General features: G+C 67.3%; 59 protein-coding genes and 1 riboswitch (2 of these 60 running past the window's edge). Of the genes, 46 read left to right on the forward strand and 13 right to left on the reverse strand.

The window, feature by feature from the left end:
• Positions 1–754, reverse strand: partial view of a penicillin-binding protein 1A gene (locus AC3AP7_RS00325; RefSeq protein ID WP_475767868.1) — the 5' portion only. The gene continues 1,643 nt to the left of window position 1, outside the view; the window shows 754 of its 2,397 coding nt (coding positions 1–754); the start codon lies at positions 752–754; its stop codon lies beyond the left edge, outside the window.
• 253 nt (positions 755–1,007) lie between these two features.
• Between AC3AP7_RS00325 and pilM the strand changes: the two genes are divergently transcribed.
• From pilM to AC3AP7_RS00360, 7 genes are all read left to right on the forward strand, one after another.
• Entirely contained in the window at positions 1,008–1,976 is a 969-nt protein-coding gene (gene pilM, locus AC3AP7_RS00330; RefSeq protein WP_475766742.1) for a pilus assembly protein PilM, read from the forward strand.
• Positions 1,973–2,710, forward strand: coding sequence for a fimbrial assembly protein (locus tag AC3AP7_RS00335; protein ID WP_487362658.1), 738 nt, complete (start codon positions 1,973–1,975; stop codon positions 2,708–2,710). The genes pilM and AC3AP7_RS00335 overlap by 4 nt, the downstream gene beginning before the upstream one ends.
• The gene (locus AC3AP7_RS00340) at positions 2,707–3,642 is read left to right on the forward strand and encodes a hypothetical protein (protein WP_487362659.1); all 936 of its coding nucleotides are present in this window, start codon (positions 2,707–2,709) and stop codon (positions 3,640–3,642) included. Before AC3AP7_RS00335 ends, AC3AP7_RS00340 begins: the two co-directional genes overlap by 4 nt.
• The gene (locus AC3AP7_RS00345) at positions 3,639–5,291 is read left to right on the forward strand and encodes a type IV pilus secretin PilQ (RefSeq protein ID WP_475766736.1); all 1,653 of its coding nucleotides are present in this window, start codon (positions 3,639–3,641) and stop codon (positions 5,289–5,291) included. The genes AC3AP7_RS00340 and AC3AP7_RS00345 overlap by 4 nt, the downstream gene beginning before the upstream one ends.
• 95 nt (positions 5,292–5,386) lie before the next feature.
• On the forward strand, positions 5,387–5,950 hold the full coding sequence (locus tag AC3AP7_RS00350) for a shikimate kinase (protein ID WP_475767866.1): 564 nt from the start codon (positions 5,387–5,389) through the stop codon (positions 5,948–5,950).
• On the forward strand, positions 5,947–7,023 hold the full coding sequence (aroB, locus tag AC3AP7_RS00355) for a 3-dehydroquinate synthase (RefSeq protein WP_475766734.1): 1,077 nt from the start codon (positions 5,947–5,949) through the stop codon (positions 7,021–7,023). Before AC3AP7_RS00350 ends, aroB begins: the two co-directional genes overlap by 4 nt.
• 53 nt (positions 7,024–7,076) lie before the next feature.
• Entirely contained in the window at positions 7,077–8,303 is a 1,227-nt protein-coding gene (locus AC3AP7_RS00360) for a deoxyguanosinetriphosphate triphosphohydrolase (protein ID WP_475766732.1), read from the forward strand.
• Positions 8,304–8,359: 56 nt separating this feature from the next.
• On the opposite strand, the gene AC3AP7_RS00365 is transcribed toward AC3AP7_RS00360, so the two are convergent.
• Together AC3AP7_RS00365 and AC3AP7_RS00370 are read right to left on the reverse strand one after the other, a co-directional pair.
• Positions 8,360–8,737 (reverse strand): ElaB/YgaM/YqjD family protein, encoded by a 378-nt coding sequence (locus tag AC3AP7_RS00365; protein WP_475766730.1) that lies wholly within the window; start codon positions 8,735–8,737, stop codon positions 8,360–8,362.
• Between the two features lie 333 nt (positions 8,738–9,070).
• A complete protein-coding gene (locus tag AC3AP7_RS00370; protein WP_475766728.1) occupies positions 9,071–9,793 on the reverse strand; it encodes an OmpW/AlkL family protein in 723 nt (240 codons plus the stop codon).
• A gap of 189 nt (positions 9,794–9,982) precedes the next feature.
• Between AC3AP7_RS00370 and AC3AP7_RS00375 the strand changes: the two genes are divergently transcribed.
• The 4 genes from AC3AP7_RS00375 (at position 9,983) to thpR (ending at position 18,037) form a co-directional block, all read left to right on the forward strand.
• A complete protein-coding gene (locus AC3AP7_RS00375) occupies positions 9,983–10,690 on the forward strand; it encodes a transposase (RefSeq protein WP_475766726.1) in 708 nt (235 codons plus the stop codon).
• A gap of 286 nt (positions 10,691–10,976) precedes the next feature.
• Positions 10,977–15,680, forward strand: a complete 4,704-nt coding sequence (locus tag AC3AP7_RS00380; RefSeq protein ID WP_475766724.1) for a glutamate synthase-related protein — start codon at positions 10,977–10,979, stop codon at positions 15,678–15,680.
• A gap of 96 nt (positions 15,681–15,776) precedes the next feature.
• Entirely contained in the window at positions 15,777–17,243 is a 1,467-nt protein-coding gene (locus AC3AP7_RS00385; protein ID WP_475766722.1) for a glutamate synthase subunit beta, read from the forward strand.
• 239 nt (positions 17,244–17,482) lie between these two features.
• A complete protein-coding gene (gene thpR / locus AC3AP7_RS00390) occupies positions 17,483–18,037 on the forward strand; it encodes an RNA 2',3'-cyclic phosphodiesterase (RefSeq protein WP_475766720.1) in 555 nt (184 codons plus the stop codon).
• A gap of 37 nt (positions 18,038–18,074) precedes the next feature.
• On the opposite strand, the gene AC3AP7_RS00395 is transcribed toward thpR, so the two are convergent.
• Both AC3AP7_RS00395 and AC3AP7_RS00400 read right to left on the reverse strand, forming a co-directional pair.
• On the reverse strand, positions 18,075–19,352 hold the full coding sequence (locus tag AC3AP7_RS00395) for a D-amino acid dehydrogenase (RefSeq protein ID WP_475766718.1): 1,278 nt from the start codon (positions 19,350–19,352) through the stop codon (positions 18,075–18,077).
• A 17-nt stretch (positions 19,353–19,369) separates the two neighbouring features.
• Entirely contained in the window at positions 19,370–20,629 is a 1,260-nt protein-coding gene (locus AC3AP7_RS00400) for an MFS transporter (RefSeq protein ID WP_475766716.1), read from the reverse strand.
• Positions 20,630–21,024: 395 nt separating this feature from the next.
• Here AC3AP7_RS00400 and AC3AP7_RS00405 point away from each other — a divergent pair, with 395 nt between their 5' ends.
• Positions 21,025–21,843 carry a tyrosine-protein phosphatase gene (locus AC3AP7_RS00405; protein WP_475766714.1) on the forward strand — a complete coding sequence of 273 codons (819 nt, stop codon included), beginning with the start codon at positions 21,025–21,027 and terminating at the stop codon, positions 21,841–21,843.
• A gap of 205 nt (positions 21,844–22,048) precedes the next feature.
• Here AC3AP7_RS00405 and AC3AP7_RS00410 read toward each other — a convergent pair whose 3' ends face one another.
• Together AC3AP7_RS00410 and AC3AP7_RS00415 are read right to left on the reverse strand one after the other, a co-directional pair.
• Positions 22,049–23,365: an ATP-binding protein gene (locus AC3AP7_RS00410; RefSeq protein WP_475766712.1), complete on the reverse strand. Its 1,317-nt coding sequence runs from the start codon at positions 23,363–23,365 to the stop codon at positions 22,049–22,051.
• The gene (locus tag AC3AP7_RS00415) at positions 23,362–24,102 is read right to left on the reverse strand and encodes a response regulator (RefSeq protein WP_475766710.1); all 741 of its coding nucleotides are present in this window, start codon (positions 24,100–24,102) and stop codon (positions 23,362–23,364) included. Before AC3AP7_RS00415 ends, AC3AP7_RS00410 begins: the two co-directional genes overlap by 4 nt.
• Before the next feature lie 648 nt (positions 24,103–24,750).
• Here AC3AP7_RS00415 and AC3AP7_RS00420 point away from each other — a divergent pair.
• The 3 genes from AC3AP7_RS00420 to AC3AP7_RS00430 are packed head-to-tail and all read left to right on the forward strand — an operon-like array spanning position 24,751 to position 26,433.
• Positions 24,751–24,948, forward strand: a complete 198-nt coding sequence (locus AC3AP7_RS00420; protein ID WP_475766708.1) for a DUF6726 family protein — start codon at positions 24,751–24,753, stop codon at positions 24,946–24,948.
• A 60-nt stretch (positions 24,949–25,008) separates the two neighbouring features.
• Positions 25,009–25,707 (forward strand): hypothetical protein, encoded by a 699-nt coding sequence (locus AC3AP7_RS00425; protein ID WP_475767864.1) that lies wholly within the window; start codon positions 25,009–25,011, stop codon positions 25,705–25,707.
• A 57-nt stretch (positions 25,708–25,764) separates the two neighbouring features.
• On the forward strand, positions 25,765–26,433 hold the full coding sequence (locus AC3AP7_RS00430) for a flagellar basal body L-ring protein FlgH (RefSeq protein WP_475766706.1): 669 nt from the start codon (positions 25,765–25,767) through the stop codon (positions 26,431–26,433).
• A gap of 37 nt (positions 26,434–26,470) precedes the next feature.
• Here AC3AP7_RS00430 and AC3AP7_RS00435 read toward each other — a convergent pair whose 3' ends face one another.
• The 5 genes from AC3AP7_RS00435 to AC3AP7_RS00455 form a co-directional block, all read right to left on the reverse strand.
• Entirely contained in the window at positions 26,471–27,217 is a 747-nt protein-coding gene (locus AC3AP7_RS00435; RefSeq protein ID WP_475766704.1) for a response regulator, read from the reverse strand.
• A gap of 98 nt (positions 27,218–27,315) precedes the next feature.
• Positions 27,316–27,843 carry a hypothetical protein gene (locus AC3AP7_RS00440; RefSeq protein ID WP_475767862.1) on the reverse strand — a complete coding sequence of 176 codons (528 nt, stop codon included), beginning with the start codon at positions 27,841–27,843 and terminating at the stop codon, positions 27,316–27,318.
• Between the two features lie 111 nt (positions 27,844–27,954).
• Positions 27,955–28,464 carry a hypothetical protein gene (locus AC3AP7_RS00445; RefSeq protein ID WP_475766702.1) on the reverse strand — a complete coding sequence of 170 codons (510 nt, stop codon included), beginning with the start codon at positions 28,462–28,464 and terminating at the stop codon, positions 27,955–27,957.
• 214 nt (positions 28,465–28,678) lie between these two features.
• The gene (locus AC3AP7_RS00450; RefSeq protein WP_475766700.1) at positions 28,679–29,452 is read right to left on the reverse strand and encodes an SDR family NAD(P)-dependent oxidoreductase; all 774 of its coding nucleotides are present in this window, start codon (positions 29,450–29,452) and stop codon (positions 28,679–28,681) included.
• Positions 29,449–31,182, reverse strand: coding sequence for an ABC transporter ATP-binding protein/permease (locus AC3AP7_RS00455; RefSeq protein ID WP_475766698.1), 1,734 nt, complete (start codon positions 31,180–31,182; stop codon positions 29,449–29,451). Before AC3AP7_RS00455 ends, AC3AP7_RS00450 begins: the two co-directional genes overlap by 4 nt.
• A 333-nt stretch (positions 31,183–31,515) precedes the next feature.
• Positions 31,516–31,627, forward strand: a riboswitch (TPP riboswitch).
• Between the two features lie 219 nt (positions 31,628–31,846).
• Here AC3AP7_RS00455 and AC3AP7_RS00460 point away from each other — a divergent pair.
• The 29 genes from AC3AP7_RS00460 (at position 31,847) to tatC (ending at position 53,505) form a co-directional block, all read left to right on the forward strand.
• Complete coding sequence (locus tag AC3AP7_RS00460; protein WP_475766696.1) at positions 31,847–32,995, forward strand: FAD-dependent oxidoreductase; 1,149 nt, start codon at positions 31,847–31,849, stop codon at positions 32,993–32,995.
• Positions 32,996–33,084: 89 nt separating this feature from the next.
• Positions 33,085–33,282 (forward strand): sulfur carrier protein ThiS, encoded by a 198-nt coding sequence (thiS, locus tag AC3AP7_RS00465; protein ID WP_475766694.1) that lies wholly within the window; start codon positions 33,085–33,087, stop codon positions 33,280–33,282.
• Between the two features lie 48 nt (positions 33,283–33,330).
• Entirely contained in the window at positions 33,331–34,146 is an 816-nt protein-coding gene (locus AC3AP7_RS00470) for a thiazole synthase (protein ID WP_475766692.1), read from the forward strand.
• Positions 34,143–35,243 carry a thiamine phosphate synthase gene (thiE, locus tag AC3AP7_RS00475; protein ID WP_475766690.1) on the forward strand — a complete coding sequence of 367 codons (1,101 nt, stop codon included), beginning with the start codon at positions 34,143–34,145 and terminating at the stop codon, positions 35,241–35,243. The genes AC3AP7_RS00470 and thiE overlap by 4 nt, the downstream gene beginning before the upstream one ends.
• Before the next feature lie 97 nt (positions 35,244–35,340).
• Positions 35,341–36,162 (forward strand): ABC transporter ATP-binding protein, encoded by an 822-nt coding sequence (locus AC3AP7_RS00480; protein WP_475766688.1) that lies wholly within the window; start codon positions 35,341–35,343, stop codon positions 36,160–36,162.
• Between the two features lie 5 nt (positions 36,163–36,167).
• Positions 36,168–36,935 (forward strand): lipid asymmetry maintenance ABC transporter permease subunit MlaE, encoded by a 768-nt coding sequence (gene mlaE / locus AC3AP7_RS00485; RefSeq protein ID WP_475767860.1) that lies wholly within the window; start codon positions 36,168–36,170, stop codon positions 36,933–36,935.
• A 70-nt stretch (positions 36,936–37,005) separates the two neighbouring features.
• Positions 37,006–37,530, forward strand: a complete 525-nt coding sequence (gene mlaD / locus AC3AP7_RS00490) for an outer membrane lipid asymmetry maintenance protein MlaD (RefSeq protein WP_475766686.1) — start codon at positions 37,006–37,008, stop codon at positions 37,528–37,530.
• Between the two features lie 10 nt (positions 37,531–37,540).
• Positions 37,541–38,545, forward strand: a complete 1,005-nt coding sequence (locus tag AC3AP7_RS00495; RefSeq protein WP_475766684.1) for an MlaA family lipoprotein — start codon at positions 37,541–37,543, stop codon at positions 38,543–38,545.
• Between the two features lie 116 nt (positions 38,546–38,661).
• A complete protein-coding gene (locus tag AC3AP7_RS00500; RefSeq protein ID WP_475766682.1) occupies positions 38,662–39,291 on the forward strand; it encodes an MlaC/ttg2D family ABC transporter substrate-binding protein in 630 nt (209 codons plus the stop codon).
• A complete protein-coding gene (locus AC3AP7_RS00505) occupies positions 39,288–39,584 on the forward strand; it encodes an STAS domain-containing protein (RefSeq protein ID WP_475766680.1) in 297 nt (98 codons plus the stop codon). The genes AC3AP7_RS00500 and AC3AP7_RS00505 overlap by 4 nt, the downstream gene beginning before the upstream one ends.
• A gap of 191 nt (positions 39,585–39,775) precedes the next feature.
• Positions 39,776–40,708, forward strand: coding sequence for an ABC transporter ATP-binding protein (locus AC3AP7_RS00510; protein ID WP_475766677.1), 933 nt, complete (start codon positions 39,776–39,778; stop codon positions 40,706–40,708).
• Positions 40,705–41,460: an ABC transporter permease gene (locus AC3AP7_RS00515; protein ID WP_475766674.1), complete on the forward strand. Its 756-nt coding sequence runs from the start codon at positions 40,705–40,707 to the stop codon at positions 41,458–41,460. The genes AC3AP7_RS00510 and AC3AP7_RS00515 overlap by 4 nt, the downstream gene beginning before the upstream one ends.
• A gap of 14 nt (positions 41,461–41,474) precedes the next feature.
• Positions 41,475–41,714, forward strand: coding sequence for a BolA family protein (locus AC3AP7_RS00520; RefSeq protein WP_475766672.1), 240 nt, complete (start codon positions 41,475–41,477; stop codon positions 41,712–41,714).
• A 111-nt stretch (positions 41,715–41,825) separates the two neighbouring features.
• Positions 41,826–43,088: a UDP-N-acetylglucosamine 1-carboxyvinyltransferase gene (gene murA / locus AC3AP7_RS00525; protein ID WP_475766670.1), complete on the forward strand. Its 1,263-nt coding sequence runs from the start codon at positions 41,826–41,828 to the stop codon at positions 43,086–43,088.
• Positions 43,085–43,783 carry an ATP phosphoribosyltransferase gene (hisG, locus tag AC3AP7_RS00530; RefSeq protein WP_475766668.1) on the forward strand — a complete coding sequence of 233 codons (699 nt, stop codon included), beginning with the start codon at positions 43,085–43,087 and terminating at the stop codon, positions 43,781–43,783. The genes murA and hisG overlap by 4 nt, the downstream gene beginning before the upstream one ends.
• A gap of 49 nt (positions 43,784–43,832) precedes the next feature.
• Positions 43,833–45,155: a histidinol dehydrogenase gene (gene hisD / locus AC3AP7_RS00535; RefSeq protein ID WP_475766666.1), complete on the forward strand. Its 1,323-nt coding sequence runs from the start codon at positions 43,833–43,835 to the stop codon at positions 45,153–45,155.
• Between the two features lie 113 nt (positions 45,156–45,268).
• Positions 45,269–46,339, forward strand: coding sequence for a histidinol-phosphate transaminase (gene hisC, locus AC3AP7_RS00540; RefSeq protein ID WP_475766664.1), 1,071 nt, complete (start codon positions 45,269–45,271; stop codon positions 46,337–46,339).
• Positions 46,340–46,404: 65 nt separating this feature from the next.
• A complete protein-coding gene (gene hisB / locus AC3AP7_RS00545; RefSeq protein ID WP_475766662.1) occupies positions 46,405–46,992 on the forward strand; it encodes an imidazoleglycerol-phosphate dehydratase HisB in 588 nt (195 codons plus the stop codon).
• A gap of 44 nt (positions 46,993–47,036) precedes the next feature.
• A complete protein-coding gene (locus tag AC3AP7_RS00550; protein ID WP_475766660.1) occupies positions 47,037–47,657 on the forward strand; it encodes a MarC family protein in 621 nt (206 codons plus the stop codon).
• On the forward strand, positions 47,654–48,295 hold the full coding sequence (gene hisH / locus AC3AP7_RS00555; protein ID WP_475766658.1) for an imidazole glycerol phosphate synthase subunit HisH: 642 nt from the start codon (positions 47,654–47,656) through the stop codon (positions 48,293–48,295). The genes AC3AP7_RS00550 and hisH overlap by 4 nt, the downstream gene beginning before the upstream one ends.
• 161 nt (positions 48,296–48,456) lie before the next feature.
• Complete coding sequence (hisA, locus tag AC3AP7_RS00560; RefSeq protein WP_475766656.1) at positions 48,457–49,209, forward strand: 1-(5-phosphoribosyl)-5-[(5-phosphoribosylamino)methylideneamino]imidazole-4-carboxamide isomerase; 753 nt, start codon at positions 48,457–48,459, stop codon at positions 49,207–49,209.
• A 135-nt stretch (positions 49,210–49,344) separates the two neighbouring features.
• Entirely contained in the window at positions 49,345–50,118 is a 774-nt protein-coding gene (gene hisF / locus AC3AP7_RS00565; RefSeq protein WP_475766653.1) for an imidazole glycerol phosphate synthase subunit HisF, read from the forward strand.
• A gap of 1 nt (position 50,119) precedes the next feature.
• A complete protein-coding gene (gene hisI / locus AC3AP7_RS00570) occupies positions 50,120–50,530 on the forward strand; it encodes a phosphoribosyl-AMP cyclohydrolase (RefSeq protein ID WP_475766651.1) in 411 nt (136 codons plus the stop codon).
• 5 nt (positions 50,531–50,535) lie between these two features.
• Positions 50,536–50,901, forward strand: coding sequence for a phosphoribosyl-ATP diphosphatase (locus tag AC3AP7_RS00575; RefSeq protein ID WP_475766649.1), 366 nt, complete (start codon positions 50,536–50,538; stop codon positions 50,899–50,901).
• Between the two features lie 50 nt (positions 50,902–50,951).
• Positions 50,952–51,347: a DUF4870 family protein gene (locus tag AC3AP7_RS00580; protein WP_475766648.1), complete on the forward strand. Its 396-nt coding sequence runs from the start codon at positions 50,952–50,954 to the stop codon at positions 51,345–51,347.
• Between the two features lie 48 nt (positions 51,348–51,395).
• On the forward strand, positions 51,396–51,761 hold the full coding sequence (locus AC3AP7_RS00585) for a histidine triad nucleotide-binding protein (protein WP_475766646.1): 366 nt from the start codon (positions 51,396–51,398) through the stop codon (positions 51,759–51,761).
• Between the two features lie 124 nt (positions 51,762–51,885).
• The gene (gene tatA / locus AC3AP7_RS00590) at positions 51,886–52,128 is read left to right on the forward strand and encodes a Sec-independent protein translocase subunit TatA (protein WP_475766644.1); all 243 of its coding nucleotides are present in this window, start codon (positions 51,886–51,888) and stop codon (positions 52,126–52,128) included.
• 35 nt (positions 52,129–52,163) lie between these two features.
• A complete protein-coding gene (tatB, locus tag AC3AP7_RS00595) occupies positions 52,164–52,688 on the forward strand; it encodes a Sec-independent protein translocase protein TatB (protein WP_475766642.1) in 525 nt (174 codons plus the stop codon).
• A 34-nt stretch (positions 52,689–52,722) separates the two neighbouring features.
• Entirely contained in the window at positions 52,723–53,505 is a 783-nt protein-coding gene (tatC, locus tag AC3AP7_RS00600; RefSeq protein WP_475766640.1) for a twin-arginine translocase subunit TatC, read from the forward strand.
• 39 nt (positions 53,506–53,544) lie between these two features.
• Here the strand turns inward: tatC and AC3AP7_RS00605 are convergent, their stop codons facing one another.
• Entirely contained in the window at positions 53,545–54,762 is a 1,218-nt protein-coding gene (locus AC3AP7_RS00605) for a Do family serine endopeptidase (RefSeq protein ID WP_475766638.1), read from the reverse strand.
• Between the two features lie 19 nt (positions 54,763–54,781).
• On the opposite strand from AC3AP7_RS00605, the gene AC3AP7_RS00610 reads away from it, so the two are divergent.
• Positions 54,782–55,528 carry a Nif3-like dinuclear metal center hexameric protein gene (locus AC3AP7_RS00610; protein ID WP_475766636.1) on the forward strand — a complete coding sequence of 249 codons (747 nt, stop codon included), beginning with the start codon at positions 54,782–54,784 and terminating at the stop codon, positions 55,526–55,528.
• A 222-nt stretch (positions 55,529–55,750) separates the two neighbouring features.
• Positions 55,751–55,967, forward strand: the beginning of a protein-coding gene (petA, locus tag AC3AP7_RS00615; protein ID WP_475766634.1) for a ubiquinol-cytochrome c reductase iron-sulfur subunit. The gene runs 404 nt beyond the window's last position; 217 of the gene's 621 nt are visible here — the first part of the coding sequence; it begins with the start codon at positions 55,751–55,753; its stop codon lies beyond the right edge, outside the window.

Genomic DNA, 55,967 nt, shown 5'->3' on the forward strand with positions numbered 1-55,967 from the left:
CGTGCAGCTCCAGCATGCGCTGCAGGATGTACTGCTGACGGATTTTCGCCCGCGCCGGATTCACGATCGGGTTATAGGCCGACGGGGCCTTCGGCAGGCCGGCGAGCATCGCGCATTCGGCGAGCGTCAGGTCGCGCAGGTCCTTGCCGAAGTACACGTGCGCCGCACTGGCAAACCCATACGCGCGTTCCCCGAGGTAGATCTGGTTCATGTAGACCTCGAGGATCTGGTCTTTCGTCAGCGCGTGCTCGATCCTGTAGGCGAGCAGCATCTCGTAGAGCTTGCGCGTATAGGTTTTTTCGCTCGACAAGAAGAAGTTGCGCGCCACCTGCATCGTGATCGTGCTCGCGCCCTGGGTGGCATGGCCGTTGGTCAGCGCGACGAAAGCCGCGCGTACGATGCCGGTCAGGTCGACGCCGCCGTGATCGTAGAAGCGCGCGTCCTCGATGGCGAGCACTGCGTTCTTCAGGTTGTCGGGCACCTCCCGCAGGCGCACGACGTCGCGCCGTTCCTCGCCGAACTCGCCGATCAGCACGTGGTCCGCCGTGTAAATGCGCAACGGCACCTTGGGACGATAGTCGGTCAGCGCTTCGAGGGACGGCAGGTTCGGAATGGCGACGATCAGCGCATAGCCGGCAACGAGCGCCGCCGACGCGATGCCGGCCGCGAGCAACCCGGCGCACGTCAGCACCAGCGTGAGCCAGAGCGGGCGCCGCGGCTTTCGGGGGGAGGAAGGGGCGGATGAGGAGTGCATGAAAATACCAACGAACAGTCCCGCGATTATATTCGCCTTGCAATTTGCTTTCTTGATGCTTTCCTTGCGGGTGGCGTTCACCCGGTGAACCCACTGTATAACCGGTTGCGTTCGTGCGGGGGGCCGCCCCGGCGGGATTGGCCATCCGGACGAGTGTCCGGCGTTCGCGCCGCTGCGCACAATCGCCGTCAGGTGTTCGCGTCCGGCTCGATGGGCGTGGGCGTATTGGTGGGTCGCGCGCAAGGGAGGTCGAATGGGAATCGGAAATTCGTTGCTGGTCGCCGTCAGGCGTTATGCGGCAGGTATCGACATGGGACCGCGCGCGGTGCGGATCGTGGTGCTGAGCCAGCGCACGCGTGGACGCATGCCCCCTCGGCTCGAGTATCTGGCCGCCGTGCCGCTTGCCGAAGGCGTGTTGGCGGGCGCTGAAATCGTCGAGCGCAATGCCGTGATTCGCGCACTGCGCACGCTGCTCGCCGGACTGCCGCGCGCGCTCGCGAGCCAGACGCCGGGCTGCGCCATGGCGTTGCCTGCATCGGCGACGCTGGTGTCGCGGGTGCCGTTCGCGCGCCTTGCCGCGACCGGAGTCGAAGCGGGCTCGCCGAACGCGCTGGAAGCCGCGGTACACGGGGAAGCGGAGCGCATGGCCGGCATCGAGCGTCACGCGCTCGCGGTCGACTGGTTCGTCGACGGCGGAGGCGGAGACGACGTGTCGCTGACGATTGCCGCAGCCGCGCGGCAGCATCTCGAAGCACGGATCGAATGCGCGGCTGCGGCGAGCATCACGCTGACCGCCGTCGATGGCGAGGCGCATGCGGCGCTGCGGGCGATGCGGCTCGCGGCGTCGCAGGAACTCGGGCAGCCGCGCTGTTATGCCGCGCTATGGATCGGGGCAGAGGGCCTGTTCGGCTGGCGGATCGTCGAGGACGCGGTTGCCGCCGAAATGCGTTATCCCGCGCCCGGCCACGCGGATTGCGCCGAAGCGCTGCGCGCACTCGCCGGCGACGACGCACCGGCGTGCGCGCTGCTCGGCGGCGAACTGGAGCTACTGGCCGACATGGGCGTATCGGTTGCCGATCTGGGCGACGTGCTGGGCTGTACGGTGTTGCCGTTCGAATGCGGGGCGCTCGGCGAAGCCGCAGACGGCTTGCCGGAAGACCTGCTGCACCAGCCCGCCTGCGTGGTCGCTTTTGGTCTCGCGCTGCGAGGGCTGATCGAATGACGTGGATGAACATACGGGTGAGCGCCGCCGGGCAGCGCGTGTGGGTGGGCGGATTCAATCTGCTGCCGTACCGGCAGCGTGACGCGCGCCGGGCACGACGGCGCTGCGTTGCCGGATGGCTGGTCGCGGCGCTCGGCGCAGCCGCGGGCGTGCTCGCGCTCGCCGGCTGGCAGATTGGCGAGCGGATGCATGTCGACGCGCTGCGCCGCGTGGCCGAGCACGAACTGGCCGGCATGCAGGCGCCGCTGGCCGAGCATGCAAGGCTCGCGCGCGAGCTGCAGTTGCGCCATCAACGCGATATGCAAGCCGAAGCGCTGTCCGTGCCGCTCGTGCACGCGCTCGCGCTGCTTGACTCGCTCGCGCAGGTTTCCGTGGAGGGCGTCGTGCTTCAGCAGATCAGGCAGCGTGCGCACGACACGGAGTTGCTGGCGACGTCAACCAGATCGGCGGCGCCGGCGCTCTGGCTGAAACAGCTGAGTGCGGTGCACGGCGTGGCGCGTGCCGAGGTGATCGATTTGCACCCGGTTGCGCGGGTGGGCACCACCCCGTTCGCCAGCGGGCCCGTGTTGATGGAATTTGCCGCGCGGCTGCACTGGGAGAAAGCAGCGGAGGCCACGGCGCGGCCGGATGACGCGCGCCGCGCGAGGGTACAGAAAACGTCGGCTGCCGAGCCGCGCGCCCGGCATGGACACATGCCCGCGCGCGCGACACGGCCTGATGGAGGTCCCCAATGAGCACGATTTCGTTCGGGCCGACCGGCATTGCGTATCCGCAACCGGGCGGCCGCAACCCGTTCGCCTGTCTGCGGCGGCCGCTGGATCAATGGCATAGGCGCGAGCGGCGTACGGTGGCGCTCCTGGTTGCGCTGGCCGTGTTCGCCGCCGGGACGAACGCGTGGATGTCCGCGGACCTCGCCGGATTGGGCGCCAGCCGGATCGCACTCGACGGTGCGAGGCAGCGCGTAGCGCACGCGCGCGAGGCGCTGGCGCAATTGCCTCGCTTGCGCCAGCGCGCGGCGACGGCGGGTCGGGCGACCGCGCCGCGCACATGGAGCGCGGCGGACGAGCTGGGCGCCGTGTCGATGCTCGCGAGCCGTAGCGGCGTCACGTTGCTGTCGCTCACACCGGGCGCGGCGGGGGGCTCCGGGCTCGATGCGCGGCGTACGCTGCACCTGGGCGCACAGACAGACTTCGCTCATCTGCGAACGTTTGTCGGCGGGCTGGCGGATTTGCCGGTTCTCATCGTTCCCGAGGAGATCGTCGTGAAGCGTTCAGGGGCGGGGCTCGCGGTGAATGCGACGCTGTACGTCTTCGACGCGCTGGGCCCGGCGCCGGCCGCCCGTGCACGTCGCACGGGCGCACAACGCGCGCTCGACGAGGTCGACGAGGTCGACGCCGAGCCCGAGGATCCGTTCTCGGCGGCGCCGGATGTCCAGACCGGAGCGAACGGCGCGGGTCCTGACCGGCTGCGTCTTGTCGGTGTCCTGAAGGATCGCGCGCATGGTCTTGCGCTGCTCGAAACCGGAGACGGCTCGATCGCCGCCGCGCGCGGCGCGCGGGTAGGCGACGAGGTCGTCGCGCAGATCGAGGCGCAAGGCATCACCTTGAAGAACCCGCTGGGTGCGCGCACGCTCGATCTGGCGGACCCTGCGGAGGACGCGCGATGACGTGTGCCGGCTGGATCAGACAGGCGCTCGGCAGCGCGCTCTTTGCGGCGGGAACCGCTTGTGCCATGGTGCCGCCGCTACCGGGCGCCATGCCGGTCGACGACAGCGTTGAGCGCTACGATGCGACACCGTTGCCGGATAACGGCCGCGGCGCGGACGCGGTCGACCTGTCTTCGGACGGGCAGGCGACAGCGGATGCGTCACGTGCCGCGGCTGTCGACGCGACAGAGCGCGCGAGCGCAGCCGGCAACGATGCCGGCGGTGCGCAGCCCGCCGCGGATGCGACGGATACGGACACGCCGTCACCGCCCGCAACGGCTACCGCGGCAACGCGCGACGACGCACGGGCACCCGCGCTCGAGGGCCCGCCCATACCGCTCGCGCCGCCGCAGCGCCTCGCGGGCGGCTCAGGGCGCACCGGCGACGACGGCTTCGCGCCCGATCGTCCGATTACGCTGAACTTCAGGCACGCGGACCTTGACGCGGTGCTCGCCGCGTTCGCGCAATTCACCGGGCTGAACATTGTTGCGAGCGAGCGTGTGCGGGGCAACGTCACGCTGCGGCTTAACCGCGTGCCGTGGCGCAATGCGTTCAATACGCTGCTGGACGTCAACGGACTCGCGATGGAGCAGCACGGCAACGTGCTCTGGGTGGCGCCGCTCGCCGAGCTGGCTGCACGCGAGCGGCAGCGCTTCGAGACCCACGCGCGGATGGCGGACCTCGAACCGCTTGCAAGCCGCATGTTCGAGTTGCACTACGCGCGTGCCGAGGACGTGCGTCGAATGCTGGCCGGCTCCGGGAACCAGCGCGTGCTATCGAAGCGTGGCGCGGCGACCGCGGATCCGCGCACCAACCTGCTGTTCGTCACGGATCTGGATGCACGCGTTGCGCAGATCGCGGATCTGCTGGCGGCGCTCGACCGGCCGTCGCGTCAGGTGCTGATCGAGGCGCGTATCGTCGAGGGCGATCAGGGCTTCTCGCGCAACCTCGGGACGCGCATGGCGCTTGCCGCGACGGCGGGCGACGGCAGCACGCCCACCGGCTTCACCGGCGGCAGCGACGGTTCGCTGTATGATCTGTCCGCGCGGCCGTTGTCGGGTTTCGAAGCGGCGACAGCCGGTATGACGCTATTTGCCGCACGCGCGACGCGATTGCTGAACGTCGAGTTGAGCGCGCTCGAAGCAGAGGGCCATGGTCAGACAATTTCGAGTCCGCGGGTCGTGACGGCCGACCGGATGAAGGCGGTTGTCGAGCAGGGTACCGAGTTGCCCTATCAGGCGAAGGTCGGCCAGGGCGTGTCCGGCGTTCAGTTCCGCCGCGCCAGCCTGAAGCTGGAGGTCGAACCCCAGATTACGCCGGATGGCCAGGTGGTTCTGGACCTCGACGTCGCAAAGGACAGCGTCGGCGAGCAGACCGCGGCCGGCCCGGCTGTCAATACGAAACACGTGCACACGCGCGTCGAGGTGGAGAACGGCGGAACCGTGTCGATCGGGGGCATCTATGCAACCGATGAGCGAGACGATGTGACTCGGGTGCCACTCCTGGGCAAAATACCTGTTTTGGGTGCGCTTTTCCGTCATCTCGCGCACCGCGACCAGCGCAGCGAACTGGTCGTATTTATCACGCCGCGGGTCGTGCCGCCGGATTGACCGGCCGCCGCAGCCGCGGCCCGCAGGCTCGACAAGGCGGTTGCTTTGCCAGTAAGCTGCGGCACGAACCACACCGGATTAGCCAGAGGAAACCGTTGCAAGCGCGGGACGCACACGCCAATGTATTTTTTGTGGGGCTCATGGGGGCAGGCAAGACCACCGTGGGCCGGGCGGTGGCGCGCCGGCTGGATCGTCCGTTCTTCGATTCGGATCACGAAATCGAGGCGCGTACCGGCGCGCGCATCCCGGTGATCTTCGAACTGGAGGGCGAAGCCGGTTTTCGCGAACGCGAAGCGCAGGTCATCGCCGAACTGACCGGCCGGCAGAAGATCGTGCTGGCTACCGGCGGCGGTGCGGTGCTGCGCCCGGAGAATCGCGAAGCGCTGCAAAAGCATGGGCTCGTCGTCTATCTGCGCGCCAATCCTCATGATCTGTGGCTGCGCACGCGGCGCGACAAGAACCGGCCGCTGCTGCAGACAGAAGACCCGAAGGCGCGGCTCGAGCAGCTTTACGAAATTCGCGATCCGCTGTATCGCGAGTGTGCGCACTTTGTCATCGAAACCGGCCGGCCCTCGGTCAATGGCCTCGTCAACATGGTCCTGATGCAACTGGAAATGGCCGGGGTCGGCAAACCTCCGGCATCGAATGTACAAGCATGATTACCGTCAACGTCGAACTGGGCGATCGCGCCTACCCCATTCATATCGGCCGGGACCTGATTGGTCAGACGGCGCTGTTCGCGCCGCATATCGCCGGCTCGTCGGTGATGATCGTCACCAACACCACGGTCGATCCGCTCTACGGCGACGCGCTGCGCGGTGCGCTCGCGCCGCTCGGCAAGCATGTGTCGACCGTCGTGCTGCCGGACGGCGAGGCGCACAAGAACTGGGAGACGCTGAACCTGATCTTCGACGCGCTGCTTGGCGCGCGCGCGGATCGCAAGACCACGCTGATCGCGCTCGGCGGCGGCGTGGTCGGCGACATGACCGGCTTTGCCGCCGCTTGCTACATGCGCGGCGTGCCGTTCATCCAGGTGCCGACCACGCTGCTTTCGCAGGTCGATTCGTCGGTCGGCGGCAAGACGGGCATCAATCATCCGCTTGGCAAGAACATGATCGGCGCGTTCTACCAGCCCCAGGCGGTGATCGCCGATATCGGCGCGTTGCGCACGCTGCCGCAGCGCGAACTGGCGGCGGGCGTCGCCGAGATCATCAAGACGGGCGCAATTGCCGATGACGCGTTTTTCGCGTGGATCGAGGCGAACGTCGCCCCGCTGAACGGCTGCGAACCACAGGCGCTCGCGCAAGCCGTCAAGCGTTCGTGCGAGATCAAGGCTGCGGTGGTGGCCGCGGACGAGCGCGAGGGCGGGTTGCGCGCCATTCTCAATTTTGGCCATACGTTTGGCCATGCGATCGAGGCCGGACTCGGCTATGGCGAGTGGCTGCACGGCGAGGCGGTCGGCTGCGGGATGGCGATGGCGGCCGATCTGTCCGTGCGTCTCGGCCATCTCGACGAGGCGTCGCGACGGCGCCTCGTCGACGTGATCGTCGCCGCGCATCTGCCGGTTCGCGGGCCCGCACTAGGCGGCCCGCGCTATCTCGAACTGATGCGGGTCGACAAGAAGGCGGAGGCGGGAGAGATCAAGTTCATCCTGCTGAAGCGTTTCGGGGAGACGCTGATCGGACCCGCGCCCGACGCGGCGGTGCTCGCCACGCTCGACGCCACGGTCTGAGCGCGGGGGCCGCAAAGACGTGGCGACGGGCCGTTGATGACAGGGAGCGAACGTTGACCGATACCCGCAGCTCTGCCTCGAACGAGACTCTCGCCGGCAGCACGCCGCCCGCGAGCGCACCCGCCACCGCGCCCACTGCGCCCACTGTAGCCGCGCTCGAGGCGCACCTCGCGCCGTACGCCGCGCACTCGGCGCTCTCGCGCGGCCGGCGTCATGCCGAGCCTCCGCCGAGCGCCCGTACCGAGTTTCAGCGCGATCGCGACCGCATCGTTCATTCCACTGCATTCCGGCGCCTCGAATACAAGACCCAGGTCTTCGTGAACCACGAAGGCGACCTGTTTCGCACGCGTCTCACGCACAGCCTCGAAGTCGCGCAGATCGCGCGCTCGGTCGCGCGCAATCTGCGGGTCAACGAAGATCTGGTCGAAGCGATCTCACTCGCGCACGACCTGGGACACACGCCGTTCGGCCATGCCGGGCAGGACGCGCTCAACGAGTGCATGCGCGACTACGGCGGCTTCGAGCACAATCTGCAGAGCCTCGCCGTGGTCGACGAACTGGAGGAGCATTACGGCGCGTTCGATGGCCTGAATCTGTGTTTCGAGACGCGCGAGGGCATTCTGAAGCACTGTTCCCGCGAGAACGCACAGCGCCTGGGCGAACTGGGTGAGCGCTTTCTTGCCGGACGGCAGCCGTCGATCGAGGCGCAGATCGCCAACGTGGCGGACGAAATCGCGTACAACAACCACGACGTCGACGACGGGCTGCGCTCCGGACTTCTGACGACCGGACAGCTTGCCGAAGTCGAGCTGTGGCAGACCCATTACGAGACCGCGCGGGGCGACTTTCCCCAGATCGAAGGGCGTCGTCTGATCCACGAAACGGTGCGACGCATCATCAACACGCTGATCGTCGACCTGATCGAGACCACCTCGCGCAACCTGCGCACGCATGCGCCGGACTCGCTCGACGCAGTGCGCCGCGCGCCGGCCATTGTCGCGCATAGCCCGGCGATGGCCGCTCAGGCGGCGTCGCTCAAGCGCTTCCTGTTCAAGAACCTGTACCGGCACTATCGCGTGATGCGCATGGCGAACAAGGCACGGCGCGTCGTGGCGGGACTGTTCGACGCATTCACCGCCGACCCGCGGCTGCTGCCGCCGGCCTACCAGGCGTCCGACGCAGCCGCGCAGGCGCGGCTCGTCGCGCATTACATCGCCGGAATGACCGATCGCTACGCGCTGAAGGAATATCAGCGCCTCTTCGTGATCGACGACAACTGACGGCCACACCTGGGCTGCACGCCCGCACCGTGGCGGCGTGCGCCGGTTGCCGCGAATCAGCGGCTGCGCGCGAGCAGGGCGCCGGCGAGCAGCGCCACGCCGCCGGCGATCGCCACGGCGCGCCACGGGTTCGCGTGCACATAGTCGTCGGCGTCGGAGAAGGTCGACTCGGCGCGTTCGCGCACGGCATCGCGCGTCGCGTTCAGACGCTCGCGCGCGGTGTCGAGCCGCTGGCGCAACTGGGCGCGCAACGCTACCGCGTCGGCGTGCGTGCCGTCGGCGAGCGTGTCTTCGAGCTCCGCCATCAGCGAACGCAGCTCGCTCGCGATATCCTCGGCCGCGTGGCGGCCATGGCGCGCGATGCGGCGCGCGCGGCGGCTCGTGGTCGTCCAGGACTCGTCCAATGCGTCGCGCGTATTCGGCAGTGCAGTCATGATGGGTTTCCTCGTGGTCGGGTTCGCAAAACGCCTGCATCGGGCAGGCGGAGAATCTGCAGCGACGCAACTTCGGTGCCACACGGTGCGTCGCGCACCGCATCGGCCGGGCGCCGCAGGCCCGCACCCGGCTGCGGCGGCGCGGCAGGCCGCGCGTGTCTGCGCGGCCGCTGGCATATTTTGCAGTCAGGCCGCCGGTGGGCGGGTCAAAATTACAAAGATCAGATTGACCGCGGACACGGGCATTTTTGCGCCGCACTAATGAAAATGCCGTCACGATTGCATGACGGCATTGTTCAAGCCCCGAAAACTCGACTACCCTTAATCGTGGCGTCAGAAGCGATATCCGATGCTCACGTAGCTGACGATCGGATCGAGGCGGACGCGCGTTTGCGACTGGACGTTCAGGGTGCCGACCGGCGTCGAGGCGGCGCTGTTCAGCCTGGTCGTCGTGCTGAACGGCAGGTACGACAGCGACAGGCTCGCGAACCAGTGCTGGTTGATGTTGTAGTTGAAGCCGGCGTTGAACACGGGCGCCCACGAACTATCCGCGGAGACCGTGGTCGGACCGTGCAGGACCTCCTGCTCGAACACGCCGTTGGTGATGCTGGCATCCGTGAACCAGATGCGGCTCACGCCGATGCCAAGGAATGGGCGAAAAGTGGCTTGCGGTGCGTTGAAGTAGTACTTGAACAGGAGTGTCGGGCTCCATTGCCGCGCCTGGCCGAGCGTGCCGAACTGCGAAAGCGCGCCGGTGCCCTGAAGATCGAATTTCGGCGGAATGCCGATCACGAACTCGGTGGCGATATGGTCGGTAATGAAATAGCCGGCGGTGAAGCCGAGGGTGTCGGCGCTATCGAGCGAGGCGCCCGTGTTGGGAACGGTGATGTTGACCGGCGAGCCGCCGACATTCGTTTCCTTGAGTGGATCGCTACTGCTTTGAGGTGCGAGATGCAGCCAACCCGATGTCACGTAAAAACTGCCGGCCGATTGAGCGTGCGCTGCCGTCATGCAGGCGAGCGCCGCCATCCCCGTCATGGCCTGTTTTAGTCTCATATAAGTGCTCCTCCATAAAAGGCCCGCTCATTATGACCACAACGTCTGAAACTCACCATACACAGCGGTTAGAGCTTTCTCCCTAAGCCAGGCGGGTATTCTGGCCTGGCCGCGCCGCACCGAATAAAACGGGCGTGCGGCTTTTCGGACCTTCGGGTATATACCAACGCGACTATTGGATACTCCAGCATGGCACGGCTCGCACGTCTCTATGTTCCCGACCAGCCGCAACACGTCATCCTGCGTGGACTGGATCAGCAGCCCGCGTTTATCGACGACCAGGATTACGAACTCTTCATCGATTGTCTGAAGGCGGCCTCCCGCGACCACCACCTCGCGATACATGCCTACGTGCTGATGCCCGGCGCGGTGCAACTGCTCGTCACGCCCCGCGAGGAGTCGAGCTTGCCGAAGGCGATGCAGGCGGTTGGCCGGCGCTACGTGGCGCATTTCAACCGGCGCTATTCGCGCCGCGGCACGTTGTGGGAGGGGCGCTACCGCGCGACCGTGATCGAGGGCGAGCGCTATTTCCTGCTCGCGAGCCGCGTGGTCGAGCTCTATCCGGTCCGCCAGCAGCTGGTGAGCGCGGCGGAAGACTATCGCTGGTCCAGCTACCGGCATCACATCGGGCTCACGCTCGACAGCCTGATCACGGACCATCCGCTCTACTGGTCGCTCGGCAACACGCCGTTCGAGCGCCAGCGCGCCTACCGGGAACTGTGCGAGCAGCCGCTCGACGAGCGCGACGCGACCCAGTTGCAGCAGGCCACCCTGAAGGGCTGGGTGCTGGGTAGCGACAGCTACCGGGAGTGGGCGGCGCGTGCGGCAAATCGCCGCGTGTCGCCTTTGCCGCGCGGGCGTCCGCGCAAGGTCCGCGAAACCCCGCAGACGCAATAGGCACGGCGATTCAACGAGTTGTGCGAAAGCGGCATCCCTGCATGCCGCTTTCTTTTGCACCTTTTTGATATGTCACCAATAAATTGAGGCGAAAATGCACCAGCATAGTAATAGGTGTCAGATCAACACGTTTTATTTGCTATTCCATTGATTCGTCGCGTATATTCCGAATTCCGGCAGTTTCGGCGCATCCTGGGCCTGATCCGGCTTCGCGGTCGCAGTGCGAATCGCGGGCAACAAGAAATGGTTTAACGGCCGCCTTTGGCCCCTCACAGACGGTGTCCCCATGAACGACCACCAGCACCCGACCTCCCCGGTTCCCGCCGCGCAAGGTCTATACGACCCGCAAAACGAGCACGATGCCTGCGGCGTCGGCTTTGTGGCCCACATCAAGGGCAAGAAAAGTCACGAAATCATTCAGCAAGGCCTGAAGATCCTCGAGAATCTCGACCACCGGGGCGCCGTCGGCGCGGATCCGCTGATGGGCGACGGCGCCGGCATCCTGATCCAGATTCCGGACGGCTTCTATCGCGAGGAGATGGCGAAGCAGGGTGTCACGCTGCCGCCGTTCGGCGAATACGGCGTCGGCATGATCTTCCTGCCGAAGGAGCACGCGTCGCGGCTCGCCTGCGAGCAGGAGCTCGAGCGCACCGTGAAGGCCGAAGGCCAGGTCGTGCTCGGCTGGCGCGACGTACCGGTTGACCACACGATGCCGATTTCGCCCGCTGTCAAGGCGAGCGAGCCGCTGATCCGCCAGATCTTCATCGGCCGCGGCAAGGACATCATGGTGACGGACGCGCTCGAACGGAAGCTGTACGTGATCCGCAAGACCGCGAGCCACCGCATCCAGGCGCTCAAGCTCAAGCACGGCAAGGAATATTTCGTGCCGTCGATGTCGGCGCGCACGGTCGTCTACAAAGGGCTGCTGCTCGCCGGCCAGGTCGGCGTGTACTACCGCGACCTGCAGGACGAGCGCGTGGTCTCGGCGCTCGCGCTGGTGCACCAGCGCTTCTCGACCAACACGTTCCCGGCGTGGGAGCTCGCCCACCCGTACCGGATGATCGCGCACAACGGCGAAATCAACACGGTGAAGGGCAACGTCAACTGGCTGAACGCGCGTACCGGCGCGATCGCCTCGCACGTGCTCGGCGACGACCTGCCGAAGCTGTGGCCGCTGATCTATCCGGGCCAGTCGGATACCGCGTCGTTCGACAACTGCCTCGAACTGCTCGTGATGGCCGGCTACCCGCTCGTCCACGCGATGATGATGATGATTCCGGAAGCGTGGGAGCAGCACACGTTGATGGACGACAACCGCCGCGCGTTCTACGAATACCACGCCGCGATGATGGAGCCGTGGGACGGTCCCGCCGCGATCGCGTTCACCGACGGCCGCCAGATCGGCGCGACGCTCGACCGCAACGGCCTGCGCCCCGCGCGCTACCTGATCACCGACGACGAACTCGTGATCATGGCCTCGGAAGCGGGCGTGCTGCAGATCCCCGAGTCGAAGATCGTCAAGAAGTGGCGCCTGCAGCCGGGCAAGATGTTCCTGATCGACATGGAGCACGGCCGCATCATCGACGACAAGGAACTGAAGGACAACCTCGCGAACGCGAAGCCGTACAAGAGCTGGATCGACGCGGTGCGCATCAAGCTCGACGAGATCGAGGCGAAGGCCGAGGACGTCGTCACGGAACGCCGCGAAGCGGCTGCGCTGCTCGATCGCCAGCAGGCGTTCGGCTACACGCAGGAAGACCTCAAGTTCCTGATGGCGCCGATGGCGCGCGCCGGCGAGGAAGCGGTCGGCTCGATGGGCAACGACTCGCCGCTCGCGGTCATCTCGAACAAGAACAAGACGCTCTACCACTATTTCAAGCAGCTGTTCGCGCAGGTCACGAACCCGCCGATCGATCCGATCCGCGAGAACATGGTGATGTCGCTCGTGTCGTTCCTCGGCCCGAAGCCGAACCTGCTCGACACGAACAACATCAACCCGCCGATGCGGCTCGAAGTGTCGCAGCCGGTGCTCGACTTCAAGGACATCGCGAAGATCCGCGCGATCGACCAGTACACCGGCGGCAAGTTCAGCTCGTATGAGCTGAACATCTGCTATCCGGTCGCCTGGGGCAAGGAGGGCATCGAAGCCCGCCTCGCGTCGCTGTGCGCGGAAGCCGTCGATGCGGTGAAGTCCGGCTACAACATGCTGATCGTGTCGGACCGCAAGGCCGATCGCGACAACGTCGCGATCCCCGCGCTGCTCGCGACCGCTGCGATTCATACGCACCTCGTCGAGCAGGGGCTGCGCACCAGCACGGGCCTCGTCGTCGAAACCGGCTCGGCGCGCGAAACGCACCACTTCGCGCTGCTCGCGGGCTACGGCGCGGAAGCCGTGCACCCGTACCTCGCAATGGAAACGCTCGCGCAGATGGCGCAGGGGCTGTCGGGCGACCTGTCGGCCGAGAAGGCGATCTACAACTTCACGAAGGCGATCGGCAAGGGCCTGCAGAAGGTCATGTCGAAGATGGGCATTTCGACGTACATGTCGTACACCGGCGCGCAGATCTTCGAAGCGGTCGGTCTTGCCGAGGAGCTCGTGCAGAAGTACTTCAAGGGTACGTCGTCGAAGGTGAGCGGCATCGGCCTGTTCGAGGTGGCCGAAGAAGCGATCCGCCTGCATCGGGAAGCGTATGGCGACAACCCGGTGCTCGCGTCGATGCTCGACGCCGGAGGCGAGTACGCGTACCGCGTGCGCGGCGAAGACCACATGTGGACGCCCGATGCGATCGCGAAGCTGCAGCACTCCGCGCGCAGCAACTCGTACCAGACGTACAAGGAATACGCGCACCTGATCAACGACCAGACGAAGCGTCACATGACGTTCCGCGGCCTGTTCGAATTCAGGGTCGACCCCGCGCGCGCGATCGCGCTCGACGAAGTCGAACCGGCCAAGGATATCGTCAAGCGCTTTGCGACTGGCGCGATGTCGCTCGGCTCGATCTCGACCGAGGCGCACGCGACGCTCGCCGTAGCAATGAACCGCATCGGCGGCAAGTCGAACACCGGCGAGGGCGGCGAGGACGAGAAGCGCTATCGCAACGAACTGCGCGGCATCCCGATCAAGAACGGCGACACGATGAAGGCAATCCTCGGCGACGAGGTCGTGACCGACATCGCGCTGAAGGCGGGCGACTCGCTGCGCTCGAAGATCAAGCAGGTCGCGTCGGGCCGCTTCGGCGTGACCGCGGAGTATCTCGCGTCGGCCGACCAGATCCAGATCAAGATGGCGCAGGGCGCGAAGCCGGGCGAAGGCGGCCAGCTGCCCGGCCACAAGGTATCCGAGTACATCGGCAAGCTGCGCTACTCGGTGCCGGGCGTGGGCCTCATTTCGCCGCCGCCGCACCACGACATCTACTCGATCGAGGACCTGGCGCAACTGATCCACGACCTGAAGAACGCCAACCCGGTCGCGAGCATCTCGGTGAAGCTCGTGTCGGAATCGGGCGTCGGCACGGTCGCGGCGGGTGTCGCGAAGGCGAAGGCCGATCACGTCGTGATCGCCGGCCATGACGGCGGCACCGGCGCGTCGCCGCTGTCGTCGGTCAAGCATGCGGGCACGCCGTGGGAACTCGGCCTTGCCGAAACGCAGCAGACGCTCGTGCTCAACCGCCTGCGCGGCCGCATCCGCGTGCAGGCCGACGGTCAGATGAAGACCGGCCGCGACGTCGTCATCGGCGCGCTGCTCGGCGCGGACGAATTCGGCTTCGCCACCGCGCCGCTCGTCGTCGAGGGCTGCATCATGATGCGCAAGTGCCATCTGAACACCTGCCCGGTCGGCGTGGCCACGCAGGATCCGGTGCTGCGCGCGAAGTTCAAGGGCCAGCCGGAACACGTGGTGAACTTCTTCTTCTTCATCGCGGAAGAAGTGCGCGAAATCATGGCGCAGCTCGGCGTGCGCAAGTTCGACGACCTGATCGGCCATAGCGAGCTGCTCGACATGAAGAAGGGCGTCGAGCACTGGAAGGCGAGGGGCCTCGACTTCGCGAAGGTGTTCTACCAGCCGGCAGTGCCGGCCGACGTGGCGCGCCGTCACGTCGACGCGCAGGACCACGGCCTCGACCGCGCGCTCGATCACACGCTGATCGAGAAGGCGAAAGCAGCGATCGAAAAGGGCGAGCACGTGTCGTTCATCCAGCCGGTGCGCAACGTGAACCGGACGGTCGGCGCGATGCTCTCGGGCGTGATCGCGAAGAAGTACGGGCACGACGGCCTCGCCGACGACGCGGTGCACATCCAGCTGAAGGGCACCGCGGGCCAGAGCTTCGGCGCGTTCCTCGCGAAGGGCGTCACGCTGGATCTGGTCGGCGACGGCAACGACTATGTCGGCAAGGGCCTGTCGGGCGGGCGCATCATCATTCGCCCGACCAACGACTTCCGCGGCAAGTCCGAGGAAAACATCATCTGCGGCAACACGGTGATGTATGGCGCGATCGAGGGTGAAGCATTCTTCCGCGGCGTCGCGGGCGAGCGCTTCTGCGTGCGTAATTCGGGCGCGACCGCGGTGGTCGAAGGCACCGGCGATCACGGCTGCGAGTACATGACGGGCGGCACCGTCGTCGTGCTGGGCGAGACCGGCCGGAACTTCGCGGCCGGCATGTCGGGCGGCATTGCGTATGTCTACGATCCGGACGGCGGGTTCGCCGGCAAGTGCAACAAGTCGATGGTGACGCTCGATCCGGTGCTGCAGCAGGCCGAACAGGAGCGCACGGTCGACCGTGGCCTGTGGCATGCGAACGAAACCGACGAGGCGCTGCTGAAGGGGCTGATCGAACGTCACTTCCAGTTCACGGGCTCGCCGCGCGCGAAGTCGCTGCTGGAGAACTGGGATGCGTCGCGCCGCCAGTTCGTGAAGGTATTCCCGACCGAATACAAGCGCGCACTCGGCGAGATGGCTGCGAAGAAGGCGAAGAAGGAAGTGCTCGCCGCGTAATCCCGGGCTGCGACTGACCCCGATGAGGCGTACCGGCTGTCCGTGCGGACAGCCGGTACCGATCCCCCACCTGTACCAGATAGATTAGAGAACCCCATGGGCAAGGCAACCGGTTTTCTCGAGTATGAGCGCCGCCACGAGGCGTACGAAGCACCGCTGCAGCGTGTGAAGCATTACAAGGAATTCGTGTCGGCCCTCGCCGACGACGAGGCGAAGATCCAGGGCGCGCGCTGCATGGATTGCGGCATTCCGTTCTGCAACAACGGCTGCCCGGTGAACAACATCATTCCGGACTTCAACGATCTCGTGTTCCATCAGGACTGGAAGCATGCGATCGAAGTCCTGCATTCGACCAACAACTTCCCCGAGTTCACCGGCCGCATCTGCCCGGCGCCGTGCGAAGCGGCATGCACGCTCGGCATCAACGACGACCCGGTCGGCATCAAGTCGATCGAGCATGCGATCATCGACAAGGCGTGGGCCGAAGGCTGGGTTGCGCCGCAGCCGCCGACGCACAAGACCGGCAAGAAGGTGGCGGTGATCGGTTCGGGTCCGGCGGGTCTGGCGGTCGCGCAGCAACTGGCGCGCGCGGGCCACGACGTGACGGTGTTCGAGAAGAACGACCGCATCGGCGGCCTGCTGCGCTACGGCATCCCCGACTTCAAGCTCGAAAAGTGGCTGATCGACCGCCGCATGCGTCAGATGGAAGCCGAAGGCGTGACCTTCCGCGCGAACGTGTTCGTCGGCAAGGAACCGCTGCCCGCGTTCATCGGCAATACCGCGAAGGAAACCATCACGCCGGACGAGCTGAAGGATCAGTTCGACGCCGTCGTGCTGACGGGCGGTTCCGAGACGCCGCGCGACCTGCCGGTGCCGGGGCGCGAGCTGGAGGGCATCCACTACGCGATGGAATTCCTGCCGCAGCAGAACAAGGTCAACGCCGGCGACAAGGTGCCGGACCAGCTGCTCGCAAAGGGCAAGCACGTCGTCGTGATCGGCGGCGGCGATACCGGCTCGGACTGCGTCGGCACGTCGAACCGTCACGGTGCGAAGGGCATCACGCAGTTCGAACTGCTGCCGCAGCCGCCGGTCGAGGAAAACAAGCCGCTCGTCTGGCCGTACTGGCCGGTCAAGCTGCGCACGTCGTCCTCGCATGACGAAGGCTGCGACCGCGACTGGTCCGTGGCGACCAAGCGCTTCGAAGGCAAGAACGGCAAGGTTGAAAAGCTGATCGCGGTGCGCGTCGAATGGAAGGACGGCAAGATGCAGGAAGTGCCGGGTTCCGAGTTCGAGATCAAGGCCGATCTCGTGCTGCTCGCGATGGGCTTCACGCAACCCGTCTCGCCGGTGCTCGAAGCGTTCGGCGTCGACAAGGATGCGCGCGGCAACGTGCGCGCCTCGACCGAGGGTGAGCGCGCGTACTACACGTCCGTCGACAAGGTATTCACGGCCGGCGATATGCGCCGCGGCCAGTCGCTCGTCGTGTGGGCGATCCGCGAAGGGCGCCAGTGCGCCCGTTCGGTCGACGCCTACCTGATGGGTCACTCCGATCTGCCGCGCTGAGGCTGCGGGCGACGTCCCGCCGCTGCGGCGGGGCGTACCGGTTTTCGCAGGAGCAGGTGGAGACGACAGAAGCAAGTAAAAGAAGGGTGGTCGAGCCGGGCGTCCGCAAGGACGACCCGGCTTTTTCATGCGTGCATGTTTGCGTTGCGGAGCCGGCGTTAAGATGATGAATCGGCCCGCAGACCTGCGCGGCTCGCGCCGCCGCAAGCGGGCTGCTTCGTTCGCCACGGTGATTCACGATGCAGGCAACCGACCCGCTCGCCCGCGACGGCTGGCAGCGCTGTTTTATCGCGCTCGCGCCGGCTGCGGCGACCCGCGCCGCGCTCGCGGCAATACCGGTGCCGGCGCATGCGCGTCCGGTGCCCGGCGAGCAGTTGCATCTGACGGTGGCGTTCATCGGCGCGCTTGGCTATGAACCCGGACGTGCGCTCGCCCAGGCGCTGGCCGCGCAAGCAGGGCCGGTGGCGGACGCGCCGGTTGCGCGCGTCGCATACTGGCCGGGTGCCGCGCGTCCGCGTCTGATGGTCGCGACGTTTGCGATGACCGACGCGTTCGTCGAACTGGACTGGCGGGTCCGTTCGCTGATGATCGGGCTGGGCCTGTCCGTGGATGCCCGCGCGTTCCGGCCGCACATCACGCTTGCGCGTTTCGGTCGCCTCGCGCACGACGTCGCACGCGAGACACCGGCATTCACGCCCTTTGTCGCGCATTTCGACGCACTGATGCTCTATTCGAGCACGCTCGCCGCGCGTGGTGCGCAGTACCGCGCGCTCGCCCACGTGCCGCTTCGATGAGGCCGGGTGCGCGCGCCGCCGCGGCGCGCGCCGTGCTTCAGCGCCGGCGGAAAGCGTCGTAACGGGCGAGCGTCAGCCCGTCGAGATCGATGTCCGGCGTGTGCCGTGTCACGAGATCGGCGACCACGCGTCCGGAGCCCATCGACATCGCCCAGCCGGTCGAGCCGTGTCCGACGTTCAGCCACAGCCGGTCGATGCCGGATGCGCCCAGCAGCGGCGCGCCATCCGGCGTCATCGGCCGGCGCCCGACCCAGAAGTGCGCGGAGGTCGGCTGCGCCGCATGCGGAAACCAGTCGGCGAGCACCTTCAGCAGCGTGTGCAGCGCCTGCTCGCGCAGCGTTGCGCGGCGGTCGCCGAGTTCGGCCGTACCGGCAACGCGCAGGTTCGGGCCGAAGCGCGTGATCGCCGTCTTGAGCGACTCGTCCATCAGTGCCGCGCGCGGCGCTTTTTCGTCGTCGACCACCGGCAGCGTCGCCGAGTAGCCTTTCACCGGATACAGCGGTACCTTCACGCGAAGCGGTGCGAGCAGGCCGGCGCTGTCGACGCCGAGCGCGACCACCACGGCATCCGCGCGCAGCGTGTGCGCGCCGCGTTCGCCGTCGACGTGCACGCCGCGCACCGCGCCGCCCTGCACGTCGAGCGCCGTGACGCGCGTATCGAAGCGGAACTGCACGCCGTCGGCCTCGCAGATCGCACGCAGCTCGCGCGTGAAGCGTGCGCAGTCGCCTGCTTCGTCGTCCGGCAGATAGACGCCCGCGAACGGCGTCTCGCGGGCCCAGCGCAGGCCGGGCTCGATCTGTACGCACTGCTGGGCATTCACTTCGCGGTGGACGATGCCCGCATCGCGCAGCACCGCGAGCGCCGGTTGCGCGAGCGCGAGATCGTACTCGCTGCGAAACAGCTGCAGATAGCCGTTGCTGCGCCCATAGTCGAACGGGTGGCGGCTACGGAATTCGTGCAGGCACGTGCGGCTGTAATACGCGATGCGCTGCATGCGCTGCTTGTTCACGCGAAAGCGTTCGAGGTCGCATTCGTGCAGCCAGCGCGCAATCCAGCGCCATTGCGCGGGGTCGAGCGTGGGCCGGAAGATGAGCGGCGAGTTCGGCCTGAACAGGTATTTGACGATTTTCGCCGGCATCCCGGGCGCGGCCCACGGCGTGACGTAGCCCGGCGCGATGACGCCGGCGTTGCCGAAACTGGTGGCGAGCGCGACGTCCGGTTCGCGCTCGATCACGGTGACTTCGCAGCCGCGCGCGCGCAGATAGAACGCGGTCGCGACGCCGATCACGCCGCCGCCCAGTACGATCGTATTCATGCGCGCATCCGGCCGGGTCAGGAGGCCGGGCCGGACGCCGCGAGGACCTTGCCGCGCGTCTCGGGCAGGCAGAGCGCGGCCGCGACCACGAGCAGGTAGCCTGCGCCGGCGACGAGCCCCATCGCGTAGACGAGCGAGAGCGACGGGGCGAGCGCGCCGACGAGGATCGGGAAGAACGAGCCCACGCCGCGCCCCAGGTTGTAGCAGAAGCCCTGGCCCGAGCCGCGGATCGCATTCGGATACAGCTCCGACAGATACGCGCCGACCCCCGCGAAAATGCCCTGCACGACGATGCCGAGCGGGAAGCCGAGCATGAGCATCGTGGTGTCGGTGACGGGCAGCATCGTATAGATCATCCCGAGGACGAACGAGCCGAGCGCGAACACGATGAACGATGCCCGCCGGCCGATCCGGTCCGACAGGATCGCACCGACGATATAACCGGTGAACGAGCCGACGATCAGCACGATCAGATAGCCGCTGGTGTTGAACACCGACAGATGCCGCACCGTCTTCAGATAGGTCGGCAGCCACGTGGTGATCGCGTAGTAGCCGCCGAGCATGCCGCTGCACAGCGCACTGCCGAGCAGTGTGGTCTTCAGGTGAGCCGGCGCAAAAATTTCGAGGAAGTGCGCGTTGTCGATGCCGCGTGCCCGCGCCTCGCGGGTCGCAATGAAAATGTCCGGGTCGCGGACGTTGCGCCGCACGTAGAGGATCCACAGCGCCGGCGCAAGCCCGGCCCAGAAGCACGCGCGCCATGCGATCTGCTCCGGCAGCAGCGCGAATGCCGCCCAGTAGACGATCGCGGCCGCCGCCCAGCCGAACGACCAGCTGCTTTGCACGGTGCCGACCGCTTTCGCGCGATGCTGCGGCGAGCGGATCGTCTCGGCCATCATGATGGTGACCACCGACCATTCGCCGCCGAAGCCGAGGCCTTGCAGCGTGCGGGTGGTGAACAGCTGCCAGAAGGAGTCGGTGCAGCCTGACAGGCCGGTGAAGATCGCGAAGGTCGCGATGGTCCACTGCAGCACGCGCACCCGGCCGTAACGGTCGGCGAGGATGCCGGCGAGCCAGCCGCCGAGCGCCGACGAGATCAGCGAGCCGGTGGCGATCAGCCCGGCTTCGCTCTTGGTCATGCCCCACGCGGTGATGAGCGACGGGATCAGGAACGAGTAGATCATGAAGTCGAACGCGTCGACCGCATAGCCGCCGAAGCCCGCGTAGAGCGTGCGGCGCTCGCGCGTGGTCAACTCCGTGAACCACTGAAATGACGCCATCCGCTCTCCTGATTCCCCGTGAGTGCCGGCGCCGCGAGGCGCCTTGGCGTAGTGCGCCCGTATTTTACGGCGCGATCGTGCGCGCGAGCCAGCCCGGATAAAAATCATCCCGTCCGATGCCGGATGGGCGTTTCGTATTCTTACAGACTCCTACGTCGTAACCAAAGCGGGATTTTTGACGAGTACACTCCGGGCCGGCGCCATGGATGATCGGCGCACTCTGCGTGCACCGGCCCCGCGTCCCTTACCCGCGCTCCTTACCGATAGATTCGATGGATTTCACTGCGAAAGTTCGCTCGCCAGCACGCCGCGCCGGCGCGCCGTCACGACAGCCCCCCGGCATCGACGCCGGGTCCGGGTCGCGCCGCGCGTTCCTCAGGAGTAGCGCCGGCGTGATGCTGATGGCCGGTCTGGGCGGCGCGTGGCTGGCGGGGTGCGGCGGCGGCGTGTCCCCCGGGCAGCCCGATACGCCGCGGCTCGCGTCGGTCGACAACTTTCGCGATATCGGCGGCGCAGGGGGCGGCTATCCGACCGTCGATGGCCGTCAGGTGCGGCGCGGCATGTTTTACCGCGCGAACGTGCTGGCGCCGGGGCCGGCCGATCTCGCGGTGCTCGACACGCTGGATATCGCCACCGTCTACGACCTGCGCACGCCGGGAGAAATCGCGCGGACGGCGGACGTGATGCCGGCCGGGGCCGCCTATACGAACATCAACGTGCTCGCGCTGCCCGACGAGGTGGTGCCGCCGCCGGCGATGCCGGGCGGCGCGGTTGCGTGGATGGAGAATGCCGAGCGCGCATACGTGACCGATCCGGCACAGCGCGCCGGCTATGGCGCGCTGCTGGCGCAGCTCGCCGAGGCGCCGGGCGTGCAGCTGATTCACTCGACGGCAGGCAAGGACCGCACCGGCTGGGTGGCGGCGTTGCTGCTGAGCATCGCGAACGTGCCGCTCGACGTGATCCTGCAGGACTACCTGCTGACCAACACCTACTCCGCGGCGTCGATCCAGACCCGGATCGCGTCGATCCAGGCCGATCAGGGCGCGCTCGACGCCACGCTCGATGCGCCGCTGTTCGGCGTGCAGGACAGTTTCCTGCAGGCCGGCTTCGACCAGGTGCAGGCGAGCTACGGCACGATGATGCGCTATCTGACCGAGGGGCTCGGCCTGTCGCAGTCGAGCGTCGACGCGTTGCACGACCGTCTGGTGATCTAGCGGCGCCGCGCCGGCGGGCCCGGGCTGTCGCCGCGCGCGTCCGTGATGCAGCAAAAAAGCAGGCAAAAAAACGGCCCACGCACGTGGGGGCGTGCATGGACCGAACAGGGGGCCATCGAGGAAGCCCGAGCGGCACTATACGGTCGCGATGCGCGCGCCGGCGCGCCCGGTAAGCACGCGTAAGCGTGCGCGCCGCGCCGGCGGATCAGCCGCGGGGCGCGTCCGCCGGCAGCAGGATGCGCACGCGCAGGCCGCCCTCGGGATGATTGTCGACGTGACAGTGTCCGCCGCGCCCATGCGCGAGACGCGCGACGATCGCAAGGCCCAGGCCGCAATGACCTTCGCCGCCGCGCGCCGCGTCGAGCCGCACGAACGGCTTCATCGCGGCGGCGATGCGCTCCTCCGGAATGCCGGGGCCGTGATCGCGCACGGTGATGAGCCAGTCGCCGCGGGCCCGCGCGGTTGCGATCTCCACCGGCGGCAGGCCGTGTTCCAGCGCGTTGTCGACGAGATTCGTGACGAGCCGGTCGAGCAGCGTGCGCGGCAGCGTGAAATGCGGGCCGGCGCGCAGATCGAGGCTAAAGAGCGGCGGCTCGTCGCCGCCGGCCGGGTCCGGCGGCGCTTTCGGGGCGGCTGCCGCGCCGCTGTCGGCGGCGGAAAACTGCTCGCGCAAGAACGCGTCGACGCCGGCGGGCGGTCCCGCGTCCGCCGACTGGCCGGCGAATTCGAGGAACTGCTGGACGATGTTGGTCAGCGAATCGACGTCGCGGATCAGGCCGGCGCGCTCGCTTTCGGCTACCAGCACGCTTGCGCGCAGCTTCAGCCGCGTCAGCGGCGCCTTCAGGTCGTGCGCCACCCCGGCGAGCATCACGGCCTGATCGTCGCCGGCTTCGTTCAGCCGCCGCATCATGCCGTTGAACGAGCCGATCAGTTCGCGCAGCTCGCGCGGCCCCTGCTCGGTGACCGGCGCGGGCCGGTCGCCCGCGCCGAACGCGCGGGCCGCGTCGGCGACGCGCGACAGCGGCCGCTGCATCTGCCAGACCGCGAGCAGCGACAGGATCACCGCGGCCACCAGCATCGACACGGTCTCGACGACGAAGCGCGGCCGCGGCGGGATATCGACCGGCACCACGATCCACATCGATTTTCCCGGGTAGCGGATCCACAGGCGTTGCGGCCGGAAGTCGTCCACCTGGATCTCGGTGCCCGCCGGCAGACGCGCGCCCAGGCGCTGCGCGAGTTCGACGAACTGGCGTCGGCTCGGCGCGGACAGGTGGATCGTGGACGGCATGTTCCAGGTGGGCACGAGGTGCACGCTCATCGCCGGCGCGAGGTCCGCGCCGCGCACCGGCTCGCCGTTGGCCGCCTGCAGCATCAGCAGGATGCCGCGCGCAAAGCCGTCCACCTCGTGGTGCGGCGGCTGCACCACGACCAGCACGAACCAGCTGGCCTGGATCGCCAGCAACACCGCTGTCGACAGCAACGCCATTCTGCCGAACAGGGTGTTCAACGGGTTCTTCATTGCGCGGGCAGGCTCCCGGTCTGCGGCGGCAGCGTGTCGGCGTCCGGCACGAATACGTAACCCTTGCCGCGCACGGTCTGCACGTAGCAGGGATTGGACGGATCGTCCTCGATCACGCGGCGCAGGCGCCAGATCGGCACGTCGAGGCTGCGGTCGCGGAACGCCAGGTTGTCGCGGTGGATCAGGTCGTGGATCAGCACGCGCGAGAGCACCCTGTACGGATGCTTGACGAAGATCTTCAGCAGCGCGAACTCGCTGTCGCGCAGCGGCAACCGCTGCTGGTCGCGCGAGAGCGTGCGGGTCGCGAAATCGAGTTCGAACGGGCCGAAGCGGTAAGGCTTGCGCGACTCGGGCGCGCTCGTCGTCGACGGGCCGCGCCGGCGCAGCACGGTCTGGATCCGCGCGAGCAGCTCGCGCGGATCGAAGGGTTTGGTCAGGTAATCGTCGGCGCCGAGCGACAGGCCGACGATGCGGTCGGCCACGCTGCCGCGCGCCGTCACGAAGATGACCGGAATGTCGTCGCCCGCCGCGCGCAGCGCGGTGAGCGCGCGCAGCCCGTCGGTGTCGGGCATCATGATGTCGAGCACCACCACCGAGGGCCGCTCGCGTTCGAGGCGGCGCTGCAGATGCGTGCCGTCGTGCAGCACGGAGGCGTCGAACCCGTTCGACTGCAGGAAGCGACAAAGCAGATCGCGCACGACCGGGTCGTCGTCGACGATAAGGACCTGTGGATTCATTGCAGAATTTTAGACCGCCGTCCGTGGCGCGCGCCTGCTCCTTTTCTTACCAACACTTACGCGTTCATGCACGCGCTCGCGCGCGGCGAACACCGGGGCCGTCCGCGTGCGCGCCCCCGGCGCGCCGCCACGCCGCCCGCGCGGTGCGGCGTGGCGTGACATGCGGGCACGCGCGCGGCTTGCGCGCCCCAGACCGGTGCGCGGCATCCCGTCCCGCCAGTGCGTCGCTTACCGGAATTGCTGCGCCGAAAGAATTGGCGTCGCCTCGAAACTGCTCGTAAGCATTCCTGAAAACCATTCGTTCCTTCGGCCATCGTGACGATGCGCGGCGCGTGATGATGCATCCCGTAGTCCATCGCCGTCGCGGCCCGCCGGCCTGCATGCGGACGCCGCAGCCGGCGCCCGTGCGCAGCGGCGGCGCAATCGCGGCATCCGTTTTCTGCCTGTTACCTTCCTGCGAGGTCCACGATGACTGTGACGAATAATCTTCGCCCCACCACTTTTCCGCCCGTGCAGCGCGAGCGCCCGTCCGGCACTTCGGAGCTGCCGGCACGCCCCGAACTGCCGGCCGAACCGGCAATGCCGGCGCAACCGGGCCCGCTCGTCGGCAACCATGTCAACACGACTGCCTGACGCAGCGAGGTGCCCGTGCCGAACCTGTCGCTTCTGAAGCGCGTTGTACGCGTCGTGTGCGGGCTCGCCCTCGGCGCGACGCTGCTGTCGCTGTCCGGCTGCGGTCTCGCCGCGCTGCCTTGCCGGCTGACGGCAGCGACGCTCGATATCGTGCCGGCCGTCGGACACGCGGCTGCCGCGCCGTTCGATGCGTGTGCCACTGCGATCGACTAAGCCATGAATGTCCCGCTGTTCGCCCATCTGCCGTTGCGCGGGGCGGCGGCCCGGCCGGCCTTGCGCGCGGCGCGGCTGCTCGCTGCGGCGCTGCTCGCCGGCACCGCGCTTGCCGCCCGCGCCGATCCGCTCGCGCGGCCCGGCGCACGGCCTGCGCTGGCCGCCGCCGCGCGGCATCGGTCCGAGACCGATGTGCCGTACGCGTTTCGCGGCATTCCGCTCGGCATCACGCTCGACGAGTTTCGCGCGGGCTCGACGGTGCGCGCAACGCCGCTCGGCAGCGTGCCGGTCTGCGAGACCGATGTGCTGGCCGGTGCGCTCGGCATGCCGCTGAAGAACGACGAGAGCCTGACCGTGGCGTGCCGCTGGGCGTATCGCGGCGCCGACGGCTGGAAGGTGGCGCGCGCGGTGGTCGACGGGGTGCCGGCGCTCGATCATGTGCTGCGCTTTGCGCGCGTGAAGGGGCAGGGCGGGTTGCGGCTCTACGAGATGTCGTTCGTCGTGGACGCGGCCACCGCCGACGATCTGCGCAACGCGCTCGCAAGCCGCTACGGTCCGCCGCATCTCGGCGTGCAGACGGCGTCGTCGTCGGGCGCGGCGATGCCGACCTACGTCTGGGAGAACCGCGTGAGCTCGATCACGCTGTGCTTTCTGCCGGATGCGCACGAGGGCACGCTCACCTATCTGCTGAAAGACCCGGCCGCCTGGGTGAAATCGCTGGTGCGGCAATGGCAGGCGAGCAGCGTCGACGCGAGCTGACGCCACCCGCGCGCCCCTACCGATTCGTCGCGGCGCGAGCCGGGCGGAGGACATCTGATGAACACGTTACGCCTTACCGCAACCATCGGGGCAGCGCTCGCGCTGACCGCCTGTGCGAGCCCGCCGCAATCGATCGTGCAGACGCCGATGGAGCCCCCTCTCGCCGTCGCCGCGCTGAACGTCAACTCGCAGGGGGCGATCTATCAGGCGGGCAGTGCGCTGTCGCTGTACGAAACGCCGCGCGCGCAGCACATCGGCGACGTGCTGACGATCGTGCTGTCCGAGTCGTACAGCGGCAACAGCAGCGCCAACACGACCGCGAGCCGCAACAGCGACATCACGGCCACCGCGGCGGACCAGTCGACCGGTACGGCGGCACGGCTGGCGCGGCTGTTCAACATCGGCTCGGCGAGCACGTCGTTCGAAGGCAAGGGCGCGATGACCGACACCAACGGGATGACCGGCACGCTCGCGGTGACCGTGATCGGCACGACGCCGACCGGCAACCTGGTCGTGTCCGGCGAGAAGCTGATCGCGATGAACGGCAACCAGGACCGGCTGCGCTTCTCCGGCATCGTCAATCCGAAGGACATCGGCGAGAGCAACTATGTGTCGTCGAGCAAGGTGGCGAATGCCCGCATCGAGCAGGTCGGCAAGGGCATCGTCAGCGATGCGACGACGGTCGGCTGGCTGCAGCGCCTGTTCCTGAGCGTGCTGACGTTCTGATGCGCCGACGCCTCGATGCGCTGCTGCCCGTGCCGCGTCAGGCGTCTGGCGGCGGCGCGGTGCAGCGCTCGGCGGCGCCGATTTCGCCGTCCGGCACGAACACATAGCCGCGTCCCCAGACGGTCTGCACGTAGCGCGGCTCGGACGGGTCGACTTCGATCAGCCGCCGCAGCCGCCAGATCGATACGTCGAGACTGCGGTTGCGGTGGGCTTCGCTGTTGCCGTGCAGTTTTTCGAGCAGTTGCGCGCGGGTCAGCACGGTCATCGCGTGCGTGACGAAAACCTTCAGGATCGCGAATTCGCTGGAGCGCAGCGGGATGCGCTCGGTGTCGCGGCGCAGTTCGCGCGCGGGAAAGTTCACCTCGAAGCGGCCGAAGCGATAAGGCGCGCGATGCTCCGGCGCGCCCGGCGCGCTCGCGCCGCGCCGGCGCAGCACGGTGCGGATGCGCGCGACGAGTTCGCTCGGCTCGAACGGCTTGCCCAGGTAGTCGTCCGCGCCGAGTTCGAGGCCGATCACGCGATCGATCACGTCGGCGCGCGCGGTCAGCAGGATCACCGGAATGTCGTCGCCGGCGAGGCGCAGCGTGCGCAGTGCGCTGATGCCGTCGAGCTCCGGCATCATGATGTCGAGCACGACGAGCGCCGGACGCTCGTTCTGCAGCGCGCGCTGCAGCGCCATTCCGTGTTCGAGCGTGGTGACGGCGTAGCCGCGTCCCTGCAGATACTCGCGCACGAGATTGCGCACGACAGGGTCGTCGTCGACGACCAGAATCGATTGGTTCATGTGCCGATCTTAAGAGATCCCTTCACGGGCCGATAGCCGGCAATGCTTTCGAAACCTTTCCGGGGTAAGCCGCGGCAAGCGGCGTGCGCGTCGCGCCGTCAGTCGATCTGCGAGGTCTCGAAAGCGGGCGGGCGCAGCGTCGTGCGGTCCACCACCATCCTCGCGATCATCCGTTCGAGCTTGACGGACGCGTTGGTGAAGCGGTCAATGCCGAGCGCGCCGGTCTGATAGCGCGCGCTGACGACAATGTGGTCCTGCTCGATCAGCGTCAGGTCGATGACCGACAGATACTGCTGCGGGGTCGTGCTGAATTCGCGCTGGCCATAGTCGACCGACGCGTTGTAGACGAGCGTCGCCTCGCAACTCGCCGGCGCGGTGCCGGGATTGTAGACGTCGGAGTTCACGCCGCGCCGATGCAGGGCGAACTGCAGCGCCGGCACGAAATCGCCGACCGACACCGTCGGGTTCAGCTCGATGCAGACCGAGCGGACGATCGCCGGCTGCCCGTTGACGAAGGTCGGCGACGGGTAGTTCGATGCGATCGCATAGCCGGCCTGGATCACCGAGCCGGTCGCGTCCGCCGCGGTGATCAGCGTCCACGCGCAGCCGCTCAGGCTGCCGCCCAGCGTGGCCGCGACGGCGAGCGTGCGCGCGAGCGCACGCGCGCGGCGGGCGCGTGCGACGGTGCGGTGCGGGGCGGGGGCATCGGGGTGCGAAGCGCGCACGGAATGCGCGGCTTAGCGCGTCACGAGCAGGCGCAACTCGTGCGTGCCGACCACGCTGGCCGTCACGCTGACGCGGCGCGCATCTGCGGTCGTCACGACGAAGTGCTGGCGCGTCGGCGTATTCAGATCGTGCACGTCCTTCGAGAAGCATGCGGCGATGTCGGCGCCAAGCTCTTCGAGCGGATCGTTGACGACACCGTCGGGGCCCCAGTGCGCCTGCCAGTGGCAGTCGTATGCATGCGCGCTCGCGCGGCAGTCGTCCGCGCGCGCGACGCCGGGCGGCAGCGCGGCGGGCTCGTCGCGCAGTTGCGTGAAGCTTGTCGCATCGACGATATGCGTGAGCGCGGGGCAGACGTTCGCGGGCCCGGCCGAGGGCGCGCGCGGCGCGGCCTCGACGCCCGCCGACAGCAGCAGCGCCGCCGCGCCGGCGACGAGCGCGGGTGTCGCGCAGGCGTTCAGCAGCGCGCGGCTCGTCCGCGCGAAGCGCTGGGTCAGGGAGGGAAGGCGTGGATCGTATGACATGGCGGGAAGTCCGGTAACGATGAAGGGCTCGCGGACGCGACCGTCGCCGCACCGCATGTCAATCGTCGCGCGGGATGCGTGCGTTCAAAGCGGCGAACAGCCCGAAGGCTTCGCGACTGCTTTCGAGGTATTGCCGGAAATTTCGGGAAGTTGCCGCGCGCGGCGCACATCGGGGCGCGCGTGACGCGCGAACAGACATGACGCGCGGACAGACTCAGCCGAGCGTGAGGCCGCCGTCGACGTGGATCACCTGGCCGGTGATATGGCGTGCTTCGTCGGACAGCAGGAACGCGATCAGCGCGGCGACGTCATCCGGTTCGGCGATGCGGCCGAGCGGCGTGCGTTCGGCGGCGTGCTGCCATGCCGCGGCGTTTTCGGGCCGCGGGCCGTGGTCCTTGCGCGTATAGCCCGGCGCGACGCAGTTCACGGTGACGCGCTGCGGCGCCAGCTCGGCGGCCGCGGTCTTCATCAGCGATTCGAGCGCGGCCTTGGCCGCGGCGGTGGCGGCGAACGGCGTGTCGGCCCGGTAGCGATGCGCGACGAACGAACTGAGCGCAACGATGCGGCCGCGCGCCGAGGTCGACAGCGCGGGGGCCGCGTGGCGCGCAAGCGCGGCGAACGCGGCGGGCATTGCGGCGAATGCTTCGTTGAGCGCGTCGGCGTCGAGCGCGCCGAGCGCGCTGCGTTGCGCGAAGCCCGCATTGGCGACCAGCTGGTCGAGCGCGCCGTAATGCGCGAGGGTCTCGCTCACGAGGAACGCGGGCGCGCCGGGTTCGGCGAGGTCGGCGGTCAGCGTGGCGCAGTCGGCGCCCCGTGCGGCGCAGTCGGCGGCGACGGCTGCGAGGCGCGCGCAGGCGCTTTCCTCGGCGCCGCGCGCGTGCAGCATCAGCGCGGTTCCCGGTGCGGCGAGACGCCGCGCGAGCGCTGCGCCGATGCCGGCCCCGGCGCCGGTCACCAGCACGACGCGCCTGCTTGCCGCGTCGCTCATGCGGCGGCGCGCTCGATTGCGCGTTCGATGAACAGCGTCTGCTCGTGGAACGCTTCGAGCGACTTGCGGTGCGCCACACTGACGATCGCGGTGTTGGGCAGATGCTCGATCAGCGCATGGTAGACGACGCTCTCGTTCTCGGGGTCGAGCGCGCTCGTCGCTTCGTCGAGGAACAGGAAGTCGGGCTTTTGCAGCAGCGCGCGCGCCGCCGCGAGACGCTGCTGTTCGCCGGGCGACAGCGAGCGTTCCCAGTGCGCGGCTTCGCCCAGACGGTCGGCGAACTCCGAGAGGCGGCACAGCGCCAGCACTTCGCGACACGCGTCGTCGGAGAAGCTCGCGGCGTCGGACGGGTAGCACAGGGCGGCCTTCAGCGTGCCGATCGGCAGATAGCTGCGCTGCGGCACGAACAGCAGCTTCGCGCCGGCGGGCATCTCGATCGTGCCTTCGCCGAACGGCCAGAGGCCCGCGAGCGTGCGCATCAGCGTGCTCTTGCCGACACCTGACGGCCCGCGCACGAGCCAGTGCGATTTCGGCGCGATGCGCAGCGAACCGACGTTGGCCATCGGCTCGCCGTTCGGACGCATCAGCACGAGGTCGCGGACGTCGAGCGAATCGGTGTCGGTCAGGTGCACGTTGATGCCGCCGTGCGCGGTGCCTTCGGCGACCGACTCGCGCAGATGCTGCGCGCTCATCACGCGATGGAATTCGCGCAGACGGTTGACGGTTGCGCGCCAGGCGGCGAGCGTCCCGTAATTGTTGATGAACCAGGAGAACGAATCGCTGACGGTGCCGAATGCGCCGGTGACCTGCTGATAGACGCCGAACGAGATCGCCTTCGAGAAATATTTCGGCGCGGCCGCGATGTACGGGAACACGATCGCCAGCTGCGAATAGCTGATCACGACAATGTTGAAACGCCGCGTGAAGCGCATGATGAGGCGCCAGTTTTCGCGGATGTGGCCGAACACGCCGTTCAGGCCTTTTTCTTCCGAGCGCTCGCCCTGGTACAGCGCGATCTGGTCGGCGTTCTCGCGAATGCGGATCAGCGAGAAACGGAAGTCCGCCTCGACGCGCTGTTGCTGATAGTTGATCGACACCAGCGGATGGTTGACCTTGTGCGTGATCCACGAGCCGGCCGCCGCATAGATCAGCGCGACCCACACCATGTAGCCCGGCACCGTGACGGCGGTGCCGAACAGGTGGAACGACAGCGCGCCGGACAGGTTCCACAGGATCACGATGAACGAGAACAGCGTGACCGTGGTCGACAGCAATCCGAGCGACAGCGCGAGCGTCGTGCTCGCGAGATCCTGCAGATCGACGGAGACCCGCTGGTCCGGGTTGTCGGCGAGCGAGTCGCGCTCGATCCGGTAGAACGTGCGGTCGCCCAGCCAGTCGTGCAGATAGCGCTCGGTGAGCCACTGGCGCCAGCGGAATTCGAGCATCTGCCGGAAGTACGTGCGGTACGAGCCGAGCAGGATCAGCGCGAGCGCGATGATCGTGAACTGCAGCAGCGAATGCTTGAAGACCGGATAGTCGTACTGCTGGATCGCGTCGAAGAACGTGCGCTGCCAGTTGTTGAACCAGACGTTGGCCGCGACCATCGTCATGTTCATCGCGACCACGAGCGCGAGCAGCCCCCACGCTTTCCACTTGTCGTCGGACACCCAGTACGGCTTGATCAGCCCCCACGCGGTGATGTCCGACGGATTGCTCGATGTTCTGCTCATAGATGTCAGATGTCCTTTCTAACGTTCGGCGCGTGCGAGGATCCGCTGCGTCAACGGGGGTCTCGATGCACGGCGGTCTGCGCCCGGACGGCGCAGCCGGACGACGCTTCGGGCTGCGATTGTCCGTGCAGCGGCTTAATCCGGACTTAAACGCGGGACGGCTGCCGCAGCGCCGGCGGCCGCACCGGCAGCCGGGGCCGGCGCGGGCGTGGCCGTGCGCGGGGATGCGTGCATTGTGCCAGAGGCGCCCGCGTTGTCGCGCGTCGGCCAACGCGGCGCAATGCGGGGCGCCCCGGTTTGCGGGCGCCGCGTCTTTTGTGGTCTAATCGCTCATTGACGAAACAGGGGTGCTTTGCCTGCGGGTTGCACGTCGCGGCGAGGCTGAGAGAGACCCTTTGCACCCGATCCGGGTAATACCGGCGCGGGAAGTTTCAGGAAGTCGGCTATCTCCTCTTCCGCTGCTCCGCCGGCGGCGTGTGCGCCATACCATGCGCGGCATGCTGTTTCCGGCTGGTCTCGCCCGCCGGTTTCGTCCTTGGGTACGTGCATTTGTGCCGTACGGAAAGGATACGATGACCGCTTATTCCTCAGTGTATTGTTGTGCGATGCGCCGGCGCTCCGGCGGCCTCGCCTGTCCTCACGCGGCCGTGCAGGCGGTGCGCCGATGAACGCGCTCGCCCAGCCCGATTTCGCCGTCCTCGGCGGCGGCCTGTGCGGACGGCTGGTCGCTTGGCGGCTGGCCGGCGCGGGCCATCGCGTCGCGCTTTACGAGCGCGGCGACGCGGCCGGCTCGCAGTCGGCGGCATGGATTGCCGCCGCGATGCTCGCGCCGCTGGCCGAAGCCGCCAGCGCCGAATTGCTGCTGACGCGTCTTGGCGCCGCCTCGCTCGACACATGGCCGCGCATGCTCGCCGAGCTGCCCGAACCGGTGTTCTTTCAACGCAACGGCACGCTGGTCGTCTGGCACCATGCGGACCGCACCGAGGCGCCGCTGTTCGAGCGCCGCGTGCGGGCCAACGCGCCGGCCGAACTGCTGGACGGCGGATTCGTTCCGTTGACGGGCGCGCAGCTCGGCGCCGCCGAGCCCGCGCTCACGGGCCGCTTCGCGCAGGGCTGGCTGCTGCCGCACGAAGGGCAGCTCGATAACCGCCAGGTGCTCGCGGCGCTCGCCGCCGGCCTCGCCGAGCGGGGCGTCGCGACGCACTGGAACACGCCGGTGGACGACCAGGCGCTGCCGCGCGCCCGCGTGACCATCGACTGCCGCGGTCTCGGCGCAAAGGCGGTGTTGCCCACGTTGCGCGGTATTCGCGGCGAGGTGGCGCGCGTGCAGGCGCCGGGCATCGGGCTCACGCGTCCGGTGCGGCTGCTGCATCCGCGTTACCCGCTCTATATCGCGCCGAAACAGGACGATCTGTATGTGATCGGCGCGACCGAGGTCGAAGGCGAGGACATGTCGCCCGTCACCGTGCGCTCGGCGCTTGAACTGCTGAGCGCGGCGTTTTCGGTGCACCCCGGTTTTGGCGAGGCGCGCATACTGGAACTGAACTCGCAATGCCGCCCGACCCTGCCGGATCACCGTCCGGCGCTGGTCTGGGATGGCGCGCATACGCTGCGCGTGAACGGCCTGTACCGGCACGGCTACATGATCGCGCCGGAAGTCGCCGACGAAGCGGCGCGTTTTGCCGAGGCGCTGCTCGACGGCCGCGTCGCCGATGCCGACGCGTTCGCCCGCTGGCAGCACGATGCCCGCTGGAGCGAACTGTTCCGCTTCGCCGGGCGCGATGCGCCGGCGTGTGCCGGCTTGCCGGCATGACCTTGGCCCCCAATGCCGGCGCCGCTGCCGCGGATATCGCGAATGCCGCGAATGCGCAGCGCCCGGCCGACTGAAACGTACTGACGACCATGGACATTCGAATCAACCAGAAACCGGTGTCGCTGCCCGAGGGCGCGACTGTGGCCGATGCGCTCGCCGCGTTCGGCGCGCGTCCGCCGTTTGCGGTGGCGCTGAACGGCGACTTCGTCGCGCGTGCGCAGCATGCGGCGCGCGCGCTCCAGACCGGCGACCAGCTCGACGTCGTGCACCCGGTGGCCGGCGGCTGACGCACTGCCTGCTTCGCCGCGCTCCGTCCCCGATCCAAGGATTTCCCGATGACCGCCTCTCCCCCTGCCGACGCGCTCACGCTGTACGGCCAGACCTTCGCGAGCCGCGTGCTGCTCGGCACGTCGCGCTACCCTTCGCTGCAGTCGCTGGCGGATTCGATCGCCGCCGCCGGGCCCGGCATGCTTACCGTCGCACTGCGCAGGCAGATGAACGAAGGCGGTGCGGAAGCCGGCTTCTTCGATCTGCTCAAGCGCCACAATGTGCCGCTGCTGCCGAACACGGCGGGCTGCCAGAGCATCGCCGAAGCGGTGACCACCGCGCACATGGCGCGCGAAGTGTTCGAGACCGACTGGATCAAGCTCGAACTGATCGGCGACGACTACACGCTGCAGCCCGATCCGGTCGGCCTGATCGAGGCGGCCGGGCGGCTCGTGAAGGATGGCTTCAAGGTACTGCCGTATTGCACGGAGGATCTGGTGATCGGTCGCCGTTTGCTCGATGCAGGCTGCGAGGCATTGATGCCGTGGGGCGCGCCGATCGGCACCGGCAAGGGCGTGATCAATCCGTACGGTCTGCGGGTGCTGCGCGAGCGTCTGCCGGATGTGCCGCTGATCGTCGACGCGGGGCTCGGCTTGCCGTCGCACGCTGCGCAAGTGATGGAGTGGGGTTTCGACGGCGTGCTGCTGAACACGGCGGTGTCGCAGGCGACGCACCCGGATGCGATGGCGCGCGCGTTCGCGCTCGGCGTCGAGGCCGGCCGCAGCGCCTGGCTCGCCGGGCCGATGGCCGAGCGCGATACCGCGCACGCCAGCACGCCGGTGGTCGGCATGCCGTTCTGGCACCACGACGGAGGCGCCGCATGAGCGCGCCGCCGCCCGGATCCGGCCGCGAGCCGTTCTGGCCCCCCGCCGACGAATTGACGGAAGCCGCCGAGCGCATCCGCGCGCGCCTCGGCGACTGGCCGGCGCGCCACGCGCCTTGGCGCATCTGTCTGACCGCCCCGGACGAGCCGAATGGCGGCGACCTGATCGTGCTCGCCGATCTGCAGCCGCACCGCGAGCAACTGGCGCGCTGGCAGATCCGCGGCGCGGGCGTCATCGAAGCCGCCGACGGCCGCGCCACGCTGCATCTGGGCGGCGAGCGCTACCGGCTCGAAGGCTCGCTGGCGGAAGACTGGATCGCCGCGCTCGCGGCGTTTCTCGATTGCGGCTTCGCGCCGCACGACGCGCTCGTGCTGGCGCTTGCCTGGCGCGACGGCGACGAACGCCGCGCAGCCGACGCGTGGCCGTGCGATCTGGCGCGTTTTCCGCGCGTCGCCGGCCTGCCGGCGGCGCCCGTGCAGCCGTTCCCCGAGTGCCCGGCGCGCCTCGGGCTCTATCCGGTGCTGCCCGATGCGCAGTGGGTAGAGCGAGTGCTCGAACACGGCGTAAAGACAGTGCAGCTGCGCTGCAAAAGCACCGACACTCGCCTGCTCGGCGAGGAAATTGCACGCGCCGTCGCCGCCGGGCGCCGCCACGATGCGCGCGTCTTCATCAATGATCACTGGCAGCTTGCGCTCGACGCAGGCGCGTATGGCGTCCACCTCGGCCAGGAGGATCTGCCGCAGGCCGATCTCGCCGCGCTCGCGGCGGCCGGCGTGCGGCTCGGCCTGTCGACGCACGGTTACTACGAAATGCTGCTCGCGCTCCATTTCCGGCCGAGCTACATCGCATCCGGCGCCATTTTCCCGACCAGCGTCAAGGTCGTGCCGACCGAGCCCCAGGGCCTCGCGCGGCTCGCGCGCTACGTGCGGCTGCTCGAAGGCGTCGTGCCGCTCGTCGCGATCGGCGGCATCGACATGCAGGTGCTGCCGCAGGTGCTCGCCACCGGCGTCGGCAGCGCGGCGGTGGTGCGCGCGGTCACGGAGGCGGACGACCTCGCGAAGCGCCTTTCTGCATTGCAACAGGGGTTTACGCCATAATCTGCGGGTCCCTGTTTCCGGGACAGGGACGCGTGACGGCATCATTCACACGATGGCCCTATAATTCGGCCTTCTGTGTAAAAGGATCGTCAGCTTCGTGCCCACTGCCCCCGAGACCCTGCTTGAGCTTCGCGACGTCGACTTCGGCTACGGCGAGCGGCTCGTCCTCAGCCGTCTGAACCTGCGCTTCAAGCGGGGCCAGGTGGTGGCGGTCATGGGCGGTTCGGGCTGCGGCAAGACCACGGTGCTGCGGCTGGTCGGCGGCCTCGTGCGCGCGAGCCGCGGCCAGGTGCTGTTTCACGGCGAGGACCTCGGCGCGCAGACGCGCGACGGCCTCTATGCGCTGCGCCGCCGGATGGGCATGCTGTTCCAGTTCGGCGCGCTGTTTACCGACATGTCGGTGTTCGACAACGTCGCATTCGCGCTGCGCGAACACACGGACCTGCCCGACGAGCTGATTCGCGACCTCGTGCTGATGAAGCTCAACGCGGTCGGACTGCGCGGCGCGCGCGATCTCGCGCCGTCGGAGATCTCCGGCGGCATGGCGCGGCGCGTCGCGCTCGCGCGCGCCATTGCGCTCGATCCCGAGCTGATGATGTACGACGAGCCGTTTGCCGGCCTCGACCCGATTTCGCTCGGCATCACCGCGAACCTGATCCGCACGCTGAACCAGGCGCTCGGTGCGACGTCGATCCTCGTGACGCACGACGTGCCGGAGTCGTTCGCGATTGCCGATTACGTCTATTTTCTCGCCAACGGCGGCGTGCACGCCGAAGGCACCCCGGATGAGCTGCGCGCCTCGACCGATCCGACCGTGCGGCAGTTCATCGACGGCGCGCCGGACGGTCCGTTCCGGTTCCACTATCCGGGCAGCACGCCGCTTGCGGCGGATTTCGGTGTCGGCGGAGGCCACGCATGACGGGTGTGATCAGCATGATCGGCCGCTCGGTGATCGGCGGACTCCAGACGGCGGGCTATGCGACGCGGCTGTTCGTGCGCCTCGTGCTCGAATTCTTCCCGCTGCTGCGCCGGCCGCGCCTTGTCACGAAGCAGATTCACTTCGTCGGCAATTATTCGCTCGTGATCATCGCGGTGTCCGGGCTGTTCGTCGGCTTCGTGCTCGGTCTGCAGGGCTATAACACGCTGAACCGCTACGGCTCCGAGCAGGCGCTCGGGCTGCTCGTCGCGTTGTCGCTCGTGCGCGAACTCGGCCCGGTCGTGACCGCGCTGCTGTTCGCCGGGCGCGCCGGCACGTCGCTGACCGCCGAAATCGGCCTGATGAAAGCCGGCGAGCAGCTTACGGCAATGGAGATGATGGCGGTCGACCCGGTCCGGGTCGTGATCGCGCCGCGCATGTGGGCGGGCATCATCGCCATGCCGATTCTCGCGGCGATCTTCAGCGCGGTGGGGATCATCGGCGGCTACGTGGTCGGCGTCCTGCTGATCGGCGTCGACGCGGGCGCGTTCTGGTCGCAGATGCAAAGCGGCGTCGACGTGTGGGCGGACGTCGGCAACGGCGTGGTCAAGAGCATCGTGTTCGGCTTCGCGGTGACGTTCATTGCGCTTTACCAGGGCTACGAGGCGCGGCCCACGCCGGAGGGCGTGTCGCGCGCGACCACGAAGACGGTCGTGTACGGCTCGCTCGCGGTGCTCGGGCTCGATTTCCTGCTGACCGCGCTGATGTTCAGCTAAACGCGGCGCGATCCTCCCGGCATGCGGATGCCGGCAACGTATCCGGGTCGCGCAACGGATTCTCTTTGGGATGACGATGAAAAAGACTGTTCTCGACTTCTGGGTCGGCCTGTTCGTGGTGCTGGGCTTCGCGGCGCTGCTGTTTCTGGCGCTGAAGGCCGGCAACATGAGTTCGTTGTCGTTTCAGGCCACCTATCCGGTCAAACTCACGTTCGACAACATTGGCGGCCTGAAGCCGCGCGCGCCGGTGAAAAGCGCGGGCGTGACCGTCGGCCGGGTCGCGTCGATCGGCTTCGACACGAATACCTACCAGGCGGTCGTGACGATCGACATCGACAAGCAATACCTGTTTCCGAAAGACTCGTCGGCGAAAATCCTGACCGCGGGGCTGCTCGGCGAGCAGTACATCGGCCTCGAACCGGGCGGCGACACGCAGATGCTGAAGGCCGGCGACACGATCACGATGACCCAGTCGGCCATCGTGCTCGAAAACCTGATCGGCCAGTTCCTCTACAACAAGGCGGCGGATTCGGGCGCGGCGAAGGCGCCGGCAGCCGCGCCGGCGTCGGCTGCCCCGGCCGCTCCGGCCCAATAAGGAGAACCCCATGCAGACCCTGCGCACTGGCGTGACGGCGCTTGCGGCCGCGGCGACGCTGGCGGGCTGTGCCACCGTCAAGACCCCGACGAAGGGCGACCCGCTCGAGGGCCTGAACCGCACCATCTTCACGTTCAACGACAAGGTCGACCGCTACGCGCTGAAGCCGGTCGCGCAAGGCTACGTGAAGATTACCCCGCAGCCGGTCCGCGAAAGCGTGACCAATTTCTTCTCGAACATCGGCGACCTCTACGTCGCGGCGAACAACCTGCTGCAGCTGAAGATCACCGATGGCGTCGAGGACATCATGCGGATCGCCATCAACACGACGTTCGGCGTGGGCGGCCTGTTCGACGTGGCGACGCTCGCGAAGCTGCCGAAGCACGACAACGACCTGGGGCTCACGCTCGGGCACTATGGCGTGCCGGCGGGGCCGTATCTGGTGCTGCCGTTCTTCGGGCCGAGCACCGTGCGCGACGCGACCGGCTCGCTCGGCGCATACTTCGTGAATCCGCTTTCGTACGTGCGTCCGAACGGACTGAGCTGGGCGCTGTACGGCGTGAACCTCGTCAATACGCGCGCCAACCTGCTCGGTGCGACCAATCTGCTGGCCGGCGCTGCGCTCGACCCGTATTCGTTCGTGCGCAATGCCTATCTGCAGCGGCGCCAGTACCTGCTGTCGGAAGGCAAGAGCAGCAGCGCGGCGTTGCCGGACTACGGCGAGCCGTTGCCGAATTACGGCAACCCGGAGCAGGGCGGCGAGGCGGCCGCGCCGGCCGGCGCGTCTTCGCCCGCTTCCGCTGCGCCCCAGCCCGGCGCGTCCGCCGAGGCACCGGCTGGCGCGTCCGCGCCGACGGCCGCGAGCGGGGCGCAGACGCAGGCACCGGCACCGGCCTCCGGCGCGGCGCAGAGCACACCGGCGAGCAGTGCGAACGGGGCGTCGGGCACGTCCGAGGTTCCGGGCGACCGGTTCGTGCCGCCACGCGTGAATTTCCCGTCACTGAGACTGCCGTGACGGGCTGTCAGTAACATGCCGATACGTATGTGTCGGTTTGTGCATGGATGGCGGATGAACTCGCATGCTATTGTCCCCGTCCAACGCGTTGCACAACATTTTTTGTCGGGCTCGATATGAAAAAATATTTTCTGTTTGCGGCATTCGCCGCGTTGATTTCGTTTGTTAACGGTGCATCCGCGCAAACTGTGGACACCAGCTCGCCGGACGTGCTGATCAAGACCGTCACCCAGCAGGTGATCGACGCGGTGCGCAGCGACAAGTCGATCCAGCAGGGCGACATCAGCCACATCACGCAGCTCGTCAACCAGAAGATCCTGCCGTACACCGACTTCCGCCGCACCACCCAGCTGGCGATGGGCCGCTACTGGCGTACCGCGACGCCGCAGCAGCAGAGCGCAGTGGCCGAGCAGTTCAAGATGCTGCTGATCCGCACGTATTCGGGTGCGCTCGCGCAGGTGCGCAACCAGCAGATCGAGTACAAGCCGTTTCGCATGGATCCGGACGCGACCGACGCCGTGGTGCGCTCCGTCGTGATGAACAACGGCTCGCCGGTCGAGCTCGACTATCGGCTGTACAAGACGCCGCAAGGCTGGCGCGTGTATGACATCAATGTGCTCGGCGCGTGGCTGATCCAGGCTTACCAGCAACAGTTCAGCGAGCAGATCCAGCAGCACGGCGTCGACGGGCTGATCCAGTTCCTCACGCAGCGCAACGAACAGCTCGCGGCGGGCAAGCAGTCGTGAGCAGCCCCGCCACCGGCGCGCAGGCAACGCGCTTCGAAACCGGCGCGTCGCTCACTCACGCGAGCGCGAAGGCCGCGCTCGAGGCCGGCCGGCGCCGGATCGCGGCCGGCGCCACCGCCGTCGACTGCGCGCCGCTCGCGCAGTTCGATTCGTCCGCGCTCGCGGTCCTGCTCGCCTGGCGGCGCGCAGCCCTCGCGCGCGGCGCGAACCTTGAAATCGTCAACCTGCCGGCGGGCCTTGCCAGTCTCGCCCGCGCGTACGGCGTCGACACGCTGCTGTCGGGCCGACATTGACGCGCCCATAGGGGCTGCAGGGCAGGCCCAAGCGGCGCGCGACACCCTCCGTCTCCTGCGGCGGCCCGGTCGGGGCCCCGCACTTTGCCCTATAATCAAACGTTTTTTGGGGTTTTCAACCGGCCCCAATTCCGTTCCCGTCAGCTTTTTGCGCATTTATCAGGCGCCGCCTCTCCGTGCGGCGCACCGTCATGCCAGCCATTGAAATTCGTAACGTCAAAAAGCGCTACAAGGATCTGCAGGCGCTCAAGGGCGTGAGCCTCACGATCGAAGAAGGCGAGTTTTTCGGGCTGCTCGGTCCGAACGGCGCGGGCAAGACGACGCTGATCAGTATCCTCGCCGGTCTTGCGCGCGCCGATGAAGGCAGCGTCGCGGTGCGCGGCCACGACGTCGTGGCCGACTTCCGTCAGGCGCGCCGGGCGCTCGGCGTCGTGCCGCAGGAACTCGTGTTCGATCCGTTTTTCACCGTGCGCGAAACCTTGCGCATCCAGTCGGGCTACTTCGGCCTGCGCCACAACGATGCGTGGATCGACGAGGTGATGGCCAACCTCGATCTGACCGAAAAAGCCGACGTCAACATGCGCGCGCTCTCGGGCGGCATGAAGCGCCGCGTGCTGGTCGCGCAGGCGCTCGTGCACCGGCCGCCGGTGATCGTGCTCGACGAACCGACCGCCGGCGTCGACGTCGAATTGCGCCAGACGCTGTGGAAATTCATCGCGCGGCTGAACCGCGAGGGCCATACGATCGTGCTGACCACGCACTATCTGGAGGAAGCCGAGTCGCTGTGCGACCGCATTGCGATGCTGCGTCGCGGCGAGGTGGTCGCGCTCGACCGCACGAGTACGCTGCTGCAGCGCTTCGCGGGCACGCAGCTGTTCGTGCGCTTCGCGCACGGCGTGCTGCCGGCGGAACTGCGGCCGCTCGAAGCGGAGGCCGGCGCGAGCGGCGGCAACGGCCGCCAGCATCTGCTGCGGCTGTCGAGCTACGACGAGGTCGAGCGCATCCTCGCGCTGTGCCGCACGGCCGGTTGCGCGTTCGAGGAAATCGAGGTGCGCAAGGCCGATCTCGAAGACGTGTTCGTCCAGATCATGAACGGTCCTGAAGTGATCGAGGGGCTCGCATGAGCGGTTTTCGCACGCTGTTTTACAAGGAAATCCTGCGTTTCTGGAAAGTCGCGTTCCAGACGGTGCTTGCCCCGGTGATCACCGCGCTGCTCTACCTGACGATCTTCGGCCACGCATTGCGCGGTCACGTGCAGGTGTATCCGGGGGTCGAATACACGAGCTTCCTGATTCCGGGGCTCGTGATGATGAGCGTGCTGCAGAATGCGTTCGCGAACAGTTCGTCGTCGCTGATCCAGTCAAAAATCACCGGCAACCTGGTGTTCGTGCTACTGCCGCCGCTGTCCCACTATGAGATGTACTTCGCGTATGTGCTCGCTTCGGTGGTGCGCGGCCTCGCGGTGGGCTGCGGCGTGTTCGTCGTGACCGTCTGGTTCGTGCCGCTGCGATTCGCCGCGCCGTTCGAGATCGTCGCGTTCGCGATGCTCGGCGCGGCGATTCTCGGCACGCTCGGGCTGATCGCCGGCATCTGGGCGGAGAAGTTCGACCAGCTTGCCGCGTTCCAGAATTTCCTGATCATGCCGCTCACGTTCCTGTCGGGCGTGTTCTATTCGACGCATACGCTGCCGCCCGTGTGGCGCGAAGTGTCGCGGCTCAACCCTTTCTTTTACATGATCGACGGCTTTCGCTACGGCTTTTTCGGCGCATCGGATATCGATCCGCTGGTGAGCCTCGCGATCGTCGCAGGTTTCTTCGTGGTGCTGGCCGCGGTGGCGATGCGCATGCTCGCCTGCGGCTACAAACTGCGTCACTGAGCAGGAGCAATTTCATGTTGCCGACTCCCGAACAGGTCAAGCAATACATCGCGGCAGGACTCGCCTGCGCGCATCTCGAGGTCGAAGGCGACGGCCAGCATTTCTTTGCGACCATCGTCTCGCCGAGCTTCGAGGGCAAGCGGCTGATCCAGCGGCATCAACTGGTCTACGCGGCGCTCGGCGAGCGCATGCGCGAAGAAATCCACGCGCTCAGCATGAAAACGCTGACGCCCGCCGAATGGCAAAACGCGTAATCTGGAACCTCAGTGCGAATTACACAAGACACGCGCGACGCCGGTAGCGGCGCCGCCACAGCGGGCCCGGGCGCCGCAGCGCCGGGCCGCACGGAGCAGGAACCGACAGGCATGGACAAACTCGTCATTGAAGGCGGTCAGCGGCTCGCCGGTGAGATCCGCGTTTCGGGCGCGAAGAACGCCGCGCTGCCGATCCTGTGCGCCGGCCTGCTGAGCGCCGACCCGGTCCATCTCGACAATGTGCCGGACCTGCAGGACGTGCGCACCACGTGCCGCCTGCTCGAACAGATGGGCGTGCGCATCGAGGCCGGCGGCGGGCGCGTCGCGCTCGACGCGTCGCGGGTCGGCAACCTCGTCGCCCCGTACGAACTCGTGAAGACGATGCGCGCGTCGATTCTCGTGCTCGGGCCGCTGCTCGCGCGCTTCGGCGAGGCGAAGGTGTCGCTGCCCGGCGGCTGCGCGATCGGCGCGCGGCCGGTCGACCAGCACATCAAGGGCCTGCAGGCGATGGGCGCCGAGATCGCGATCGAGCACGGCTTCATCGAGGCGCGCGCGAAGCGGCTCAAGGGCGCGCGCATCGTCACCGACATGATCACCGTCACCGGCACCGAAAACCTGCTGATGGCCGCCGTGCTTGCCGACGGCGAAACCGTGATCGAGAACGCCGCGCGCGAACCCGAAGTCGGCGATCTGGCGACGCTGCTCGTGCAGATGGGCGCGCGCATCGAAGGGATCGGCACCGACCGGCTGGTCGTGCAGGGCGTCGAGCGTCTGCACGGTGCGACGCACACGGTGATCCCGGACCGCATCGAGGCGGGCACGTTCCTGTGCGCGGTCGCGGCGGCGGGCGGCGACGTCGTGCTGCGCAACATCCGTCCGCTGATTCTCGAAGCGGTAACGGAGAAGCTGCGCGAAGCCGGCGTGACGGTCGAGGAAGGCGACGACTGGATGCGCGTGCGCATGCAGCGGCGCCCGCACGCGGTGAGCGTGCGCACGTCCGAGTATCCGGCGTTCCCCACCGACATGCAGGCGCAGTTCATGGCGCTGAACACGGTGGCGGAGGGCTCCGCGCAGGTGATCGAAACGATCTTCGAAAACCGCTTCATGCACGTGCAGGAGCTGAACCGGCTTGGCGCGAACATCACGATCGACGGCAACACGGCGCTCGTGAACGGCGTGGAGCGGCTGTCCGGCGCGAAGGTGATGGCGACCGACCTGCGCGCGTCCGCGAGCCTCGTGATCGCCGGGCTGTGCGCGCAGGGCGAGACGCAGGTCGACCGCATCTATCATCTTGACCGCGGCTACGACCGGATGGAGTCGAAGCTGACGGCGGTCGGCGCGCAGGTGCGCCGCATTTCGGGGAACGCAGCATGAGCGCGATACCGCAAACCTCGTCGTCGGGCGCGTCCGGCGCGCCGCTCACGCTCGCGCTGTCGAAAGGGCGCATCTTCGAGGAAACCGTGCCGCTGCTCGCCGCGGCGGGCGTGCAGGTCGCCGAGGACCCGGAAACCTCGCGCAAGCTGATCCTGCCCACCACGGATCCGAACCTGCGCGTGATCATCGTGCGGGCGACCGACGTGCCGACCTATGTCGAGTACGGCGCAGCCGATTTCGGCGTGGCTGGCAAGGACGTGCTGCTCGAACACGGCGGCGGCGGCCTGTACCAGCCGATCGATCTGGACATCGCGCGCTGCCGGATGTCGGTCGCGGTGAAGGCCGGCTTCGACTACGCGAGCGCGGTGCGCCAGGGCGCGCGTCTGCGCGTTGCGACCAAATACGTGGAAACCGCGCGCGAGCATTTTGCGGCGAAGGGCGTGCACGTCGACCTGATCAAGCTCTACGGTTCGATGGAACTCGCGCCGCTCGTCGGCCTTGCCGACGCGATCGTCGACCTCGTCAGCTCGGGCGGCACGCTGCGCGCGAACAATCTTGTCGAGGTCGAGGAGATCATGCAGATCTCGTCGCGCCTCGTCGTGAACCAGGCGGCGCTCAAGCTCAAGCGCGCCGCGCTGCGGCCTTTCCTCGACGCATTCGAGCGCGCGTCGCGGCGCGATGCCGCAGCCGCCTGACGGTGCCGGCGCGCGGCCCAGGGCGCGCCTCAACGAAACGGATATCAGCATGTCTATCAAGATTCGCACACTCGATTCCGCCGCTGCCGGTTTCCAGCCGGCGCTGCGCGCGGTGCTCGCGTTCGAGGCGAGCGAGGACGAGGCGATCGAGCGCGCGGTCGCGCAGATTCTCGGCGACGTGAAGGCGCGCGGCGATGCCGCGGTGCTCGAATACACGAACCGTTTCGACCGGCTCGCCGCGCGCAGCGTCGCCGCGCTCGAACTGCCGATGGCCGAACTCGAAGCCGCGCTCGAAGGCCTCGACCCGCGCCGCCGCGCGGCGCTCGAGGCAGCGGCCGCGCGCGTGCGCGGCTACCACGAGAAGCAGCGCATCGAGTGCGGCAGCCATAGCTGGCAATACACCGAGGCGGACGGCACGGTGCTCGGCCAGAAGGTGACGCCGCTCGATCGCGCCGGCATCTACGTGCCGGGCGGCAAGGCGGCGTATCCGTCGTCGGTGCTGATGAACGCGATTCCCGCGCGGGTGGCCGGCGTGCGCGAGATCGTGATGGTCGTGCCCACGCCGGACGGCACGAAGAATCCGCTCGTGCTGGCGGCGGCGCTGCTTGGCGGCGTCGATCGCGTGTTCACGATCGGCGGCGCACAGGCGGTGGCCGCGCTCGCCTACGGCACCGAAACGGTGCCCGCGGTCGACAAGATCTGCGGCCCCGGCAACGCGTATGTCGCGGCCGCGAAGCGCCGCGTGTTCGGCACGGTCGGCATCGACATGATCGCCGGGCCCTCCGAGATCCTCGTGCTGTGCGACGGCACCACCGATCCGCGCTGGGTCGCAATGGACCTGTTCTCGCAGGCCGAGCACGACGAACTCGCGCAGTCGATCCTGCTGTGTCCGGACGAGGCGTTCATCGGCCGCGTGCGCGAGGCCATCGACGAACTGCTGCCGGCGATGCCGCGCCGGGACGTGATTCGGGCGTCGCTCGAAGGGCGCGGCGCGCTGATCAAGGTGCGCGACATGACCGAAGCCTGCGCGATCGCCAACGACATCGCGCCGGAGCACCTCGAAATCTCCGCGCTGGAGCCGCATCAATGGGCGAGCCAGATCCGCCACGCGGGCGCGATGTTCCTCGGCCGCTATACGAGCGAGAGCCTCGGCGACTACTGCGCCGGCCCGAACCATGTGCTGCCAACGTCGCGTACCGCACGTTTCTCGTCGCCGCTCGGCGTCTATGATTTCTTCAAGCGTTCGAGCGTGATCGAAGTGAGCGCGGAAGGTGCGCAGACGCTCGGCGAGATCGCCGCGGAACTCGCCTATGGCGAAGGCCTGCAGGCGCACGCCCGCAGCGCGGAATTCCGCATGAAACAGACGGGCTGACGACGCGCGTCGCGCCGCCCGGCGGCCCGATACGCGAGTCCCCGACCCAACCCGGGCGGTGCGCGCACCGCCCCAGCAAGACCGGCGCCGGCAGCGGCCCGGTGCGCCGACCCATGACGAAACCTCAAGACATCATTCGCCCGGATGTCCTCGCAATGACGAGCTATCCGGTGCCGGACGCAACGGGCCTGCTGAAGCTCGACGCGATGGAAAACCCCTTCGCGCTGCCGGCGGCGCTCGCCGCCCGGCTCGGCGAGCGGCTCGCGGGCGTCGCGCTGAACCGCTATCCGGCGCCGCGGCCGCAGGCGCTCATCGACAAGCTCAAGCGCGTGATGCAGGTGCCCGCCGCCTGCGAGGTGCTGCTCGGCAACGGCTCGGACGAAATCATCAGCATGATCGCGATGGCGTGCGCGAAGCCGGGGGCCAAGGTGCTCGCGCCGGTGCCGGGTTTCGTCATGTATCAGATGTCGGCGAAGTTCGCGCATCTGGAGTTCGTCGGCGTGCCGCTCGCGGCCGATTTCACGCTCGATACCGACGCGATGCTCGCGGCGATCGACGAACACGAGCCAGCCGTCATTTACCTCGCCTATCCGAACAATCCGACAGGCACGCTGTTCGACGATGCGGACATCGAGCGTGTGATCGCCGCAGCGCAGCGCAGCCTCGTCGTGATCGACGAGGCGTACCAGCCGTTCGCGCAGCAAAGCTGGCTGCCGCGCGCCGACGCGTTCGACAACGTCGTCGTGATGCGCACGGTGTCCAAGCTCGGGCTCGCGGGCATCCGGCTCGGCTACCTGGCCGGGCGCGCGGCCTGGCTGACCGAGTTCGACAAGGTGCGCCCGCCGTACAACATCAACGTCCTCACGCAGGCCACCGCGGATTTCCTGCTCGATCACGTCGACGTGCTCGATGCCCAGGCCGCGCAGCTGCGCGACGAGCGCGCGAAGCTCGCGCAGGCGATCGGCCGGCTGCCGGGCGCCGAGGTATTCCCGAGCGCGGGCAATTTCCTGCTGGTGCGCGTGCCGGATGCGTCGGTGCTGTTCGAAACCTTGCTGATGGCCCGGGTATTGATCAAAAACGTGAGTAAAATGCATCCATTGCTGGAGAATTGCGTACGTCTGACGGTCGGTTCCCCTGAAGAGAACACGCAATTGCTCGCCGCGCTGCAACTGGTGCTGCGCTGAGGCGCGCGCCGCAGCCACGCTTTCCCCCCTTCATCAGAATGTCTAGTCAGATTCGAGGATTGACCATGCGCCAGGCGGAAGTCGTTCGCGATACGAGCGAAACGCAAATCCGTATCAAGATCAACCTGGACGGCACCGGCAAGCAGAAGCTTGCGACCGGTGTGCCGTTTCTCGATCACATGCTCGACCAGATCGCGCGGCATGGCCTGATCGATATGGATATCGAAGCGCATGGCGACCTGCATATCGACGATCATCATACGGTCGAAGACGTCGGCATCACGCTCGGCCAGGCGGTGGCGAAGGCGGTCGGCGACAAGAAGGGCATCCGCCGCTACGGGCATGCGTACGTTCCGCTCGACGAGGCGCTGTCGCGCGTCGTGATCGATTTTTCGGGCCGTCCGGGGCTCGAATTCCACGTGCCGTTCACGCGCGCGCGCATCGGCACGTTCGACGTCGACCTGTCGATCGAATTCTTCCGCGGCTTTGTGAACCATGCCGGCGTCACGCTTCATATCGACAACCTGCGCGGCCTGAACGCCCATCATCAGATGGAGACCGTGTTCAAGGCATTCGGCCGGGCGCTGCGCATGGCGGTCGAGCTGGACGAACGCGCGGCCGGCCAGATTCCGTCCACCAAGGGCACGCTGTAGGCAGGGCGAACCGGAGGGCACGCGGCACGCGCGCCCCGCTTGCGATGGATATCCTCAAGTCGTTCATCTCGCTGCTGGCGTTGATCAATCCGGTCGGCGCGATACCGTTCTTCATGAGCCTCACCGGGCAGCAATCCGACGCCGAGCGGCGCCGGACGATCCGGACCGCGGCGATCTCGGTGTTCTGCGTGATCGCGCTCACGGCGCTGCTCGGGCAGCAGATCATCGGGTTCTTCGGCATTTCGGTGGGGTCGCTGCAGGTCGGCGGCGGGATCATCATGCTGCTGATGGCCGTCAACATGCTGAATGCGCAGATCGGCAACAGCCGCGCAACGCCGGAAGAGCGCGACGAGGCCGAGCAGAAGGACAGCATCGCCGTGGTGCCGCTCGCGATTCCGCTGCTGACCGGGCCGGGCACCATCAGCACGGTGATCGTCTATGCGGCGGGCTCGCCGCACTGGTACGACCGCGCGGGGCTGATCGCGATCGGCGCGGTGCTGGCGGCGATCTGCTTCGGCGCGCTGCGGCTCGCGGAGCCGATCGCGCGCTGGGTCGGTCGCACCGGCATCAATATCGGCACGCGGCTCATGGGTTTGATGTTGTCGGCGCTGGCGGTGGAATTCATCGTCGACGGTCTGAAGGCGTTACTGCCTAACTTGAAATGAAAACTTCGATTGCGATTGTGGATTACGGAATGGGCAACCTGCGCTCGGTCGCCCAGGCGTTGAGGAAGGCGGCTCCGGAGGCGGACGTGGCGATCGTCGACGCGCCGCAGGCGATCCGCGCGGCGGATCGCGTCGTGCTGCCCGGCCAGGGCGCGATGCCCGACTGCATGCGCAGTCTCGCCGCGTCGGGCCTGCAGGAAGCGGTCATCGAAGCGTCGCGCAGCAAGCCGCTGATGGGCGTGTGCGTCGGCGAGCAGATGCTGTTCGACTGGAGCGCCGAAGGCGACACGCGCGGTCTCGGCCTGTTGCCCGGCAAGGTGGTGCGTTTCGAACTCGAAGGCCGGCTGCAGGACGACGGCTCGCGCTTCAAGGTGCCGCAAATGGGCTGGAACCGCGTGCGCCAGACGCAGCCGCATCCGCTGTGGGACGGCATCGCCGACGAAAGCTTTTTTTATTTCGTGCACAGTTACTACGTGGTGCCCGACAATCCCGCGCATACGGCGGGCGAGACCCTTTATGGCGTGCCCTTTACGTGCACGGTGGCGCGGGATAACATCTTCGCGACCCAATTTCACCCGGAAAAGAGCGCCGACGCGGGGTTGCGCGTATACCGCAACTTCGTTCACTGGAATCCGTGAACCTGCGCGCGCTCCGGCTTCGCATCGCCGGCGCGCGCTTCATCCCCGCCAGGCGCCTGAAAGAGTTGTACTAAACTAGCGGAACGGCGCGCCAGCAAGGCTACCCGCCGCGGCGGCGCCCGCAAACCCTAAACCCGATTCCCTGATAACACCCGATTGCTATGCTGCTGATTCCCGCCATCGACCTGAAAGATGGTCAATGTGTACGCCTGAAACAGGGCGACATGGACCAGGCGACGATTTTTTCCGAGGAACCGGCGGCCATGGCCCGGCATTGGGTCGACCGCGGCGCCCGGCGCCTGCATCTGGTCGACCTGAACGGCGCGTTCGCCGGCAAGCCGAAAAACGAGGATGCGATCCGCGCGATCATCCAGGAGGTCGGCGGCGAGGTGCCGGTGCAGCTGGGCGGCGGCATTCGCGACCTGAATACGATCGAGCGCTATCTGGACGACGGCTTGTCCTACGTGATCATCGGTACGGCCGCGGTGAAGAATCCGGGGTTTCTGCAGGACGCGTGCACCGCGTTCGGCGGCCACATCATCGTGGGCCTCGACGCGAAGGACGGCAAGGTCGCAACCGACGGCTGGAGCAAGCTCACCGGCCACGAAGTGGCCGATCTCGCGCGCAAGTTCGAGGATTACGGCTGCGAGGCGATCATCTACACGGACATCGGCCGCGACGGCATGCTGCAGGGTATCAACATCGACGCGACGGTGCGCCTCGCGCGCGCGGTGAAGATTCCGGTGATCGCGAGCGGCGGGCTGTCGAATATGGCCGATATCGAATCGCTGTGCGAGGTCGAGGTGGAAGGTATCGAAGGCGTGATCTGCGGCCGCGCGATCTACTCGGGCGACCTCGATTTTCAGGCCGCGCAGGCGCTCGCCGACAAACTGCGCGAATCCGACGACGCATGACGCGCTCATGGGGCGCCGTGTGCGCCGCAGCGCGCTCGCCCGGGCCGGCGCGCCCCGGGCAGAGCAACGCGCCGCCATCGCGCCGCCCCGCGCGCGGGCGGCCTTATCAGCGGTACTGGCAAGATTGGCAACATCATGGCTCTAGCTAAACGCATCATCCCCTGTCTCGACGTCACGGCCGGCCGCGTGGTGAAGGGCGTCAACTTCGTCGAACTGCGCGATGCGGGCGACCCGGTCGAGATCGCGCGCCGCTACGACGAGCAGGGCGCCGACGAGCTCACGTTCCTCGACATCACCGCAACGTCCGACCAGCGCGACCTGATCCTGCCGATCATCGAGGCGGTCGCGTCGCAGGTTTTCATTCCGCTCACGGTCGGCGGCGGCGTGCGCGCGGTCGAGGACGTGCGCCGTCTGCTGAACGCGGGGGCCGACAAGATCAGCATGAACTCGTCGGCGGTCGCGAATCCGCAGCTCGTGCGCGACGCGACGGACAAATACGGCTCGCAGTGCATCGTGGTCGCGATCGACGCCAAGCGCGTGTCGGCCAACGGCGAGCCGTCGCGCTGGGAAGTGTTCACGCATGGCGGGCGCAAGCCGACCGGGCTCGACGCAATCGAGTGGGCCCGCCGGATGGCGTCGCTGGGCGCGGGCGAAATCCTGCTCACCAGCATGGACCGCGACGGCACGAAAAGCGGCTTCGACCTCGCGCTCACGCGCGCGGTGTCGGACGCCGTGCCGGTGCCGGTGATCGCATCCGGCGGGGTCGGCTCGCTGCAGCATCTCGCGGACGGCATCACGTTGGGGCACGCGGACGCAGTGCTGGCCGCGAGCATCTTCCATTATGGCGAGCATACGGTCGGCGAAGCCAAGCGCTTCATGGCCGGCCAGGGCATTTCGGTGAGGGTGTGACGTGGTGAATCCGGCAGCCGTCGACTGGCTCGACAAGGTAAAGTGGGACGCGAGCGGCCTCGTGCCGGTGATCGCGCAGGAAGCAGCGAGCAACGACGTGCTGATGTTCGCATGGATGAACCGCGAGGCGCTGTCGAAGACGATCGAGACGGGACGCGCGGTGTACTTCTCGCGCTCGCGCCAGCGCCTGTGGTTCAAGGGCGAGGAGTCCGGCCACGTGCAGCACGTGCACGAAGTGCGCCTCGACTGCGACGAGGACGTCGTGCTGCTCAAGGTCGAGCAGGTCTCGGGCATCGCGTGCCACACCGGCCGCCATTCCTGCTTTTTCCAGAAATTCGAAGGCACCGTCGACGACGGCCGTTGGGTCGCGGTGGATCCGGTGCTGAAAGACCCCGAACACATCTACAAATGAGCGCCATGTCGGACACCACGCAGGACACGCTGCTGCGCCTCGCAGCCGTTATCGACAGCCGCAAGGGCGGCGATCCGGACGTCTCGTACGTGTCGCGCCTGTTCCACAAGGGCGACGACGCGGTGCTCAAGAAGATCGGCGAAGAGGCGACCGAAGTCGTGCTGGCCGCCAAGGACGTCCGCCAGGGCGGCGCGCCGTCCGCGCTGGTCGGCGAAGTGGCCGATCTCTGGTTTCACTGCCTCGTCATGTTGTCGCATTTCGATCTGGGCCCGGCGGATGTGCTGAGCGAGCTCGAACGGCGCGAGGGTCTGTCGGGCATCGAGGAAAAGGCGCTGCGCAAGAGCCGCGAGCGCGAGCAGAACGGCGATTGACCGCCGCGCGGCGGTACGGTGTCACCCGTCTGATCGAGGAGGATGCAGGGATGGAACAGTCGCAGGGAGAATATCCGCCGCCGTCGTACCGCAACGCGCTCGAATCCGAGCGGGAGCGCAGCCTGCGCACCCTCACGCACATCGTCTATGCGCTCTATGCGGTCTACTGGCTGACCGGCGGGGTGTCGGTACTGATTGCGATCATCATCAATTATGTGAAACGATCCGACGTCGCCGGCACGCCGTACGAAGCGCACTTCCAGTGGCAGATGCGCACGTTCTGGTGGAGCATACTGGGCTACCTGATCGGCGGCCTGCTGTTTTTCGTGGTGATCGGAATTCCGATCCTCTGGGCTGTCGGAATCTGGATGTTGTACCGTATCATCAAGGGCTGGCTGTATTTGTACGACAACAAGCCGCTGCTGAAGCCGCGCGCGTGGTTCTGAGCGCGCCGGCCGCCGGGGCGGATTGCCCGCTTGCGTTTCAGGACCATCATGAGCCACGACCCGAATTGTCTCTTCTGCAAGATTGCCGCCGGCGAGATTCCGTCCACCCGCGTGCACGAGGACGATGAGTTCGTCGCCTTCCGCGACATCCGTCCGGCTGCCGACACCCATGTGCTCGTGATTCCGCGCAAGCACATCGCCACGCTGTCGAATTGCGGCGAAAGCGACGCTCCGCTGCTTGGTAGAATGCTTGTATTGGTTGCGCGTCTGGCCGAGCAGCTCGGCGTCGCGTACACGGGCGGCGAAACCGGCTTTCGCACGGTGATCAATACCGGGCCGGGGGGCGGGCAGGAGGTGTATCACCTGCATGCGCACTTGCTGGCGGGCCCGCGTCCGTGGCAGCGCATGGGGTGAACGGGGCGGCCGCAGGCCGCCGTAGCGGCAGCGCATAGCCGAGGCTTCCAGGTCTCGATTCCAGCCGCAAGGCGCAGAAGTTCGCCGCGTTCGAAGGGCGACGGCGGGGTTAAGGAGAGTAGTCATGGGTTCGTTGAGTATTTGGCACTGGCTGATTGTTCTGCTGATCGTGGCACTGGTGTTCGGCACGAAAAAGCTGCGCAATATCGGCTCGGATCTCGGTGGCGCGGTGAAGGGCTTCAAGGAGGGGATGAAGGAGGCGGAAACGCCGGCGCCGGAAGCGCCCCCGCAGCCGTTGCCGCGCGACAGCAACACGGTCGACGTCGAGGCCAAGGAAAAGACCACGCGCTCGGGCGATTACCGCTAAGCCGCGTGCAACACGCGTACTGACGGGGCGACTTCATGCTGGACCTCGGTCTCACCAAGATGGCGCTGATCGGCGTCGTAGCGCTGGTCGTGCTCGGGCCGGAGCGGCTGCCGCGCGTCGCGCGCACCGCCGGCGCGCTGTTCGGGCGCGCGCAGCGCTACATCAACGACGTGAAGGCCGAGGTGACGCGCGAAATCGAGCTCGACGAACTGCGGCGCATGAAGAAAGACTTCGAGACGGCCGCGAGCAACGTCGAAAACACCATTCACGACAACCTGCGCAAGCACGAAGCCGAGCTGAACGACGCGTGGAACGCGGGGACGTCGGTGACGCCGAGCCTCGCGGACGGCAGCGCGGCGGACGGCGGCGGCCCGGACACGGCGTCGTGGCGCAGTCCGGCCGCGGCGTCCGCCCGGCGCAAGAACTGGCGCGTGCGGCAAGCCGCCGCGCCGGTCTGGTACAAGCGGGCGACCGCGCGCCGCACGCATGTGCTGTCGGGTGCCGCGCGCGTCGCGCGTCATACGCCGGTGTCGTTGCGCCGGCCAACGCGCTTCTTCTGATGACCCTGGCGCCAATCTTCTACCGAGGGCCGGTGTGAGCGACCCCCAGAACAACCAGGACGAAGGGACTGAAGAGACCTTCATCTCCCATCTCGTCGAACTCCGCGACCGCATCATCCGCGCCGGCATCGCCGTGATCGTGGTGTTTCTCGGCCTCGTCTACTGGGCGCCCGAGATATTCCGCCTGCTCGCGCGCCCGCTGATGATGAACCTGCCGAGCAACGGCAAGCTGATCGTCACCGACGTCACCGGCTCGTTCTTCGTGCCGATGAAAGTGACGATGCTGGTCGCGTTCGTGATCGCGCTGCCGTTCGTGCTGTACCAGATCTGGGCGTTCATCGCGCCCGGGCTCTACCAGCACGAGAAGAAGCTGGTCGGGCCGCTCGTCGCGACCAGCTACTCGCTGTTCCTGTGCGGGATGGCATTCGCGTACTTCGTCGTGTTTCCGACGATCTTCCGCGTGATGGCGCACTACAACGCGCCGCTCGGCGCGGCGATGAACACGGACATCGACAACTACCTGAGCTTCGTGCTGACCATGTTCCTCGCGTTCGGGGTCACGTTCGAGGTGCCCATCGTCGTGGTGCTGCTGGTGCGCATGGGCCTGCTCACCGTGAAGAAGCTCCGGCAGATACGGCCGTATGTGGTGGTCGGCGCGTTTATCGTCGCGGCAGTCGTCACGCCGCCCGATGTTTTCTCGCAACTGATCCTCGCGCTGCCGCTGATCGTGCTGTACGAGGCCGGGATCATCGCGGCACGGCTGTTCGTCGGCAAATCGCGCGAAGCCGATGACGAGGAAGAACAGCCGGCGAGCTAGACGCCCGTGCGGCCCGCGCCAGCGGCCGCCGCTGGCGCGTCAGCCGCCGTCGTCGCCCTGATCCTGACTGTCGTCCGGCGACGGCTTGGGCGGGGGCGGACGTTTGCCGATCAGCACGTCAACGTCCATCGGGCGGTTTTTGCGCTCCAGATGGATCTTCGCGATGCTGCCCGGCTTGATCTGCGCGATCAGGTTCAGCAGCCGCGTGGTGTCGGTGATGTCCTGGCCGTCCACGCTCAACAGCACGTCGCCCGGCCGGATGCCGGCGCGGTCCGCCGGCCCGTTCTTCAGCACGCCCGCGACGATGGCGCCCGTGTCCTCGTCGAGCCCGAACGATTCGGCAATTTCCGGCGTGACGTCCTGCGGCTCCACGCCGATCCAGCCTCGCGTGACGGTGCCGGTGGTGATGATGCTTTCCAGCACGCTGCGCGCGGTCGACACCGGAATGGCAAAGCCGATGCCGAGCGAGCCGCCCGAGCGCGAGTAGATCGCCGTGTTGATGCCGAGCAGGTTGCCGCGCACGTCGACGAGCGCACCGCCCGAATTGCCGGGGTTGATCGCCGCATCCGTCTGGATGAAGTTCTCGAACGTATTGATGCCGAGGTGATTGCGGCCGAGCGCGCTGACGATGCCCATCGTTACCGTCTGTCCGACGCCGAACGGGTTGCCGATCGCAAGCACCACGTCGCCGACGCGGGTCTGATCCATGCGTCCCAGCGTGATCGACGGCAGGTTCGGCAGGCTGACCTTCAGTACGGCCAGGTCGGTTTCCGGGTCCACACCGACGACCTTCGCGGTGGTCGTGCGGCCGTCGGCGAGCGAGATTTCGATCTGGTCCGCGCCGTCGATCACGTGCTGGTTCGTTAGAATGTAACCTTCAGGGCTCACGATGACGCCGGAACCGAGGTTGGTGGCGGGCTCTTCCTGTTCGTGGCGGCCGTTCTTGCGCTTGCCGAAGAAGTAGCGGAACAGCGGGTCTTTCGCCCGCGGGTCGGGCGGCGTGCCGTCCTTGCTCGAGAATACGTTGACGACAGCGGGCGAGGCTTTCTCGGCGGCGTCGGCGTACGACGCCTCCGCCTGCGCGCGGCCGCCGATCCCGGGCGCCACCTCCCGCAACGCAACGATCGGTTCGGCCAGTTGCTTGCCGAACTGACCCTGATGCTGCAGCCATTGCGGCTTGAGTGTCGCAATGATGAACATCAGCGCCAACAGCACCGTGACCGCCTGGGCAAATAACAGCCAGAAGCGTCTAAGCATCTGAAAATCAGAGGGTTATATGGATCGGATCGAACTTGAATTGTACTTGAACAAAGTGCTGGAAACCGGCCGCTTCAAGGACTACTGCCCGAACGGGCTGCAAGTCGAGGGGCGGCGCAAGGTCAGCCGGATCGCGACGGGCGTGACCGCTTCGCAGGCCTTTCTGGAGGCCGCGCTCGAATGGGGCGCCGACGCGGTGCTGGTCCATCACGGCTACTTCTGGCGCAACGAGGCGCCGCAGATCACGGGCCGCAAATACCAGCGTCTGCGGCTGCTGCTCGCCAACGATCTGAACCTCTTCGCGTATCACCTGCCGCTCGACGACCATCCGGAATTCGGCAACAACGCGCAGATCGGCCAGAAATTCGGCTGGATCGCCGACGCGCGCTTCGGCGAACAGGATCTTGGCTGGATGACGACGCTGCCCGTGCCGATCACGCTCGAACACTTCTCGGCCGAAGTCGAGCAGACGCTCGGGCGCGCGCCGCTCGTGTTCGGCGACCGGGATGCGGAGCTGCGTCGCGTCGCGTGGTGCACCGGCGCCGCGCAAGGCTACTTCGACGCGGCAATCGACGCCGGAGCGGACGTCTTTCTGACCGGCGAGGTGTCGGAGCCGACGATGCATGTGGCGGCCGAGAGCGGCGTCGCGTTTCTCGCCGCCGGCCACCACGCGACCGAGCGCTTCGGCGTGCAGGCGCTCGGTGCGCATCTTTCGGAAGCATTCGATATCGAGCATCTTTTTATCGATATTCATAATCCGGTCTGAGCGGGCGGCGAAATTGAGCGGGCGGCGAAATGCATTGAATTCACAGGGGACGCTTAATAAACATTCCCGACGCATCGCCTGTGGCTGCGGGAAAACCCTTGGATATCAATGACTTCCGGGTCTTTTTGGCATTCGGGCCTTGTAAATGCCAACTCCATTCGCGCAAACTAGCGTCGGTAGCGCAACGTGCGGGAAAAATCCAACTCAGAAGTGGGGCGTGTGATGCGAGACAAAGACGATGAGCCCGTCGACAGCAGCCGCCGTACCTGGCTGATTGCGACGTCCGTAGCGGGTGGCATTGGAGGCGTCGCCACCGTCGTTCCCTTCGTTAGTTCGTTTGCACCATCCGAAAAGGCCAAGGCGGCCGGCGCGCCGGTCGAGGCCGACATCAGCAACCTGAAGCCCGGCGAACTCATGACGGTCGCCTGGCGCGGCAAGC

The sequence above is a fragment of the Paraburkholderia sp. PAMB 6770 genome, assembly GCF_057748135.1.

Coding starts and splice junctions, on each gene's coding strand:
- thiS (WP_475766694.1), top strand. CDS start 33,085: ATGGACATTCGAATCAACCAGAAACCGGTGTCGCTGCCCGAGGGCGCG.
- pilM (WP_475766742.1), top strand. CDS start 1,008: ATGGGAATCGGAAATTCGTTGCTGGTCGCCGTCAGGCGTTATGCGGCA.
- hisC (WP_475766664.1), top strand. CDS start 45,269: ATGACGAAACCTCAAGACATCATTCGCCCGGATGTCCTCGCAATGACG.
- AC3AP7_RS00370 (WP_475766728.1), bottom strand. CDS start 9,793: ATGAGACTAAAACAGGCCATGACGGGGATGGCGGCGCTCGCCTGCATG.
- AC3AP7_RS00340 (WP_487362659.1), top strand. CDS start 2,707: ATGAGCACGATTTCGTTCGGGCCGACCGGCATTGCGTATCCGCAACCG.
- tatB (WP_475766642.1), top strand. CDS start 52,164: ATGCTGGACCTCGGTCTCACCAAGATGGCGCTGATCGGCGTCGTAGCG.
- AC3AP7_RS00395 (WP_475766718.1), bottom strand. CDS start 19,352: ATGAATACGATCGTACTGGGCGGCGGCGTGATCGGCGTCGCGACCGCG.
- AC3AP7_RS00345 (WP_475766736.1), top strand. CDS start 3,639: ATGACGTGTGCCGGCTGGATCAGACAGGCGCTCGGCAGCGCGCTCTTT.
- AC3AP7_RS00520 (WP_475766672.1), top strand. CDS start 41,475: ATGTTGCCGACTCCCGAACAGGTCAAGCAATACATCGCGGCAGGACTC.
- hisB (WP_475766662.1), top strand. CDS start 46,405: ATGCGCCAGGCGGAAGTCGTTCGCGATACGAGCGAAACGCAAATCCGT.
- AC3AP7_RS00365 (WP_475766730.1), bottom strand. CDS start 8,737: ATGACTGCACTGCCGAATACGCGCGACGCATTGGACGAGTCCTGGACG.
- AC3AP7_RS00470 (WP_475766692.1), top strand. CDS start 33,331: ATGACCGCCTCTCCCCCTGCCGACGCGCTCACGCTGTACGGCCAGACC.
- tatA (WP_475766644.1), top strand. CDS start 51,886: ATGGGTTCGTTGAGTATTTGGCACTGGCTGATTGTTCTGCTGATCGTG.
- aroB (WP_475766734.1), top strand. CDS start 5,947: ATGATTACCGTCAACGTCGAACTGGGCGATCGCGCCTACCCCATTCAT.
- AC3AP7_RS00455 (WP_475766698.1), bottom strand. CDS start 31,182: ATGAGCAGAACATCGAGCAATCCGTCGGACATCACCGCGTGGGGGCTG.
- AC3AP7_RS00410 (WP_475766712.1), bottom strand. CDS start 23,365: ATGAAGAACCCGTTGAACACCCTGTTCGGCAGAATGGCGTTGCTGTCG.
- hisH (WP_475766658.1), top strand. CDS start 47,654: ATGAAAACTTCGATTGCGATTGTGGATTACGGAATGGGCAACCTGCGC.
- hisG (WP_475766668.1), top strand. CDS start 43,085: ATGAGCGCGATACCGCAAACCTCGTCGTCGGGCGCGTCCGGCGCGCCG.
- hisF (WP_475766653.1), top strand. CDS start 49,345: ATGGCTCTAGCTAAACGCATCATCCCCTGTCTCGACGTCACGGCCGGC.
- AC3AP7_RS00510 (WP_475766677.1), top strand. CDS start 39,776: ATGCCAGCCATTGAAATTCGTAACGTCAAAAAGCGCTACAAGGATCTG.
- AC3AP7_RS00515 (WP_475766674.1), top strand. CDS start 40,705: ATGAGCGGTTTTCGCACGCTGTTTTACAAGGAAATCCTGCGTTTCTGG.
- AC3AP7_RS00550 (WP_475766660.1), top strand. CDS start 47,037: ATGGATATCCTCAAGTCGTTCATCTCGCTGCTGGCGTTGATCAATCCG.
- AC3AP7_RS00400 (WP_475766716.1), bottom strand. CDS start 20,629: ATGGCGTCATTTCAGTGGTTCACGGAGTTGACCACGCGCGAGCGCCGC.
- AC3AP7_RS00335 (WP_487362658.1), top strand. CDS start 1,973: ATGACGTGGATGAACATACGGGTGAGCGCCGCCGGGCAGCGCGTGTGG.
- AC3AP7_RS00405 (WP_475766714.1), top strand. CDS start 21,025: ATGCTGATGGCCGGTCTGGGCGGCGCGTGGCTGGCGGGGTGCGGCGGC.
- AC3AP7_RS00495 (WP_475766684.1), top strand. CDS start 37,541: ATGCAGACCCTGCGCACTGGCGTGACGGCGCTTGCGGCCGCGGCGACG.
- AC3AP7_RS00500 (WP_475766682.1), top strand. CDS start 38,662: ATGAAAAAATATTTTCTGTTTGCGGCATTCGCCGCGTTGATTTCGTTT.
- AC3AP7_RS00375 (WP_475766726.1), top strand. CDS start 9,983: ATGGCACGGCTCGCACGTCTCTATGTTCCCGACCAGCCGCAACACGTC.
- thpR (WP_475766720.1), top strand. CDS start 17,483: ATGCAGGCAACCGACCCGCTCGCCCGCGACGGCTGGCAGCGCTGTTTT.
- AC3AP7_RS00460 (WP_475766696.1), top strand. CDS start 31,847: ATGAACGCGCTCGCCCAGCCCGATTTCGCCGTCCTCGGCGGCGGCCTG.
- thiE (WP_475766690.1), top strand. CDS start 34,143: ATGAGCGCGCCGCCGCCCGGATCCGGCCGCGAGCCGTTCTGGCCCCCC.
- AC3AP7_RS00605 (WP_475766638.1), bottom strand. CDS start 54,762: ATGCTTAGACGCTTCTGGCTGTTATTTGCCCAGGCGGTCACGGTGCTG.
- AC3AP7_RS00585 (WP_475766646.1), top strand. CDS start 51,396: ATGAGCCACGACCCGAATTGTCTCTTCTGCAAGATTGCCGCCGGCGAG.
- hisA (WP_475766656.1), top strand. CDS start 48,457: ATGCTGCTGATTCCCGCCATCGACCTGAAAGATGGTCAATGTGTACGC.
- AC3AP7_RS00380 (WP_475766724.1), top strand. CDS start 10,977: ATGAACGACCACCAGCACCCGACCTCCCCGGTTCCCGCCGCGCAAGGT.
- AC3AP7_RS00445 (WP_475766702.1), bottom strand. CDS start 28,464: ATGTCATACGATCCACGCCTTCCCTCCCTGACCCAGCGCTTCGCGCGG.
- AC3AP7_RS00450 (WP_475766700.1), bottom strand. CDS start 29,452: ATGAGCGACGCGGCAAGCAGGCGCGTCGTGCTGGTGACCGGCGCCGGG.
- AC3AP7_RS00385 (WP_475766722.1), top strand. CDS start 15,777: ATGGGCAAGGCAACCGGTTTTCTCGAGTATGAGCGCCGCCACGAGGCG.
- hisD (WP_475766666.1), top strand. CDS start 43,833: ATGTCTATCAAGATTCGCACACTCGATTCCGCCGCTGCCGGTTTCCAG.
- AC3AP7_RS00610 (WP_475766636.1), top strand. CDS start 54,782: ATGGATCGGATCGAACTTGAATTGTACTTGAACAAAGTGCTGGAAACC.
- AC3AP7_RS00430 (WP_475766706.1), top strand. CDS start 25,765: ATGAACACGTTACGCCTTACCGCAACCATCGGGGCAGCGCTCGCGCTG.
- murA (WP_475766670.1), top strand. CDS start 41,826: ATGGACAAACTCGTCATTGAAGGCGGTCAGCGGCTCGCCGGTGAGATC.
- AC3AP7_RS00435 (WP_475766704.1), bottom strand. CDS start 27,217: ATGAACCAATCGATTCTGGTCGTCGACGACGACCCTGTCGTGCGCAAT.
- AC3AP7_RS00575 (WP_475766649.1), top strand. CDS start 50,536: ATGTCGGACACCACGCAGGACACGCTGCTGCGCCTCGCAGCCGTTATC.
- mlaD (WP_475766686.1), top strand. CDS start 37,006: ATGACGATGAAAAAGACTGTTCTCGACTTCTGGGTCGGCCTGTTCGTG.
- AC3AP7_RS00415 (WP_475766710.1), bottom strand. CDS start 24,102: ATGAATCCACAGGTCCTTATCGTCGACGACGACCCGGTCGTGCGCGAT.
- AC3AP7_RS00580 (WP_475766648.1), top strand. CDS start 50,952: ATGGAACAGTCGCAGGGAGAATATCCGCCGCCGTCGTACCGCAACGCG.